Source organism: Mycobacterium sp. IDUB_19, assembly GCF_055419445.1.
The window spans coordinates 1-43,069 of sequence record NZ_JBVAXR010000040.1 but is presented as its reverse complement, the minus strand read 5'-3'; the positions used below and the strand labels follow the sequence as shown (position 1 = coordinate 43,069).

The window sequence follows — 43,069 nt, the reverse complement described above, 5'->3', positions numbered from 1 at the left end:
CTGGCCACCGCCGGCTTGTCGCGCAGCGTGGACAGGTACCAGGTTTCCGAGGCCAGCGCCTCGGACAGCCGCCGGTAGGACAACAACCCGGCGTCGGGATCCGGCGTGTACGACATCCAGTTCAGCAGCCTGGGCAGCAACACCGACTGCACCCGGCCGCGACGGCCGCTCTGGTTGACCAACGCCGACATGTGCTTGAGCGCGGTCTGCGGCCCTTCGTAGCCCAGCGCGGCGAGCTGCCGCTCCGCGGCTTCCGCCGTCATGCCGTGCGCAATCTCGAGCCCGGCGGGCCCGATCGACTCCAGCAGGGGCTGATAGAAGAGCTTGGCGTGCAGCTGGGACACCCGCACGTTCTGGTGCTTGAGCTCCTCGCGCAGCACCCCGGCCGCATCGTGCCGGCCGTCCGGACGGATGTGGGCCGCGCGCGCCAGCCAGCGCACCGCCTCCTCGTCGTCGGCCTCGGGCAGCAGATGGGTGCGTTTGAGCCGCTGCAGCTGCAGCCGGTGCTCGAGCAATCGCAGAAACTCGTAGGACGCAGTGAGGTTCGCGGTGTCCTCGCGTCCGACGTAGCCGCCCGCGCCCAGCGCGGCCAGCGCGTCAACCGTGGAGGCCACGTGCAGGGACTCGTCGCCGCGGCCGTGCACCAACTGCAGCAGCTGCACGGCGAATTCGACATCGCGTAATCCGCCACTGCCCAGCTTGAGCTCGCGGGAACGGACGTCGGACGGCACCAGCTGCTCGACGCGGCGCCGCATGGCCTGCACTTCGCCCACAAAGTCCTCACGCTCGCAGGCGATCCAGACCATGGGCATCAATTCGGCCAGATAGCGCTTGCCGAGTTCCGCATCCCCAGCGGTGGCGCGGGCTTTCAGCAAGGCCTGGAACTCCCAGGTTTTCGCCCAGCGCTTGTAGTAGGCGACGTGCGATTCGACCGTGCGGACCAGCTCACCGCTGCGCCCCTCCGGCCGAAGGCCGGCGTCGACTTCGAAGCATGCCGTCGAGGCCACCCGCATCATCTCGGTGGCTACCCGGGCGGACAGCGCGTCGGCCTGCTCGGCGACGAAGATGATGTCGACGTCGCTGACGTAGTTCAGTTCGCGGGCACCGCATTTGCCCATCGCGATGACCGCCAGCCGTGGCGGTGTGCGGTCGCCGCAAACGGTGGCCTCGGCCGCGCGCAGCGAGGCCGACAGCACGGCGTCGGCGGTGTCCGCCAGCTGGGCGCCGACCACGGTGAACGGCACCACCGGCTCGTCCTCGACCGTTGCGGCCAGGTCGAGCGCCGCGAGCACCAGCAGGTGGTCGCGGTACAGGGCGGACAATCGGGGCACCACCGAATTCGGCTCGGCCAACGCTTCCTCGACGCACTCGATGAACGCTTGGTGCAGCTCGTCGTGGGTGGGCAGTTTGATCTTGCCCCGCAGCAGTTTCCAGGACTGCGGATTGGCGACCAGATGGTCGCCGAGGGTCAGCGACGAACCCAGCACCGAGAACAGGCGTCCGCGCAGGGCGTGTTCGTTGAGCAGCGCGGTGTTGAGTTCATCCCATCCGGTGTCCGGGTTCTCCGCGAGCCGAACCAGTGCCCGCAGCGCGGCGTCCGGGTCGGGTGCCCGCGACAACGCCCACAGCAGGTCGACGTGCGCCTTGTCGTCGTGAGTCCAGCCAAGTTGAGCCAGGCGCGCACCAGCGGGCGGATCGACTAACCCGAGCCGGCCGACGCTGGGCAGCCTGGGGCGCTCGGTCGTGGGTCTGGTCACGCCCAAAACGGTAGCGCAACCTGACGATCTCTCAGACCAACCGGCGGCCCGTGTGCGCTACAGCGACAGGTAGGTGCTCAGCTCGAATGGCGTGACGTGGCTGCGGTATTTCGCCCATTCCGTGCGCTTGTTGCGTAAGAAGAAGTCAAACACGTGCTCCCCCAACGTTTCCGCGACAAGCTCGGAGGCTTCCATAGCGTGTAGTGCACTGTCGAGGCTGGTGGGCAGCTCGCGGTAGCCCATCGTGCGACGCTCTTCGGGGGTGAGGTCCCATACGTTGTCCTCGGCCTGCGGCCCCAGCACGTATCCCTTCTCCACGCCGCGCAGTCCGGCGGCCAGCAGCACGGCGAACGCCAGGTACGGGTTGCACGCCGAGTCGGGGCTGCGAACCTCGATGCGCCGTGACGACGTCTTGTGCGGCGTGTACATCGGCACCCGCACCAGGGCGGACCGGTTGGCCGCACCCCACGACGCCGCGGTCGGCGCTTCGCCGCCATGCACCAGGCGCTTGTAAGAGTTGACCCACTGATTGGTGACCGCGCTGATCTCGGAGGCATGCTCGAGGATCCCGGCGATGAACGACTTGCCGACATCCGAGAGCTGCAGTGGATCGTCGGGACTGTGGAAGGCATTGACGTCGCCCTCGAACAGGCTCATGTGGGTGTGCATGGCCGAGCCCGGGTGTTCCCCGAATGGCTTGGGCATGAAAGATGCTCGCGCACCATTTTCGATCGCGACTTCTTTAATCACGTACCGGAACGTCATCACGTTGTCGGCCATGGACAGCGCGTCGGCGAAGCGCAGGTCGATCTCCTGCTGGCCGGGCGCACCCTCGTGGTGGCTGAACTCCACCGAGATGCCCATGAACTCCAACGCTTCGATGGCATGGCGGCGGAAGTTGGACGCGGAGTCGTGGATCGCCTGGTCGAAGTAGCCGGCGTTGTCGACCGGGATGGGCGGCGTTCCGTCGTTGGGTCCGGGCTTCAGCAGGAAGAATTCGATTTCCGGGTGCACATAGCAGGAGAAACCCAGGTCGTTGGCCTTCTGCAGCTGGCGGCGAAGCACGTGCCGCGGGTCCGCCCAGGACGGCGAGCCGTCCGGCATGGTGATGTCGCAGAACATCCGCGCCGAGTGGTGGTGGCCGCTGGGCGACGCCCAAGGCAGCACTTGGAAGGTCGACGGGTCGGGGTTGGCCACGGTGTCGGATTCCGAGACCCGCGAAAAACCCTCGATCGAGGATCCGTCGAAACCGATGCCTTCCTCGAAGGCACCCTCGAGTTCGGCCGGGGCGATGGCGACCGACTTGAGGTAGCCGAGCACATCCGTGAACCAAAGCCGGACGAAGCGAATGTCCCGCTCCTCCAACGTGCGGAGGACGAATTCCTTCTGTCGATCCATACAGCGAACATTAGGCAAGTGCTGTTAATTCCGTGTTACACGGGTGCTTAGTACTCGGCATCCCTGTTACAGCCACCAGCGCAAACACTCCGCTCGCCACTTTGCCGGCCCTCTCATTTGGGACCGCCGTCTCGCCGTGTCGTTGCTTCGGCACGACGCCGACGCCACCGGGCGCACCGCCGCACTGTTCCCAGTCAGGACCAGCGGCGCCAGGAACGTCGCTGGGCTACTACAGCAAATACCGTCAAAAGCCCTAGAACTCGTGGCGAGGATCTCGCCGGTATGCACAAAATGCTGCTACAGGCCGAATTCCGATGATTTCTCAGCGCCGGTTCAGCGACGAATCCGTACCGTCGGGCGCTGTGAGCAACACCGGGTTCCGCGGTCGTCCAGCACGCCGCCCCCAGGCTGGAATGTGTAACCGGTTAATATGGTTACACAAGGCACGTCGCATCAGCAGGAGGTATTGAACGTGATCACCAAACTTCTAGCCGTTGGAGCTATCGGTATCGGTGTCGTGATGGGGCAAGCCGCAAGTCAGGCCGCGCCGGTGATCGCGGACCCCGCGTTCAACGACCTCACCTGCACTTGCCAGACGCCGCCCCCGGCCCCCGGCCAGACGAGCGAAGACCGGATCAATCAGGGCATGCACGACGCGTTCACCAGGTGAAACTCAGGGCTGGCAATGCAACGACGCCGGCGGCACCGCCCCGGTGACGAAGTAGCGAATCACCGCGTTATCGACGCACTCGTTGCCACCGAACACCGCGGTGTGCTGGGTTCCGTCGAAAGTGATCAGTGGGGCACCTAACTGATCGGCCAGGCTCACCCCTGCCTGATACGGCGTCGCCGGATCGTGCGTCGTGGAGACCACGACGACCTTGCCGAGCGCCGCCGGCGCGGCGGTATGTGGTGCGGACGTCGCCGGTACCGGCCACAGTGCGCACAGATCGCGGGGAGCGTCGCCGGTGAATTGCCCGTAGCTCAAGAACGGCGCGACCTGGCGGATCTGTTGATCGGCCGACACCCAGGTCGCCGGGTCCGTCGGCGCCGGCGCGTCGACACATCGGACAGCGTTGAACGCGTCCTGGTCGTTGTCGTAGTGCCCTTGCTTGTCGCGGCCTTGGTAATCGTCGGCGAGCAGCAGCAGGTCGCCCGCGTCGGTGCCGCGCTGCAACCCGAGCAGACCGCTCGTCAGGTACTTCCAATGCTGCGGGGTGTAAAGAGCGTTGATCGTGCCGGTGGTCGCATCGGCGTAGCTCAGGCCGCGCGGGTCCGAGGTACGGCCCGGCTTCGCGACGAGCGGGTCGATCAGGGCGTGGTAGCGGTTCACGAACTGGGCCGGGTCGGTACCCAACGGGCAGGCCGGCGAGCGGGCGCAGTCCGCGGCGTAATCGTTGAAAGCCGTTTGGAATCCCGCGGTCTGGCTGATGTTTTCCTGGACGGGGTCGACCGTCGGGTCGATGGCACCGTCGAGCACCATCGTGCGCACGTGATCGGCGAAATGTTCCAGGTATGCGGTGCCCAGTTCGGTGCCATAGCTGTAGCCGAGGTAGTTGATCTGATCCTCACCCAGCGCCTGACGCACCATGTCCATATCGCGCGCGACGGCCGCGGTGCCGGCGTTGGCCAAGAACCCCTTGCCCATCTTGTTCACGCATTCCTGAGCCAATTGCCGGTTGATCTGTTCGATGTGCGCCACACCCGCCGGGCTGTAGTCGACCATCGGTTCGGTTCGGTAGGCGTCGAACTCGGCATCGGTGCGGCAGCGCAGCGACGGGGTGGAGTGGCCCACGCCCCGCGGGTCGAAGCCGACCAGGTCGAAGTGCCGGGTGATGTCGGTGTTCTGCAGATCCGGGGCGATCCCGGCCACCATGTCGACGGCCGACCCGCCAGGTCCGCCCGGGTTGATCAACAGCGACCCGATCCGCTGGCCGGTGGCCGGCACCCGGATCACCGCCAACTTCGCCTGTGCCCCAGTGGGATTGTTGTAGTCGATCGGGACCGACACGGTGGTGCACTGTGCGGTGGGGACGTCGCTGCTGTCGGTGAGAACTTGGCTGCAACTGCCCCAGTTCAGCGTCGACGCCGCGGCCGGCGGCGCCGGGTTCGGGGTCTGACCGGCGCCGGGTTCCGGCGTTGCACCGGCCCTGGGCAGCGCCGGTTGCACTGCGAGCAACAGGCCTAACGACAGCAGCGCCGAGCTCAGCGATCTCAGGCGCGACATGGATGTCAATCGTGGCAGCTTCGAATACCCGTGACGGCGCGAATCGGTCACGCCTTGATCTCGGGCTCGGGGCGACAGCGCGCGGCGGCCGCTAGCACTTGGCGCCGCTCGGCGGCGTGGTGCCGCCGATCAGATACGCCGTCACGTAGTCGTCGACACAACTGTCGCCCTGGAAGACAACCGTGTGCTGGGTGCCGTCGAAGGTCAGCAGCGAGCCGCGCAGCTGGTTCGCCAGTTCAACGCCGGCCTTGTAGGGCGTCGCCGGGTCGTGCGTGGTCGACACCACGACGGTCGGGGCCAGGCCGGGCGCCGAGACGGCGTGCGGCTTGCTGGTGGGCGGCACCGGCCAGAACGCGCAGGTGCCCAGCGGCGCGTCACCGGTGAACTTCCCGTAGCTCATGAACGGGGCGATCTCGCGGGAGCGGCGGTCCTCGTCAATTACCTTGGCGCGGTCGGTAACTGGCGGCTGGTCAACGCAGTTGATCGCGACCCGCGCGTCGGTGGCGTTGGTGTAGTGACCCTTCGGGTCGCGGCGCATATACATATCGGCCAGGGCGAGCAGGGTGTCGCCATGGTGATTGGCCAGTTCACTGAGGCCGTCGGTGAGGTGATGCCACAGCGTCGGCGAGTACAGCGCCATGATCGTGCCGACGATGGCGTCGCTGTAGCTCAGCCCGCGCGGGTCCTTGGTGGGCGCCGGCCTGCCGACCATTTGATTGTTCGGGTCGACCAGCGGGTCGACCAGGCTGTGGTAGACGTCGACGGCCTTGGACGGATCGGTGCCCAGCGGGCAGTTCGACTGCTTCGCGCAGTCGGTGGCGTAGTCGTTGAACGCGTCCTGAAATCCCTTGGCCTGACGCAGATCGGCTTCGATCGGATCGGCGTTGGGGTCGACGGCGCCGTCGAGGATCATCGCCCGCACGTTGTGCGGAAACGCCTCGGCGTAGGCCGACCCGATCCGGGTGCCGTATGAGTAGCCCAGGTAGGTCAGCTTGTCGTCGCCCAGCGCCGCACGGATGGTGTCCAAATCCCTGGCGACATTCACCGTCCCGACGTTGGCCAGAAAATCCTTGCCCATCTTGTCGACGCAACGGCCGACGAACTGTTTGGTCTCGTCCTCCATGTGCGCGACACCGGCGGGGCTGTAGTCGACATTCGGTTCGGTGCGCAGCTTGTCGTTGTCGGCGTCGGAGTTACACCAGATCGCCGGCCGCGACGATGCCACACCGCGTGGGTCGAACCCGACCAGGTCGAACCGCTCGCGGACCCGCTTGGGCAGCGTCTGCACGACGCCCAGCGCGGCCTCGATACCGGACTCGCCGGGCCCGCCTGGGTTGATCACCAGCGAGCCGAGTTTGTCCCCGGTCGCCGGGAAACGAATCATCGCCAGCGTCGCGACGTCGCCGCCCGGGTGGTCGTAGTCGACGGGCACGGCGAGCCTGCCGCACATGGCGCCGCCCGGAAGCTTCACCGATCCGCTGGCCGCCCGGCATGGTGTCCACTCAACCGGCTGCCCCAATTTGGGCCCTGCCATCAGTGGGTGTCCGCCGACAACGCGCACGCAGCCCCCCAGAAGCAGCGCCACGGCAGCGATCGCTGTCGAGACAACCAGCATGCGCGCGATCTTGTCGCGGCGAGTCAGACCCATGCCAACACATGCTGCCAGAGACAACCTGAGACTTTCGTGAGCGGCCACCGCCGCCCGGTTGCCACGCGACTACCAGCGGTTCTTCCATCTCGGCCGCGAACTCGAATGGCACGTCTCACACTCCCGCGACGGTGCAACTGCGCAGAAGAGATGGCAGAATGACAGAAGTCAGACGAACCCGGGGACCTTCATGGCCACGAGGATCGACCCGACCACATTTAGGGACAATGATGTCTGAGCAGAACGTTTACGGTGCCAACGCGGGGTCATCAGCGCCCCGGACCAAGATCCGCACCCACCACCTGCAGAAAATGAAGGCCGAAGGCCACAAGTGGGCCATGCTCACGGCCTACGACTATTCGACCGCCCGCGTCTTCGACGACGCCGGCATCCCGGTGTTGCTGGTCGGTGACTCGGCGGCGAACGTCGTGTACGGCTACGACACCACGGTGCCGGTCTCCATCGACGAACTGATCCCGCTGGTTCGCGGCGTTGTCCGAGGGGCGCCGCACGCCCTGGTCGTCGCGGACCTGCCGTTCGGCAGCTATGAGGCCGGACCCGCCGCCGCGCTCGCCGCCGCCACCCGGTTCATGAAGGAAGGTGGCGCGCACGCCGTCAAGCTCGAGGGCGGTGAGCGGGTCGCCGAGCAGATCGCCTGCCTGAGCGCAGCCGGCATCCCGGTCATGGCACACATCGGCTTCACGCCGCAAAGCGTCAACAGCCTGGGCGGCTTCAAGGTGCAGGGCCGCGGTGACGCCGCGGAGCAGACCGTGCACGATGCGATCGCCGTCGCCGAAGCCGGCGCGTTCTCCGTCGTCATGGAAATGGTGCCCGCCGAATTGGCCACCCAGATCACCGGGAAGCTGACCATCCCGACTGTCGGGATCGGCGCGGGCCCGAACTGCGACGCGCAGGTCTTGGTCTGGCAGGACATGGCCGGGATGAGCAGTGGCAAGGCGGCGCGATTCGTCAAGCGATTCGCGAACGTCGGCGACGAATTACGCCGGGCCGCTACCCAATACGCGGAAGAAGTGGCTGGCGGAGTTTTCCCTGCCGACGAACACTGCTTCTGAGCTACTGCATTTGGCATCGATTCTTGAAATCGGTCAGCGGCTGGCGAATCCCTTCAAGGTCGGCGTGCGTCTGCGGGTTGGCATCCATGTACTGCTTGACCTGATCGCCAATCTCGTTGCGCGGCTGTCCTTTTAAGCTGGTGAAGTAGGCGTTGACGTCCGGATGGCTGAACAGATACACCGACGTCGCCGCTGCGACACCCGAGGACACCTGGGCGAGATCGGCTGCCGTGCAGTTCGGTGGCGGTGGGGGCGCCGGTTCGGGGTCCGCTGCGGCCGGGCCAACAGCGGCGAAAAGCATTGCGCCGCTGACCGCCCCGGCAGCAATTCCACCGACGACCGCGCGCGATGTGGCGATTGTGAAAAACACCATCGGTAACTCCTCCGTCCGGGATCCGAAACCAGCACGCAAACCATAAGCGGTTTTGGCGCGGCCCATGGACGAAATCCATTCATATGGCGAACGAGCAAAACCCCGCCGTGGCAGCGGGCGGGGTCGATATACTCCAATTCTCTAATCCGCCCAGCGCACAGGAGTCGCAAATGAATCGGCGCCGTTGGATCGGAGCACTGCTGGCAGCGTTGGCAATGGCCCCGATTCCCGCAATCGTGGCGATTCACTCTGCCGGGCAGGCCGAGGCCACCGTCTGTGTCGGCGCGGGCCGACGTGTGTCGGTCAGCGGTTGCGCCAACGTCGCCGACGCCATCCAGCGCTACGTGCCGCCGCCGGCGGATTACGCGCCGATGCCGGAAGACCCACCGCCGCCGCCACCCCCGCCCCCGTAGTCGATCGGGCAGCCTCGCGCCGACCAAATCCGTTCTCCCGGGCCAACGATGGCCGACACGCGGCAGCTCCGATCGCTGTCGGCAGTTCAACAGCGATGTGGCACGCTATGGGTAACCTGCTACGAGCGTCGATGACCGGGTAATACCGCGGCGACGCGCCCCCTACGGAGCCGAAAAATGCCAGAACCCTCGCGCCATCTCGAGGTGGAGCGCAAGTTCGACGTCCTCGAATCCACGGTCTCACCGTCGTTCGAAGGCATCGCGGCGGTGGCCCGGGTAGAGAAGTTGCCGACGCAATCGCTGGACGCGATGTACTTCGACACGCAGACGCAGGATCTCGCGCGAAACAAGATCACTCTGCGGCGCCGTACCGGTGGCCACGACGCCGGCTGGCACCTGAAGTTGCCGGCCGGACCCGACGCCCGCACCGAGATCCGCGCACCGCTGGGCTCCGCGGACGACGACCCCGTCCCCAGCGAGCTGCTGGACGTGGTGTTGGCGATTGTTCGCGACCGACCGCTCAAACCGGTCGCCCGGATCACGACTCAACGCGAGAGCCAGGTGCTCTACGGCATTGACGATGCTCCGTTCGCGGAGTTCAGCAACGACCACGTCCGCGCGTGGTCGGCCGGTGATACCGATGGCCCCGACTCGGGGCCCCTCGAACAAGAGTGGCGCGAGTGGGAACTAGAGCTCGACGAATCACGTCGGACAGCGGACACCGAGCTGCTGAATCGGCTGAGCAACCGGCTCCTGGATGCCGGCGGCGAACCCGCCGGTCATGCGTCCAAGCTCGCCCGGGTGCTCGGGACGACGTTGCAGTCCAACGGCACCCGGCCAGCCGAAGACCCGGTACAGCGCGCGGTGGCCGAGCAAGTCGATGAGCTCGTGGTGTGGGATCGCGCGGTGCGCGCCGACGTCTTCGACTCCGTGCACCAGATGCGGGTCACCGTGCGCAAGATCCGCAGCCTGCTGAAGGACGCCGAAGCGTCGCACGGATTGTCCGACGGCGCATACGCCTGGGTGCTCGACGAACTGCGCGAGCTCGGCGGTGTCTTGGGTGTGGCACGCGATGCCGAGGTGCTCGCGCAGCGCTATGAGCAAGAGCTGGATCGGCTGGCACCCGAGCTGGTGCGTGGACCGGTGCGCGACCGCCTGATCGAGGGCGCCAAACGCCGCTACCAGTCCGGGTTGCGGCGGTCATTGATCGCGATGCGCTCGGAGCGCTACTTCCGGCTGCTCGACGCGCTCGATTCGATCGTGGCCGAAAGCCCCGCCACCGCCGCCGGCGAGCAACCGGCGTCGGTCACCATCGACGCCGCCTACAAGAAGGTACGCAAGGCCGCAAAGGCCGCCGCCCAAGCGGACCAAGTCGCCCACGAGGATCACGTCGAGCCAGCCGCCGACGAGGACCAGCAGGACGACGAAGACCACGACCTCGAGCAAGATCGTGACGAGGCGCTGCACGCGATTCGCAAGCGCGCCAAGCGACTTCGCTACACCGCCGCGGCGACCGGCGCGGACAACGTGTCCAAGCAGGCCAAGGCCATCCAGACGCTGCTGGGCGATCATCAAGACAGCGTGGTCAGCCGTGACCACTTGGCTCAGCAAGCCGACGCCGCCTACGCCGCGGGCGAAGACACGTTCACCTACGGTCTGCTCTACCAGCAGGAGGCCGACCTGGCCGAGAGCTGCCGTCAGCAGCTCGACGAGGCATTACACAAACTCGACAAGTCGGTGAAAAAAGCGCGCTGACTTGGGGCGGACGAGTTGGCCTGTAAGCCGGATTCTGTTCCCCACCGCCGCGGCGTAAGCAACGGCGGCACGGCGGCGACCATCCATCTGGACACACCGTTGCCGGGTGCCTCAAGCGGTCTACCCGCAGGCTCGGGCGAGCAACCCTCGATCGCCTGCGCGGCCGCACCTTTCGGTGCGGCCTTCTTGACCTTGCTTCGGGTGGGGTTTGCCTAGCCACCCCGGTCACCCGGGATGCTGGTGCGCTCTTACCGCACCGTTTCACCCTTACCACCGCGAGGGTGGCGGTTTGTTTTCTGTGGCACTTTCCCGCGAGTCGCCTCGGATTGCTGTTAGCAATCACCCTGCTCTGTGAAGTCCGGACTTTCCTCGACTCGTTGCTGCATGAGCACGAGCCGCGGCCGCCCAGCCAACTCGTCCGCACGAACACCGTACTCGCTGGTCAATCTCCTGGCCAGCGGGTATGGGCACCCGGTCCTCGACCTCTGGCTATTGCCCAATTATGTTAATCATTGCCTAAATAAGAAGTTGGTGCGACGCTGACCGCATGACAGAAGCCGATGCTTACGTCGACCAGGCGGTAACGGGCGTGGCGGAGCCGCAACCCATGTACAAGGCGCTGCGCGAGACGACCCCGGTGTTCCGGTCGCCACAGGCGGTCGTGCTCAGCCGCCTGTCCGACATCGAGATGGCGCTCAAGCACACTGACCTGTTCTCGTCCAACATGGATGCGGTCGACCTGGGCAACATTCGACCGCTCATTCCGCTGCAAATCGATCCGCCCGAGCACGCGAAGTACCGCCGCGTACTCGATCCGTTGTTCACTCCGCGTGAGATGGCCCGACGTGAGCCGCAGGTGACCGAGCTGGTCAACGAGATGATCGACCGGTTCGCGGGCCGGGGCGAATGCGACTTCCACGAGGAGTTCGCGGTACCGCTGCCGTGCACCGTTTTCCTCCAGTTGCTCGGCCTGCCGCTGGAAGACCTCGACCAGTTTCTGCTGTGGAAGGACGGGGTGATCCGCCCAGAGGGCGACTCCGGCTACGACCGCCGCCACGAAGCCTCGGCGCCGGTGGCACAACAGATCTACGACTACTTCGACCGCGCCATCGACGACCACATCGCCAGTCCACGCGACGACGTGCTGTCCGCGATGATCGCGGCCGAGGTCGCCGGGCAACCGCTGTCGCGCGACGAGCTGCTCGACATCTGCTTCCTTTTCCTGATCGCGGGGCTGGACACGGTCACCGACTCACTGGACTGCTTCTTCGTGTACCTGGCGCGCCACCCCGACCACCGTCATCAGCTCGTCTCCGAGCCCGATGTTCTGCCGCATGCGATCGAGGAGTTATTGCGTTGGGAGACACCAGTACCCGGTGTCGTCCGGATCGCGATGCAAGACGTCGAGGTGGGCGGATGCCCGATCAGCAAGGGTGAACGGGTCAGCCCGCTACTCGGCGCGGCCAACACTGACCCCGCCGAGTTCCCCGACCCCGAGGTAGTGGACTTCAACCGCAGCCCGAACCGCCACCGCGCGTTCGGCGGCGGCCCACACCGTTGTTTGGGATCTCATCTCGCCCGGATGGAACTACGGGTGGCGCTGCGCGAATTCCACAGGCGCATACCGGATTACGAGATCAAACCCGGCACCGAACTGACCTACACGGCCGCGCTGAGATCGGTGGAGTCGCTGCCGCTGATCTTCCCGGCGTCATGACTCACGTAGCAGTCGACCCTGACCTGTGTACCGGCCACGGACGCTGCTACAGCCTGGCGCCCGAAGTCTTCGATGCCGACGAGGTCGGCCACTCCGTCGTCCTCGTCGAGGATGTCTCCGGCGAGCTCGAAGCACAGGCCGCTGTCGGGGAGCGAAACTGCCCGGAGCAGGCCATCACCCTCACGCGCTGAACTTGGCACTGCCGAACGTGCTCTGAGGCTGAGAAAATCGCCTAAATCTCGCCCTCAGAGCACGTTCGGCGGCGAGGCCGGTGTGGAATTTGGCCCCATCGAGTGGGCGCGCAGGCCTGCCCTATCTGCGGGCGATCGCGTGCCAGGCCATGTCGACAATGGCCGCGCAATACTCCTCGTCGATGAGAGCGTCCGAGTACAGCGCGCGAATGTTGATCGGCGCCATCACAATCTGCACGGCAGCCAGTGTGCTTACCCCGTCGCGCAATTCGCCGCGGTCCCTGGCCCGGTCTATCACCGTGCGGACCACGGCGAAACGTTTCCGCCAAAACATCATTCGGGTCTCTTCGTCGTGACGTCCACCGTGCCCCATCACCAACGCCCGCAGGAAGGTGCGGCCGACCTCGGTGTTGATGCGCGCGGTCATATTGCGGGCCAATGCCTCCAGGTCCCCGCGCAACGAGCCCGTGTCCGTTGCGGCATCCCAGGACTCGAGGTCAGCAAGCGCGGCATCCACGATCAGCCGTTGACGATCGCCCCAGTGGCGGTAAATCATCCCGGCATCGAGGCGGTGGCGCTCGGCCAAAGCCTCAACGCTGAAACGCTCGACGCCCCAGCGGGCCAACTCGTCGAGCACCGCCGGCATCACCTGCGCCCGGATATCGGCGGGAACGGGGTCCCGCGATTCATCGGATTGCTCAGGCGGCGGCATCTGTGGCTCCTTGACGGCTAGAGATAGCCCGTTTGATTCACGAGTCGCACCGAAGATACGCCGTCCGAATAAAACTCAGCGATACTCAAGGATGCCAGGTCGAGATGCAGTCGGTACAGGATTCCGGGTCCGGCATCCAACGCGAGTCGCAACAACATCTTGATCGGCGTGACATGCGATACGACAAGGACGGTCGCGCCTTGATAGGTGTCGACGATCCGTTCCCGCGCCCGGCACACCCGCTCGAGTGCGGCGTCGAAGCTCTCGCCGCCCGGCGGCTCCGTGCTGGTGTCGCGCAGCCAGCGCGTGTGTAGTTCGGGATCGCGTTCGGCCGCCTCGGCGAACGTCAGCCCCTCCCAGCCACCGAAATCGGTCTCGATCAAGTCGTCGTCCACGGTCACGTCCAGGCCGAGCGCTTTGGCGGCCGCCGCCGCGGTGTCGTAGGCGCGTTGCAATGGCGAGGAGACCACCGCGGCGATGCCACCACGCTCGGCCAGATACCGCGCCGCGGCTTGCGCCTGCTGACGTCCCAAGTCGGTCAGTTCCGGGTTGCCACGCCCGGAATAGCGGCGCTGCACCGACAGCGCGGTCTGCCCATGGCGCAGCAACAGCAGCCTGGTCGGAGTACCGCGCGCACCGGTCCAGCCGGGCGACGACGTAGTTTGCGCTGCAGCACTTTTCGTTGCCGGGGCTTTCGCGGGTTCGGCAACCGGCGACTCAGAATCCTCGGCAATGACCTCCGCCGCGGCGTCCATCGCCTCGTTGGCCAGCCGGTCGGCGTGCTTGTTACGGTCGCGCGGCATCCAGGTGTAGCGAATCCAGTCGAACCGCGCCGCCAGCTTTCGGGCCTCGGCGTGCAACTCAATCAGGTCGGGGTGCTTGACTTTCCACCGCCCCGACATCTGCTCCACCACCAGCTTGGAATCCAAGAAGACGTCGGCCTCCCTGGCGCCCAGCTTCAGGGCGTCTTCCAAGCCGGCTATAAGTCCTCGGTATTCGGCGACGTTGTTGGTCGCCCGGCCGATGGCTTGCATGCTTTCGGCCAGCACGGTCGCGCGGTCCTCGGTGTGCACCACCGCGCCGTATCCGGCCGGCCCCGGATTACCACGGGACCCGCCGTCGGCTTCGATGACGACCCTCACTGCACGGACCCCTTGACCCGCAACAGGATCGCGCCGCATTCCGGGCAACGCACCACGTCGTCGTCGGCGGCCGCCGAGATGCGGGCCAGTTCGCCCCGGTCGATCTCGATCCGGCAGGCGCCGCACCGGTGTCCCAGCAGCGGCCCGGCGCCCGGTCCTCCCCCGGCGCGTTGCCGTTCGTAGAGGGCGGACAATCCGGGGTCCAGGGCCGCGGCCAGCGTGTCACGCCGCGATGCATGATCCAGGCGGGACTCGTCGATCTCGGCCAGCGCGGCATCGAGGGCTTGCTGCGCGCTGGCCAGGTCGGCCTGCAGCGTCTCGATGACACTCAACTCGGTGGTCAGCTGGCCCTGCAACTCCTCACGGCGTTCCATGACTTCCAGCAGCGAATCTTCCAGACTGGTCTGACGGCGAACCAACGTTTCCAGTTCGTGCTGCAGATCCGCCAGCTGCTTGGCATCGGTTGCCCCCGACGTGAGCAACGACCGGTCGCGGTCTTCGCGCTGGCGCACCGCCGCGATCTCCGACTCGTAACGAGAAACCTGAGCGTCCAAGTCCTCCAACGCGATTCGCACTGCGCCCAGCCGGTCGTTGGCGGCGTCGTGTTCGCCGCGCATCCGCTCAATGGCCTCCAATTGCGGCAAACGGGTGGCCCGGTGTGCGATTCGGGACAGCTCGGCATCGAGCTCGGACAACTCTAACAGCGAACGCTGCTGTGCCACTTCGGCTTTCATGATCGATCTCCAGATGTCTCGTGGCATAGGTGCCCCATGTTCCAAGGGTCGGTGCGCGTGGCGGACACGCGCACCGGCAGCGCCTCGCCGAAGCTGGACCGCAGCACCTCGGCGGCTTGTGCGCACCAAGGGAATTCGCTGGCCCAGTGTGCGACGTCGATCAGCGCAACCTCCGAGCCCCGGCGATGCTCGTCGGCGGGGTGATGCCGCAGATCGGCCGTCAGGTAAGCCTGTACGTCGGCGCGGGCCGCGATGCTCAGCAGCGAGTCACCGGCGCCGCCGCAGACGGCGACACGCGACACCATCATGTCGGGGTCGCCGGAGGCGCGCACCCCCCAGGATGTCTGCGGCAACGCGGCACTGACACGGGAGACGAAGGCGCGCAACGATTCGGGTTGGGACAGCGTGCCGATGCGCCCCAATCCGGCGTCACCGGGCGCGGGTACCAGGGCCAAGATGTCGAACGCGGGCTCTTCATAGGGATGGGCGGCGCGCATCGCCGCCAGCACCGCAGCCCGGATCCGCGCCGGTGCGACGACCTCGACCCGGTCCTCGTCCACATGCTCAACGGTGCCGACGCTGCCGACCGCGGGTGTCGCTCCGTCGTGCGGCAGGAACTGCCCGATGCCACTGACGCTCCAGCTGCAGTGCGAGTAGTCGCCGATGTGGCCGGCGCCGGCCTCAAACAGGGCCGCCTGCACCGCTGCTGTGTTCTCGCGCGGCACATAGATGACCCATTTGTCGAGATCGGCCGTGTCCGGCAGCGGTTCGAGCACGGCTTCGACGGTCAGGCCAAGCGCATCCGCCAGCGCGTCGGAGACACCGGGCGATGCCGAGTCGGCGTTGGTGTGTGCGGTGAACAGCGAGCGCCCATTTCGGATCAACCGATGCACAAGCGCACCCTTGGGCGTGCTGGCCGCGACCGTATCGACCCCGCGCAGCAGCAACGGGTGGTGAGCCAACAGCAAGCCGGCTTCGGGGACTTCGTCGACAACCGCCGGCGTGGCATCGACGGCAATCGTGACCGAGTCCAGCATGTCGTCGGGGTCGCCGCACACCAGGCCGACCGAATCCCATGACTTGGCAAGGCGCGGCGGGTAAGCCTCGTCCAACACTTCGATGACCTCGGACAGCCGTACGCTCACCGGAGCCTCCCGCTGTTCGAGACGGGCATGGCCTCGGAGATCGCCTGGACCAGCAGCGGCCACTCCCGGCGTACCGCCGCCCGCAGATAGCGCTCGTCCAGTCCGACGAACGTGTCACAGCGGCGCACCGCAATCCCCTTGTCGTGCAGGTAATTTCGTATGCGAACTGCTTCAGGGTTGCGGAAAAGCACAAACGGAGCCTGGCCGTCGACCACGTCGGCGCCCACCGATGTCAGAGCGATCACCATCTCGCTGCGCAGTTGGGCCAGCCGCGCGGCCTCGGCTTGCGCGTCGGCGACCGCGTCGGCGGCACAGCAGGCGACGATGGCCGCCAATTGCAGCGTGCCCACCGGCCAGTGCGCGCGCTGAGCGGTTAAACGCGCCAAAACCTCTGGCGCGCCTAGGGCGTAGCCCACCCGCAACCCGGCCAGCGCCCAGGTCTTGGTCAGACTGCGCAGCACCAGCACGTCGGGCAGCGCGTCCGCGGCGAGCGACTCCGGCTCGCCGGGAATCGAATCCGCGAACGCCTCGTCGACCACCAGGATCCGCCCGGGCCGGCGCAGCGCGAGAAGCTGCTCGCGGCGGTGCAGCACCGAGGTCGGGTTGGTCGGGTTGCCCACCACCACCAGGTCGGCGGCCTCGGGCACAATCCCCGCCTTCAACACGCCGTCGAGCCCGAAGGGCGGCTCGAGGACGACGTGGTGCACCGGCACGCCGGCGGCGCTGAGCGCGACGGCCGGCTCGGTGAACGAGGGCGCGATGACCGCCGCCAGCGCCGGCCGCAAGTTGGGCAGCAAGGCGAACCCCTCCGCGGCCCCGGCCAGCGGCAGCACCTCATCGGGCGCCCGGCCGTGCCGGCGCGCGACCGCGTCTTGTGCCCGCTGCAGGTCCTCGACGCCGGGGTAGCGCGCCAGGTCCGGCAGCCGGGCGGCCAACCGCTCGATCAGCCACTGCGGCGGATGCGCATGGCGGACGTTGACCGCGAAGTCCAGCATCCCCGGCGCGGCGGCCTGGTCACCGTGATAGCGCGCCATAGATTCCGGACTCGCCATCCGTGAAACACTAGTGGGCCGCCCTGGGAGCCTGGCACGAACACCGTCACACCGGGTGGGACGCATCTAGGAGAATGGTGGCGTGACAGGAGCAGTTTCAGCCGACGGGCCGGCGGCACAGCTGGTGATCTTCGATCTCGACGGCACCCTGACCGATTCCGCGGAAGGGATCGTCACCAGCTTCCTGCATGCGCTCAGCCATATCGGCGCCCCGGTGCCCGAGGGCGACCTGGCCGCACAGATCGTCGGGCCGCCCATGGACGAAACCTTCCACACGATGGGCCTTGGCGAGGATGCCGAGGCGGCGTTCGCGGCGTTCCGCACCGAGTACGGCGCCCGGGGCTGGGCGATCAACAGCCTGTTCGATGGGATCGAGGCGCTGCTGGCAGATCTGCACGCCGCCGGTGTGCGGCTGGCCGTGGCGACCTCCAAGCTGGAACCGACGGCGCGCCGCATCCTTGCCCACTTCGACCTCGACCAGTATTTCGAGGTCATCGCCGGCGCGTGCCCGGACGGCTCGCGCAGGAGCAAGGAGGAGGTGCTGGCCCACGCGCTGGCCCAGCTGCAGCCGCTGCCCGCACGAGTGCTGATGGTCGGCGACCGCAGCCACGACGTCGACGGGGCAGCCGCCCACGGCATCGACACCGTGGTGGTCGGCTGGGGCTACGGCAAGGCCGATTTCGCCGACGGCTTCGCCGCGACCGGCGTGACACATGCGGCGACCATCTCCGAGCTGCGGAGGGCGCTGGGTGTCTGAGCTGCACGTGACCTTCGTCTGCACCGGCAACATCTGCCGCTCGCCGATGGCCGAGAAGATGTTCGCCGACCAGCTGCGGCAGCGCGGTCTTGCCGACGCGGTACGGGTAACCAGTGCGGGCACCGGCAACTGGCATGTCGGCGATTGCGCCGACGAGCGGGCGGCCAAGGTCCTGCGTGCCCACGGCTACCCCACCGACCATCGCGCCGCGCAGGTCGACGACGACCACCTGGGCGCCGATCTGGTGGTTGCCCTGGGCCGCAACCATCTTCGAATTCTGCAGCAGCTCGGTGTCGACAGTGACCGGGTCAGGATGCTGCGCTCCTTCGACCCGCGCTCGGGCGCCCACGCCCTCGACGTCGAGGATCCCTACTACGGTGACCACGCCGACTTCGAAGAGGTTTTGGCGGTCATCGAGGCCGCGTTGCCCGGCCTGCACGACTGGGTGGACGAGCAACTAGCGCAAAACGGGCACGGTTGATGCGTCGCTTCGCGTTCCTGCTACGCCCAGGTTGGATAGCGCTGATCCTGGTGGTCATCGCCTTCACCTACCTGTGTTTCATGGTGCTCGCGCCGTGGCAGCTGGGAAAGAACACCCGCACGTCACGGGAGAACCAGCAGATCGAGAACTCTCTGAATACCTCACCGGTGCCGTTGAAAACCTTGTTGCCGCAGCAGGATTCGTCCGCACCGGCTGAGCAGTGGCGGCGGGTGACCGCAACCGGGCACTACCTGCCCGACGTCGAGGTGCTGGCCCGCCTGCGAGTCGTCGAGGGAGATCAGGCCTTTGAGGTGCTGGTCCCGTTCGCCGTCGACGACGGGCCGACCGTGCTCGTCGATCGAGGTTACGTGCGTCCCGAGCCCGGCTCGCACGTCCCGCCGATCCCCCGCCCGCCGCAAGACACGGTTACCATCACGGCACGGCTGCGAGACTCCGAGCCGGTGGTTGCGGACAAGGAACCGTTCTCCAGAGACGGTGTGCAGCAGGTGTATTCGATCAGCACCCAACAGGTCTCGGTGCTGACCAAGGTCCCATTGGCCGGATCCTATCTGCAACTGGTCGAAAACCAGCCCGGCGGGCTCGGTGTGATCGGCGTGCCGCACCTGGACGCCGGGCCGTTCCTGTCCTACGGCATCCAGTGGATTTCGTTCGGCATCCTGGCTCCGATCGGGCTGGGCTATTTCGCCTACTCCGAGATCCGGGTCCGACGCCAAGAAAAGCAAGCGAAGGCGACCGAAACTCCGATGACCGTCGAGGAGAAACTCGCCGACCGCTACGGCCGCCGCCGTTGAGTGTGCGCTGAGGACGCCCTACCCGCACACTCAGCGCCGCCAATGCACACTCGATGGCACGGCCAGCAACAAAGCGGCGGCCAGCTGCACGATCCGCGACAGCCCCACCGCCCGGCGCAGATCGGCCGCGGTGGGCTGTCGCCCGTCGCCCAGGGTGGGACGAATCTGCAGCTCGTGGTGATACTGCGTGGGACCGCCAAGCCGCACGCCCAGCGCCCCGGCGAAGGCCGCCTCGACGACCCCGGCGTTGGGACTGGGATGACGGACCGCGTCGCGACGCCAGGCCCCGGCCGCACCCGCCGGCGATCCGCCGACGAACGGGGCGCACAACACCACCAGCACCGCGGTCACCCGGGCGGCGATGTAGTTGGCAAGATCATCTAATCGTGCTGCGGCCCAACCGAATCGGATATAGCGCGGCGAGCGGTGGCCGATCATCGCGTCCAGGGTGTTGACGGCGCGGTAGACGAGCACGGCGGGCACCCCGCCGGCGGTCGCCCACAGCAGCGGCGCCACCTGGGCGTCGGAGGTGTTCTCGGCGACGGATTCCAGCGCCGCCCGGGTCAGGCCCGCGGCGTCCAGCCGGGCCGGATCGCGTCCGCACAACGACGGCAGCAGTCGTCGTGCGCCCTCGATGTCGTTGCGATCGAGCAGCTGCGCCATTTCCAGGCCGGTGCGCGCCAGCGAAGTTCCGCCCAGCGCGACCCAGGTGGCCGTGGCGGTGGCGGCGATCGACCAGAGCGGGTTCCGTCGTTCGGCGACCTGCTGCACCGCCGTTCCGAGTAGCCCCACCGTGCCGACCGCCAGGCTCACGTGCAGCGCGCCGGCGATCTTGGCGTCGCGGTAGGTGAACTGTTCCAGCTTGGCCGCGGCTTGGCCGAAAACCGCGACCGGATGCCCCCGTTCGGGGTCGTTGAGTGCGAGGTCGGTGAGGCAACCGACCAGCACGCCGACGATCCGGGTCCGCGTCGCAAGCACTTCGGCAGCGTCTCACATGCGCGTTGCCATTACGTGGTCTACTCGGTGATATGAAGCCCGCAACCCGGGTCGCTGACCTGCTGAACGCCGCGGCGCCGCTGCTGCCCGCGGCGAACGTGATCATGCAGCTGTCCTTGCCGGGCGTCGGTTACGGCGTGCTGGAAAGCCCGGTGGACAGCGGCAACGTCTACAAGCATCCGTTCAAGCGGGCCCGCACCACCGGCACCTACCTCGCGGTGGCGACCATCGGGACCGAGTCCGACCGGGCGCTGATCCGCGATGCCGTGGACACCGTGCATCGCCAGGTGCGGTCGACGTCGGTCAGCCTGGTGTCCTACAACGCCTTCGATCCCAAGTTGCAGCTCTGGGTGGCCGCCTGCCTGTATCGCTACTTCGTCGACCAACACGAGTTCCTGCATGGCCCGCTCGATGACGCCAGCGCCGACGCGGTCTATCACGACGCCAAGCGACTGGGCACCACACTGCAGGTGCCCGAACGCCTGTGGCCACCGGACCGGGTGGCGTTCGACGAGTACTGGAAGCGTTCGCTCGACGAGCTGCGCATCGACCCGCCGGTGCGCGAGCACCTGCACGGGGTGGCCTCGTTGGTCTTCCTGCCGTGGCCGTTGCGCGCGCTGGCGGGACCGTTCAACCTGTTCGCGACGACGGGGTTCTTGGCCCCGGAATTCCGGTCGCTGATGCAGCTGGACTGGTCGCAGCGTCAGCAGCGCCGGTTCGAGTGGCTGGTGTCGGCCCTGCAGCTGGCCGATCTGTTCATTCCGCGCCGCGCCTGGATCTTCGGCTATCAGCTTTACCTGTGGGACATGCGATCTCGCGCGCGCCGCGGCCGGCGGATCGTCTAGTGGGACAGGGCCGTCTCGCCGGCAAGGTCGCGATCATCACCGGCGCCGGCTCGGGTATCGGGTGGGCGGCGGCTAGCCGATTCGCCGAGGAAGGCGCCCGCGTCGTCTGCGCCGACATCAGCGGGCAGCAGCGTGACATCGCCGATCGGCTCGGTGAGGTCGCGTTGCCGGTGCACGTCGACGTCACCGACGCCGGCGATGTCCAGCGCATGGTCGCCACCGCCGTCGACCGGTTCGGTCGGGTCGATGTGTTGCTGAACAATGCCGGATTCGGTGGGCCGCACGTCGCTTTGGCCGACACCGACGAAGCACTCTTCGACAAGATCCTGGCGATCAATCTCAAAGGCGTGTTCCTCGGCATGAAATACGCGATTCCCGCGATGCTCCATAACGGTGGCGGTGCCATCGTCAACACCGCCTCGGCGTCCGGACTCGTCGGCTGGAAAGGGCTGTCGTGCTACGCCGCGGCCAAAGCCGCCGTGGTGCAGATGACGAAATCCGCGGCGCTGGATTACGCCAAGACGAACGTGCGCATCAACGCGATCTGCCCCGGCATGACCTACACCGGCCTGGCCGGGGCGAAACCCGACGACGAAGTGCCGCCGGGCGGGTACCTGCCGACACCGATGGCCCGCTGGGGCGAACCCGCCGAACTCGCCGCCGCCGCACTGTTTCTCGCCAGCGACGAAGCCTCGTTCGTCACCGGCGCCGCGCTGGCCGTCGACGGTGGCTACTCGGCCAGCGGCCCGATGCTGGGCCGGCCCCGCAAAGCGGACTAGCCTGCAAGACATGGCCTTCCCCGCCCTCAACCACATCGCGGTCACGGTGCGTGACATCGGCGTCAGCGGCCCCTGGTACCGCGACCTGCTCGGCGGCGACCCGATATTCGACGAACACACCGACGCCGGCTTCCGGCATCAGGTCTGGCTGCTCGACGGTGGCACGCTGTTCGGCATCCATCAGCACGACCACGAGGCGCCCGACGAGAAATTCAGCGAGCACCGCGTCGGCCTGGACCACGTCGGCTTCGGCTGCGCCAACCGCGCCGAACTGGAGAGCTGGGTCGCCCGGCTGGGCGAGCTCGGCATCGCGCACGGCGGGATCGTCGACGAGTCGTACGGCTCGGGGCTGAGTTTCCGCGACCCCGACGGCATCGCACTGGAGTTCTTCGCCCCGCCCGGGTGAGCGCTCAGCGGACGGTGGCGAAAAACGCGCGCAGGTCGTCGACGAACAACTCCGGTTGTTCGAACGCCGCGAAGTGACCACCGCGCGGCATGTCGGTCCAGTGCGTGATGTTGTAGTTCGGCTCGCACCACTTGCGCGGTGACTTCAGCAGCTCACCGGGGAAAGCGGCTACGCCAGTGGGCAATTCGACGCGATCGCCGCCCCGCCAGACCCGGAAGCTCTCCCAGTACAGGCGAGCCGACGACGCGGCGGTGTCGGTCACCCAATAGACCATCACGTTGTCGAGGAGCTCGTCGCGGCTGACCGCGTTCTCGGGGTGGCCATCGCAATCGGCCCAGTCCCAGAACTTCTCGACGATCCAGGCCAGCTGTCCGACCGGAGAGTCGGCCAGGCCGTAGCCGAGCGTTTGGGGCCGGGTGGACTGCTGCTTGGAATAGCCGGTGCCCCATTTGCGGTGGTTGGCCAGCGCGGCCAGGGCGGCCTTCTCGTCGTCGGTCGTGTTCTCGAGGTTGCCCGGAGCCCCGATCGGCATGTTCAGATGAATGGCCGCGCAGTGGTTTCCAGAAGGACCGCCGTTTCGGCCGATCTGCGTGGTGACCGCCGCGCCCCAATCACCGCCCTGAGCGCCGTAGCGGTCGTAGCCGAGGCCAACCATCAGCTGCTCCCAGGCCTCGGCGATCTTTTCCACTCCCCACCCGGTGCGGGTGGGCTTGCCGGAGAAGCCGTATCCGGGAAGCGACGGACACACGACATGGAAGGCGTCTTCGGCACGGCCGGAGGCCGGATTGGTCAGCGGCTCAATCACCTTGTGGAACTCCACAATTGAGCCCGGCCAGCCATGGGTGATCACCAGCGGGAAAGCGTTCTCGTGCGGGGATCGCTGGTGAATGAAATGAATGTCCAGCCCGTCGATGTCGGTGATGAAATGGTCGAAACGATTGAGCGCGGCCTCGCGGGACCGCCAGTCGTATTCGTTGGCCCAGTAGTCGGCCAACTCGCGGGTGTAGGCCAGCGGAATGCCTTGACTCCAGTCGTCGACACATTCGGCGTCCGGCCATCGAGTGCGCGCCAGGCGCGACCGCAGATCATCGAGTACGTCGTCGGGAACTTCGATTCGAAACGGCTTCACGCATTCATAGTGCCGCCGCGCGCGAACCCGCCGACAGCCGCCCCGTCGGCAGTTGCATCCCAGCGCGCCGTGCGCCGATATTCAACGCTAGGGCTCAAAGGCCGGAAGAACAGAACCGGAATCGCGAATCTCCCAGATGCTGGCTTTGGTCACACCATCGAAGTTGATCTTGTCCAATGTTGCTCGCGAATACGTGAGGTCGATGGCAACCCGAGTCGAGGTATTTCCATACGGGTCGGTCATCGGGAAGGTGCCCTGAACGTTCACCGCGGAAGCGTCAGGATAGGTCGCTCTTGCGTACTTGAGAATGTCGATGGTGTCGCGCCGCGCACCGTCTTTGATCATCGTTTCGGTGTAGTTGTCACGAATCGCAAACCGGGCGTCGACGACGCCGCCGTTCGGGCCTGACGAAGTGGTGAACGCTACTCCGTCCGGCTTTTTGGGGCCGGTCGGTGTTGACGGCGCCGTCTCGGTCGGTGTCGACGGTTCGGCCGTGGCTGGACTACTCGACGAGGTCGATTGGCTGGCATTCTTTTCGTCGAAACCCCAGCTCTTGCCGACGATGATGAGAAGAACGAGCGCGCAGAGCGCCGCCAAGGCTAGGGCCGCCTTTCCCGATGAGCCTTTCTTCGGTGGCTCCGGCGGCTCCGTGGCGAAAGCCCACTCGCTGGTCCAGGTGCTGCCGTCGAAGTACCGTTGCAACCCGTGGCCTACCCCTGCGGGATCGGGGTACCACCCCGGCACCGATTTCGGCGGGGGCGGCGCATGTTCAGATGGCATCTTTGCACCTTCGTCGTGACGGCACCCTTCCGCTCCCGCCGCGATGGCCGCTCAAATCCATGCTAATCATGGAATGCCGGCAGCAGCTTCGCGCAGGATTTCAGCTCTCTGGCGGGGTGCACGTTGACTGCCGGCGGGCTGTGCCGCCGACCGTCGCCCCATTTGGAAGGCAAGCAGTGAGCCGGCGCGAGCGTAACGCCACTGCGAGATCCGGCTTGGTTTTTCGCAGTGGCTTTACGCTCGCGAGCGGTGGTGCCCCCAAGCCCGTCGAATTGGTGGGCGCGGACGGTATCGAACCGCCGACCGCTGGTGTGTAAAACCAGAGCTCTACCACTGAGCTACGCGCCCTCTATGCCGGAGGCAGGCTACACGCCCGTCGGCTTGGACCTCAAACTTTCAGACCCGTAAAGCGGCCAACGCGTCGGTCCACAATCGCTGATCGCGAGCCTCACCGGGCTCTTTCATCTCGGCGAATTGGATGATCCCGGAGCGGTCCACCACGAAGGTGCCGCGATTCGAATAGCCGGCCTGGTCGTTGAACACGCCGTAGGCCGCAGCGACTTCGCCGTGCGGCCAGAAATCCGACAGCACCGGAAACGTGAACCCGCTTTCGATGGCCCAGATCTTGTGCGTCGGTGGCGGACCCACCGAGATCGCGAGCACCACACTGTCGCCGTTTTCGAATTCGGGCAGATGATCGCGCAGCAGATCCAGCTCGCCCTGGCAGATCCCGGTGAACGCCAATGGAAAGAACACCAGCAGGACGTTCTTGTCGCCGCGATAGCCGCTCAGGGTGACGCGCTGTTGGTTCTGGTCGCGCAGAGTGAAATCGGGGGCTGTCGTCCCGACCGGCAGCATTAACGCTTCCCGGCGCGCGACTTCGGTTGCACCAACCGGCTGGCGCTCCAGTCCCCCAGGTTGACCGAGGACGTCGGCATCAGGCCGGCGGTCGGAGCCGCCTCGGCGATCTCGGCGGGCAGGACGTGGCCGGGCTTGCCGGTCTTGGGTGTCAACACCCAGATCACGCCATCCTCGGCCAGCGGGCTGATGGCGTCCATCAGGGTGTCCACCAGGTCGCCATCGCCATCTCGCCACCACAACAGGACGACGTCGACCACCTCGTCGGTGTCTTCATCGAGCAGCTCGGAGCCGCAGGCTTCCTCGACCGCCGCGCGGATGTCGTCGTCGGTGTCCTCGTCCCAACCGAACTCCTGGACAACCTGGTCTCGTTGGACGCCCAGTTTGCGAGCGAAGTTCGAGGCGTCATCCGCCGCGACCACCGTGGATCCTCCTTAACAGCACACCGTGCGCCATGCGATTGGGGAATATCGTCGCACAGCCAGAACCTGGTTCACACTCCACCTCAGAAGGACGCCAGGCAGAGTTTGAGCGCCTTGGTCTTGGTGTCGTTGAGTTGATCGACCCGCCGGTTGAATTCACCGGTTCCCGCGTGGGTGCCGATCGCGTTCGCCACCCCGTGCGCCGCGTCGATATAGGCGTTGAACGCGTCCTTCAGCTGCGACGACAATGCATCGTTGAAATTGTTGCTCACCGTCGAGGCGCTGTTGTTGAGCGCATCGATGGCCGGGCCCTCGAACGGGCCGGTACCGCGGCCGCCGTTGAACGCCCCGACATAGGCGTTCACCTTGTCGATCGCGTCCTTGCTAGTGGTAGCCAGCGAGTCGCACGAGCTGCGCACCGCCTTGGTCGTCAGCGATTGTTGCCGCTGGGACTCACGGACGCTCGACGTCGCTATCGAAGCAGACACCGACGACGACACCGACTGCCGGTAGGCGGGAGCCACCTTCGTATCCGGGGTCGCCGTGCCGTTGGTGACGGTGGTACACCCCACGATGCCCATCAGCGCGGTTGCGATGCAGCCAAGCGCCAGCACGCCACGCTTGGGGAACTCTCCCCCACGCGTGCCGGGGACGACTTTCCATCCGGTGAGCACGGTTTCTGACGTTACCGGGTGGCGATTGCTGTTGCCCCCGACGCACCGAGGTTTCGTGTCGGCAGGTGTCCCTTCGCCGGCGAAGGGATTGCGGTTACCCACCCGAAGCGCCGGTACGGCACGATAGAAGACGAACACGCATGCAGGTAACCGCCGAAAGCAGGAGTAGTGCGTTGACGACCGAGTTCGCACGCCACGATCTGGCCAAAACCCCAAGCAGCGGAAGCGAACCCGATCGCGTCCGGGTGATCCGCGAGGGCGTGGCGTCGTATCTGCCCGACATCGACCCCGAGGAGACCTCGGAGTGGCTGGAGTCCTTCGACGAGCTGTTGGAGCGCTCGGGTCCGGCGCGGGCGCGCTACCTGATGCTGCGGTTGCTGGAACGGGCGAGTGAACAGCGGGTGGCCATCCCGGCGCTGACGTCGACCGACTATGTCAACACCATCCCCACCGAGCTGGAACCGTGGTTCCCCGGCGATGAGGACGTCGAACGTCGCTTCCGGGCCTGGATCCGGTGGAACGCCGCCATCATGGTGCACCGCGCCCAGCGTCCGGGAATCGGCGTGGGCGGCCACATTTCGACGTATGCCTCGTCGGCCGCGCTGTACGAGGTCGGCTTCAACCACTTCTTCCGCGGCAAAACTCATCCCGGCGGCGGCGACCAGGTGTTCATCCAGGGCCACGCGTCGCCGGGGATTTACGCGCGCGCTTTCCTGGAAGGCCGGCTGACCGCCGACCGGCTCGACGGCTTCCGGCAGGAGCACAGCCACCCGGGCGGCGGGCTGCCGTCCTACCCGCACCCGCGGCTGATGCCCGATTTCTGGGAGTTCCCGACGGTGTCGATGGGCCTTGGCCCGATGAACGCCATCTACCAGGCCCGGTTCAACCACTACCTGCACGACCGCGGCATCAAGGACACCTCCGATCAGCATGTGTGGGCGTTCCTCGGCGACGGCGAGATGGACGAGCCGGAAAGCCGCGGCCTGATTCAGGTCGCCGCCAACGAGGGCCTGGACAACCTGACCTTCGTCGTCAACTGCAATCTGCAGCGCCTGGACGGCCCGGTGCGCGGCAACGGCAAGATCATCCAGGAGCTGGAGTCGTTCTTCCGCGGCGCCGGCTGGAATGTCATCAAGGTGGTCTGGGGCCGCGAGTGGGACGCCCTGCTGCACGCCGACCGCGACGGCGCGCTGGTGAACCTGATGAACACCACGCCCGACGGCGACTACCAGACCTACAAGGCCAACGACGGCGCCTACGTCCGTGACCACTTCTTCGGCCGCGACCCGCGCACCAAGGCGCTCGTCGAGCAGATGACCGATTCGGAGATCTGGAACCTCAAGCGCGGCGGCCACGACTATCGCAAGGTCTACGCCGCCTACCGGGCCGCCATCGACCACAAGGGACAGCCGACGGTGATCCTGGCAAAGACCATCAAGGGCTATTCGCTGGGCGCACACTTCCAGGGCCGCAACGCCACGCATCAGATGAAAAAGCTTGCGATAGAAGATCTTAAGTACTTCCGCGACGCCATCCGGATTCCGATCAGCGACGCTCAGCTGGAAGAAGACCCCTACCTGCCGCCCTACTACCACCCGGGACCCGACGCCCCCGAGATCCGCTACATGCTGGACCGGCGCCGCACCCTTGGCGGCTTCCTGCCCGAGCGGCCGACGAAAGCCAAGGTGCTCAAGCTTCCGAATCGCGACATCTACGCCCCGCTGAAAAAGGGCTCGGGCACCCAGGAGGTCGCCACCACCATGGCGACGGTCCGGACCTTCAAGGAAGTGTTGCGGGACAAGGAGATTGGCCCGCGGATCGTGCCGATCATTCCCGACGAGGCGCGCACGTTCGGGATGGACTCGTGGTTCCCGTCGCTGAAGATCTACAACCGCAACGGCCAGCTCTACACGGCTGTGGACGCCGATCTGATGTTGGCGTACAAGGAAAGTGAAATCGGGCAGATCCTGCACGAGGGCATCAACGAAGCCGGGTCGGTGGCCTCGTTCACCGCGGCCGGCACGTCGTATGCGACGCACAACGAGCCGATGATCCCGATCTACATCTTCTATTCGATGTTCGGCTTCCAGCGCACCGGCGACGGCTTGTGGGCCGCGGCCGACCAGATGGCGCGCGGCTTCCTGCTCGGCGCGACCGCCGGACGCACCACCCTGACCGGTGAGGGCCTGCAGCACGCCGACGGCCACTCGCTGCTGTTGGCCGCGACCAACCCGGCGGTGGTGTCGTACGACCCCGCGTTCGCCTACGAGATCGCCTACATCATCGAAAGCGGGCTGGCGCGGATGTTCGGCCAGGACCCGGAGAACATCTACTTCTACATCACGATCTACAACGAGCCGTATGTGCAGCCGCCCGAGCCACACAACTTCGATCCCGAGGGCGTGCTGCGTGGGATCTACCGCTACCAGGCGGCCACCGAGCGGCGCGCCAACACGGCGCAGATCCTGGCCTCCGGGGTCGCGATGCCGTCCGCGGTGAAGGCCGCCGAGCTGCTGGCCGCCGAATGGGATGTCGCCGCCGACGTGTGGTCGGTGACCAGTTGGGGTGAACTGAACCGCGACGGGCTGGCGATCCAGCGCGAGCAGCTGCGCCATCCCGGTACGACGGCCGCCGTCCCCTACATCACCAAAGCGCTTGAAGGGGCCGCCGGGCCGGTGATCGCGGTATCGGACTGGATGCGGGCGGTGCCCGAGCAGATCCGGCCGTGGGTGCCCGGCACCTACGTCACGCTGGGCACCGACGGGTTCGGCTTCTCCGACACCCGGCCGGCGGCCCGGCGGTTCTTCAACACCGACGCCGAGTCGCAGGTGGTGGCGGTGCTCGAGGCGCTGGCCCGCGACGGCGAGATCGACCCCTCGGTGCCGATCGCGGCGGCCCGTCAGTACCAGATCGACGACGTGCAGGCCGCCCCGAAGCAGACGTCCGATCCCGGCCCCGGCGCATAAGGCCTAATCGCCTGGCCAAGTTACCCGCGAGTGCCCGGCCAGCCGGGCGTTCGGCGCCGAGCGCCCGGCCAGCCGGGTGTTGGGGAGCCTGAGGTCTTGAGACACCACTAAGACCCGGGGCCTGCTTTATGGGAAAGTTCCAGAAATCAGGCGTAGGTTTTAGGGGTGAATGACAACCCGTTCGCTGGCCCGTTTGCCAAGCACCCGAGGTCGCCCCTCGAAACCTTGGATACGGTCCCGGATTCCGTGCTGCGGCGGCTGAAGCAGTACTCCGGCCGGCTGGCCACCGAGGCCGTCGCGGCCATGCAGGAGCGGTTGCCGTTCTTCTCCGACCTGGAAGCGTCCCAGCGGGCCAGCGTGGCGCTGGTCGTGCAGACCGCCGTCGTGAACTTCGTCGAGTGGATGCAGGACCCGCACAGCAACGTCAGCTACACCGCACAGGCCTTTGAACTGGTGCCCACCGAGCTCACCCGCCGGATCGCGTTGCGCCACAGCGTGGACATGGTGCGGGTGACCATGGAGTTCTTCGAAGAAGTCGTGCCGCTGCTGGCTCGCTCCGAGGAGCAGTTGACCGCGCTGACGGTAGGCATCTTGAAGTACAGCCGCGACCTGGCGTTCAGCTTCGCCTCGGCCTACGCGGACGCGGCCGAAGCACGGGGCAGCTGGGACAGCCGGATGGAGGCCAGCGTCGTCGACGCGGTGGTGCGCGGCGATACCGGCCCCGAGCTGCTGTCCCGTGCGGCCGCGCTGAACTGGGACACCACCGCACCGGCGACGGTTGTGGTCGGGACGCCGGCCCCCAACCGTGACAACACCAACGGCGAGGGCGCCAGCGAGCGGGCCAGCCAGATCGTCCGCGACACGGCCATTCACCACGGCCGCGCCGCCCTCACGGACGTGCACGGCACCTGGCTGGTGGCCATCGTGTCGGGCCAGTTGTCGCCGACCGACAAGTTTCTGGGCGATCTGTTGAAGGCGTTCGCCGACGGCCCAGTGGTCATCGGGCCCACCGCGCCGATGCTGACCGCGGCCTATCACAGCGCCAGCGAGGCCATCTCCGGGATGAACGCGGTTGCCGGGTGGGGCGGCGCGCCACGGCCTGTGCTGGCCCGTGAGCTGCTGCCAGAACGTGCCCTGATGGGCGATGCCTCGGCCATCGTCGCGCTCCACACCGACGTGATGGGACCACTGGCCGACGCCGGACCCACCCTGATCGAAACGCTTGATGCTTACTTAGATTGCGGCGGCGCGATTGAGGCCTGCGCCCGCAAGTTGTTCGTTCATCCAAACACCGTGCGATATCGACTCAAGCGGATCACCGACTTCACCGGGCGTGATCCCACGCAACCACGCGACGCTTACGTGTTGCGAGTGGCCGCGACGGTCGGCCAACTCAACTACCCCACGCCTCCCACTAGTGTTGGCAGCAGTGCGACGACGGCGGTTCCGCTGCCGGTCAGAGGGGGTTCTCCGGCCCCCTCACTGCGATAGTGATTCAGCCAACAGGTCGCGGCGCGGTATCAAATACGTAGCTTGTCGAGCCGTTTTGTGGGGTATCTACAAAAACCTAAGACGAGGTTCATAATCTGTTACACCCGCCAAAACCGTTTCCACAGTGTTCTCTTAGACACGTGATCGCGTTACTCGCGCCCGGACAGGGTTCGCAGACTGAGGGAATGCTCTCGCCGTGGCTGGAACTGCCCGGCGCGACCGAGCAGATGACTCTGTGGTCGAAGGCCAGCGGCCTGGACCTGGTGCGCCTGGGCACCACTGCATCGACCGAAGAGATCACCGACACCGCGGTGACTCAGCCACTGGTCGTCGCGGCCACCCTGCTCGCGCATCAGGAGCTGACCAAGCGCGACGTGTTCGTCGGCGAAGACTTCATCGTGGCCGGCCACTCGGTCGGCGAGATCGCCGCCTACGCAATCGCCGGTGTGATGGGCGCCGATGACGCCGTCGCGCTGGCCGCCACCCGTGGCGCCGAGATGGCCAAGGCGTGCGCCGCCGAGCCGACCGGCATGTCCGCGGTACTGGGCGGAGACGAGACCGAAGTCCTGGCCCGCCTCGAGCAGCTCGACCTGTTCCCCGCGAACCGCAATGCCGCCGGGCAGATTGTCGCCGCCGGGCCGCTGACCGCGCTGGAGAAGCTCGCCGAAGACCCGCCGGCCAAGGCGCGGGTGCGCGCTCTCGGCGTGGCCGGAGCGTTCCACACCAAGTACATGGCGTCTGCCCTGGACGGCTACGCCGCCGCGGCCGCCGCCATCGCGACCGCTGAGCCCACTGCCACACTGCTGTCCAACCGCGACGGAAAGCCGGTCACCACGGCGGCCGTGGCGATGGACACGCTGGTCGCTCAGCTGATCCAGCCGGTGCGCTGGGACCTGTGCACCGCGACGCTGGCCGAGCACGAAGTCAAGGCGATCGTGGAATTTCCCCCCGCGGGAACGCTCGCCGGCATCGCCAAGCGCGAGCTTCGGGGGGTGACGGTACGTGCCGTCAAAACGCCCGCAGACCTGGACGCCCTGGCCGACATCTAAACGCGGGCAGCGACCAGTACAACCGCATAAGAACACATCAATCCGATTTGTACACAACACATTACGAAGGGAAGCACGACTGTGTCTGTTAGTCAGGAAGAAATCATCGCCGGTATCGCCGAGATCATCGAAGAGGTCACCGGTATCGAGCCGTCCGAGGTCACCCCGGAGAAGTCGTTCGTCGACGACCTGGACATCGACTCGCTGTCGATGGTCGAGATCGCGGTGCAGACCGAGGACAAGTACGGCGTGAAGATCCCGGACGAGGACCTCGCCGGTCTGCGTACCGTCGGTGACGTCGTCTCCTACATCCAGAAGCTCGAGGAAGAGAACCCCGAGGCTGCCGAGGCGCTGCGCTCCAAGCTGGTCGCCGAGAACCCCGAGGCTGCTGCCAACGTTCAAGCGAGGCTGGAAGCGGACAGCAAGTGACCAAGCCTTCCACTGCTAACGGCGGTTACCCCAATGTTGTGGTAACCGCCCTCGCGGCGACGACGTCGATCGCGCCGGACATCGAGAGCACGTGGAAGGGCTTGTTGGCCGGCGAGAGCGGCATCCGCGTCCTCGAAGACGAGTTCGTTGATAAGTGGGACCTGCAGGTCAAGATCGGTGGGCACCTCAAGGAGTCGATCGATACCCACATGAGCAGGCTGGACATGCGGCGCATGTCGTATGTCCAGCGCTTAGCCAAATATCTCAGCGGCCAGCTGTGGGAGTCGGCCGGCAACCCGGAGCTCGATCCGGACCGGTTCAGCGTCGTTGTTGGCACCGGTCTGGGTGGCGCCGAGCGGATCGTCGAGAGCTATGACCTGATGAACGAGGGCGGCCCCCGCAAGGTGTCGCCGCTCGCCGTTCAGATGATCATGCCCAACGGCGCCGCCGCGGTGGTTGGTCTGGAGCTCGGAGCGCGGGCCGGGGTCATCACCCCGGTGTCGGCGTGTTCGTCGGGTTCCGAGGCGATCGCTCACGCGTGGCGCCAGATCGTCATGGGTGACGCGGAGGTCGCCGTCTGCGGCGGTGTCGAGGGACCGATCGAGGCGCTGCCCATCGCGGCGTTCTCGATGATGCGGGCCATGTCGACTCGTAACGACGAGCCCGAGCGTGCGTCGCGGCCGTTCGACAAGGACCGCGACGGCTTCGTGTTCGGCGAGGCCGGGGCCCTGATGCTCATCGAGACCGAAGAGCACGCCAAGGCCCGCGGCGCCAAGCCGCTGGCCCGGTTGATGGGTGCCGGTATCACGTCGGACGCCTTCCACATGGTGGCACCGGACCCCAACGGCGTGCGCGCCGGTCGCGCGATGACCCGGGCGCTGGAGCTGGCGGGCTTGTCCGCCAAGGACGTCGACCACGTGAACGCACACGGCACGGCGACGCCCATCGGCGACAGCGCAGAGGCCAATGCCATCCGGGTCGCCGGTTGCGAGCGGGCCGCCGTGTATGCGCCGAAGTCGGCGCTGGGGCACTCTATCGGCGCGGTCGGGGCGCTCGAGTCGGTGCTCACGGTGCTGTCACTGCGGGATGGCGTCATTCCGCCGACCCTCAACTACGAAACCCCCGATCCCGAGATCGCGCTTGATGTCGTCGCGGGCGAACCTCGCTCCGGCGATTTCCGTTACGCAATCAACAACTCATTCGGGTTCGGCGGCCACAACGTGGCCCTCGCCTTCGGGCGTTACTGAGCACGAGAGGAACGTTCGCAACACCCATGACAGAGCTGGTTACAGGGAAAGCCTTCCCCAATGTGGTCGTCACCGGCGTCGCCGCGACGACTGCTTTGGCACCTGACGTGGAAGACACCTGGAAGTTGCTGCTGGACAGCCAGAGTGGAATCCGTACCCTCACCGACCCGTTCGTCGAGCTGTACGACCTGCCGGTTCGCATTGGCGGGCATCTCGTGGAGGAGTTCGACAGTCAGCTCACTCGTATCGAGCTGCGTCGCACCGGCTACCTGCAGAGAATGTCCACCATCTTGGGCCGCCGGGTATGGGAGAACGCGGGTTCGCCTGAAGTCGACACCAACCGGTTGGCGGTGTCGATCGGCACCGGCCTCGGCTCGTCCGAGGAACTGGTCTTCAGCTACGACGACATGCGCGCCCGCGGCATGAAGGCGGTCTCCCCGCTGGGCGTGCAGAAGTACATGCCCAACGGCGCGGCCGCGGCGGTCGGCCTGGAACGGCACGCCAAGGCCGGTGTGATGACGCCTGTCTCGGCTTGCGCATCCGGTTGCGAGGGCATCGCTCGCGCCTGGCAGCAGATCGTGTTGGGTGAGGCAGACATAGCGATCTGCGGCGGCGTCGAGACCAAGATCGAGGCGGTGCCCATCGCGGCATTCGCCGCGATGCGCGTCGTGATGTCGACCACCAACGACAACCCCGCCGGCGCGTGCCGCCCTTTCGACAAGGATCGGAACGGCTTCGTGTTCGGCGAGGCCGGTGCGCTGATGGTCATCGAGACCGAGGAACACGCGAAAGCGCGGGGCGCCAACATCCTGGCCCGCATCATGGGAGCCAGCGTGACCTCGGACGGCTTCCACATGGTGGCACCGGACCCCAACGGTGAACGTGCCGGGCACGCGATGACGCGGGCGATCCAGCTCGCGGGCATCACGCCGGCCGAAATCGACCACATCAACGCCCATGCCACCGGCACCCAGGTTGGCGACCTCGCCGAGGGCAAGGCCATCAACAGGGCCTTGGGCGGCAACCACCCCGCGGTCTACGCGCCCAAAGCCGCGCTCGGCCACTCGGTGGGTGCGGTCGGTGCGTTGGAATCGATCTTGACGGTCCTCGCGTTGCGGGAGCAGGTCGTCCCGCCGACACTGAATCTGGAAAACCTCGATCCAGAAATCGATTTGGACGTGGTGGCGGGTAAGCCGCGGCCGGGCAACTACCGGTTCGCGATCAACAACTCGTTCGGATTCGGCGGTCACAACGTGGCGATCACCTTTGGACGGTATTAGATCCCAGCGTTATTGAGCTCACCGGAAACAGGAGAACTGCGATGACACTCATGGCCCCCGATGCGGTCGGCGAGTCGCTCGATCCCCGCGACCCCTTGCTGCGTCTGAGCAATTTCTTCGACGACGGCACCGTCGCGTTACTGCACGAGCGTGACCGTTCCGGTGTGCTTGCGGCGTCGGGCACCGTGAATGGCGTTCGCACCGTTGCCTTCTGCACCGACGGCACCGTGATGGGCGGCGCGATGGGCATCGAGGGCTGCACGCACATCGTCAACGCCTACGACACCGCCATCGAGGAGCAGAGCCCGATCGTGGGCATCTGGCACTCCGGCGGTGCCCGGTTGGCCGAGGGCGTCAAGGCACTGCACGCCGTGGGCCTGGTGTTCGAGGCCATGATTCGGGCTTCGGGCTACATCCCGCAGATCTCGGTGGTCGTCGGCTTCGCCGCCGGCGGCGCTGCGTACGGACCGGCGCTGACCGACGTCATCGTGATGGCGCCGGAAAGCCGGGTGTTCGTCACCGGGCCGGACGTGGTGCGCAGCGTCACCGGTGAGGACGTGGATATGTGCTCGCTCGGTGGGCCGGAAACTCACCACAAGAAGTCGGGGGTCTGCCACATCGTCGCCGACGACGAGCTCGACGCTTTCGAGCGTGGTCGCCGGTTGGTCGGATTGTTCTGCCAGCAAGGGCATTTCGACCGCACCAAGGCCGAGGCCGGTGACACCGACATCCACGCTTTGCTGCCGGAATCGGCGCGGCGGGCCTACGACGTGCACCCGATCGTGACTGCGATCCTCGACGACGACACACCATTCGACGAGCTCCAGGCCAACTGGGCGCCGTCGATGGTGGTCGGCCTGGGCCGGTTGTCCGGCCGTACCGTCGGCGTGCTGGCCAACAACCCGCTGCGGCTTGGCGGCTGCCTGAACTCCGAAAGCGCCGAGAAGGCAGCCCGTTTCGTGCGGCTGTGCGACGCGTTCGGGATTCCGCTGATCGTGGTCGTCGATGTGCCCGGTTACCTTCCCGGTGTCGACCAGGAGTGGGGCGGCGTGGTGCGCCGCGGCGCCAAACTGCTGCACGCGTTCGGTGAGGCCACCGTTCCGCGGGTCACGCTGGTCACCCGAAAGACCTACGGCGGGGCCTACATTGCGATGAACTCCCGCTCGCTGAACGCGACCAAGGTGTACGCCTGGCCGGACGCCGAGGTTGCGGTGATGGGCGCCAAGGCCGCGGTCGGCATTCTGCACAAGAAGAAGCTGGCCGCCGCGCCCGACCACGAGCGCGAAGCGCTGCACGACGAGTTGGCCGCGGAGCACGAGCGGATCGCCGGCGGCGTGGACAGCGCCATCGAGATCGGCGTGGTCGACGAGAAGATCGACCCGGCGCACACCCGCAGCAAGCTCACCGCGGCGCTGGCGGAGGCACCGGCACGTCGCGGGCGCCACAAGAACATCCCGCTGTAATTTTCCACCGCGAGCCTAACGCCACTGCGAAATATCACGCCGAAATTCGCGGTGGCGTTAGGCTCGCGCGAGGATCGTCGAAAGTGACTGGCGCAGGGCATCTTCCGGATCGGCGGGCAGCTCCTCGGCGCGCCAGCCGACAAAGTCGTCCGGGCGAATAAGCAACGCCCCTTCGGGCGAGAGTCCGGTCATCGCCGCCCATTCATTGCTGTAGACCCGATGCGCGGCGATCGACGCCGAAGCCGCAGCTGTACACCATCGCTCGTCCCCGGTCAGCACGGTGAACTCGCCGCCGATCAGGTCGAGTGTCGAGACTCCGTCCCGCACCCAGACGTGCGGCACCCGGGTTCCCGGCTGGCCGCGCAACTCCTCGACCAGCTCGCCGGCGTCGGGTTCACTGTCCACAATCGCGGCCGAACGGTAGCGGTAGCCCACCATCAGCGCGAACATCGAGCATTCTTCTTCCGGTGATAGTAGCGGCCGGTCGTCCTCGAGCTGGAGCAGGGGAATCGTTGGGCCAGAAAGCGATTGGCGAGCGGCGAACCTGCCGACCGGATGCCGCTCGGTGTGATAGGTGTCCAGCAGCGCCGGCCCCGCCGTGCCTTGCAGCACGGCGGCCAGCTTCCAGGCCAGGTTGTGCGCGCTCTGGATCGCGGTGTTGGCTCCCCCCGCTTTGAACGGAGGCATGGTGTGCGCCGCATCTCCGACGAGAAATACTCGCCCACAGTCGAATTGGTTAGCCACCTGCTCGTAGGGTTGCCACGCGGCGACCTCGATGATGTCGATGTCCATCTGCTCGCCGATCGCTTTGATCAGCATCTCGCGGCAACGCTGCGGCGTGAACTGGTCAGCCGTTTCACCCTTGTCGGGGAAATAGGTGGTGATGAACATGCCTAGGTCACCCTCGGCCGCAATGAAGATGCCTTGTACATCAGCGTTTTTGACTTGTACGCCGCCGCCGTCGCCGATGTGTGCGACGAACTTGCGCCAGGGTGCCCGAAAATAGACGAAGACGACGAAGATCGGGAGCGCGCCATAGCCGGAGGTGGCGATGCCCAGCGCGGCGCGGACCGGGCTGTGCACCCCGTCGGCGCCGACGAGGTAGTCGGCCCGGACCGTTTGCGACTCCCCCGAGTCCCGGTCACAGATGACGGCGGTGACGCCCGTCGCATCCGATTGGAACGACGACAGCTCCGTGCCATACCGAACCTCGTTGCCGCGGCGACGAGTTGCTGCCAGCAGGATTGGCTCGGACCTACTCTGCGGGCAGTACTGCACGGCCGGCTCGGGGCTCAGCGCGCCCAGGCCCGCGAAAATCGCGTCGAGGTCGATCGCCGGTTCTTCTGTCGCGCTGTTGAGTGTCGGCCTGGTCACCACGACCGGCTGCTGCTCGCCGATCGCGTGAACCTCGTCGCTCAGACCAAGGCCGCGAAGAATCTCTAGGCTGCGGAAGCTGAGGTTGCGCGCTTTCGGATAGATGAACACCTCGCGGCGCTTCTCGACCAGCAGTGAGCGAACGCCGTGCTTGGCGAGCAGCGCAGACGTCGCCAGCCCACCCGCGCCGGCGCCGACGATCAGGACCGGGACCCGCAATATGGAAGCCACTACAAAATGATAGCTAATGTCAGATTGGGAACGCTAGTTGCCCGCTCAGCGGGCGGTGCCCCCAGCTCGCGGGCCGCCGGCCAATTCCCGAGCCTCCTCCTCGGTCTCGACCGCGGGACCGGACCCGGGCAACGGCTTGCCGGCGACCTCCGGCATGAACAGCAGGGTGATCACGCCGACCAGGCCCGCAACCATCAGCATGTAGGCCGGCACCATCGCATTGCCGGTGCTCGATACCAGCGCTTCTGCTATCAACGGGGTGACACCACCGACGGTGGAGATCGACAGGTTGTAGGAAATGGCCAATGCTCCATAGCGCACCTTGGTGGGGAACAGGGCCGGCAAGGCCGAGGGTGTCGTGCTGTCGAAGCAGAGTTCCATCAGCCCGATCAGCAGCACACCGAGGAAGATCACCGGATACGCACCGCCGAGGCGCATCAGCAGAAACGCCGGGATTGACGCCACGATCAGCAGGATGCATCCCGTCCGCATGATCGGTTTGACCCCGATACGGTCGGACAATTTCGCGACGAACACGACCGTGGCCATCAGGATGGCCAGGGTGACCACGATCAGCACGACTGCCGGTGTTTCCGCAAGGTGCACAACTGTTTTCAGGTATGTCGGCAGGTAGCCGGTGACCATGAAATCGGCGACTTGTGAGGTCAACACCAGGGCGGCGCAGATCAGCATCGGCCGCCACTGCTCCACGACGGTGTGCCGAAATTGGTGGCGGCCGCCCTCCTCGGCGGCATCCGCGCTCTGACTCAGCTGCGTGAAAGCCGGTGACTCCTCGAGTCGCAGTCGCATGTACAGCGCGATCAGACCCATGGGCGCCGCCAGCAGCAGCGGGACTCGCCAGCCCCAAGCCAGCCAGTCGTGACTCGGCAGCCACGCCTGCAGCCCAGTCACCAAGAACCCAGCGACCACGAAGCCGATCAGGTTGCCCAACGGCAGGAACCCGACCAGCATGCCGCGCTTACGGTCCGGTGACTGCTCCACCAGATAGGTCATGGCACCGACGAATTCGCCGCCGGTCGACAACCCCTGGAACACCCGGGCGACGACGAGCAAGATGGGCGCCCAGACGCCGATTGCGCTGTAACCGGGCAGCAGGCCGCTCATCGTCGTGCCGGCCGTCATCATCAGGATCGTGATCACCAGCACCCGCTTGCGACCGATGCGGTCCCCGAGCGGGCCGAAGATCATGCCGCCCAGCGGGCGCACCACAAACGCCGCCGCCAGGGTGCCGAAAGTGGCAATCAGGTGGACAGAGCTCACGCTGTTCCCGGGATAAAACACCTGCGCGATGGTGGTGGCGATGTAGCCGTAGACGCCGAAGTCGTACCACTCCATGACATTGCCGATCGCGGTGCCCGTAATGGCTTGTGACAGCACGCTCGGATCCGTGACCGTGATCTCGTCGCGCGCCCACTTTTGCTGAGCGCCATCGGTGTCCATCAAACCCCTTGGTACCCGAACTTCGCCGCGTCGAACCCTGGGGAGACCGGGTTAGCCAACCCCCGCGAGGAACTCCGCCGCGACGGCCACCACCCGCTCCCGGTCGCGGGGCACCAGGCCGATCCGGGTCCGGCGATCGAGGATGTCGTCGACGTCGAGTGCGCACTCGTGGGTGACGGCGTATTCGAACTCCGCGCGGATTACGTCGATGCCCTCGACGACCGGCTCGGTCGGGCGCTCGCAGGTGGCGGCGGCGATGACGTGGGGCGCCTCGGCGCCATAGCGGGCCACCAGCGACGCCGGCAGCACTGCCGTCGTACCCGTGGCCGGTCCGGGGTTGGACGGTGCCCCGATCAGCGGCAGATTGCGCGTCCGGCAGCACGTGGCCTGCAGGTCTCGCAGGGTGACGGCGCGGTCCAGCACGTCCTGGGCCATGTAGCGGTATTCGGTCAGCTTGCCGCCGATCACGCTGATCACTCCCGACGGCGACTCGACGACGGCGTGCTCGCGGGACACGTCGGCGGTGCGGCCTTCGAAACCAGCACTGCCGGTGTCGATCAACGGCCGAAGGCCGGCGTAGGCGCCGATGACATCGGTGGTCCCCAGCGCGGTACCCAGCGCGGTGTTCACCGTGTCCAACAGGAACGCGACTTCGTCCGAGGACGGCTCCGGCACATCGGGAATCGGGCCCGGCGCGGCTTCATCGGTGAGCCCGAGGTAGACCCGGCCCAGTTGTTCGGGCATGGCAAACACGAAACGATTGAGCTCGCCGGGAATCGGAATCGTCAGTGCCGCAGTCGGATTCCCGAAGGAATTGGCATCGAATACCAGGTGGGTCCCGCGGCTGGGCCGCAACCGCAGCGAGCAGTCGATGTCACCCGCCCACACCCCGGCCGCGTTGATCACCGCGCGGGCGGACACGTCGAACGACTCCCCCGTGCGCTGATCGGTCAGTCGCACCGAGGTGCCGGTGGCCTGGGATGCCGCGACGTAGGTGAGGATCCGGGCGCCGTGCTGAGCCGCGGTGCGCGCGACGGCGGTGACCAGTCGGGCGTCGTCGATCAATTGCCCGTCGTAGGCCAGCAGTCCACCGTCGAGGCCGTCACGACGGACCGTGGGCGCCATCTCCACGACGCGTTGCGCCCCCACCCGCCGCGAGCGGGGCAGGGTCGACGACGGGGTTCCCGCAAGCACGCGCAGCGCGTCACCGGCGAGAAATCCCGCGCGCACCAACGCGCGCTTGGAGTGACTCATCGACGGCAGCAACGGAACCAGCTGCGGCATTGCGTGCACGAGGTGAGGAGCATTGCGCGTCATCAGGATTCCGCGCTCGACGGCGCTGCGCCGGGCGATGCCCACGTTTCCGGTGGCCAGGTAGCGCAGACCGCCGTGGACCAGTTTGGAACTCCAGCGGCTGGTCCCGAACGCCAAGTCGTGCTTCTCCACCAGCGCCACCCGCAGGCCGCGCGACGCGGCATCCAGTGCGATCCCGACGCCGGTGATGCCGCCGCCGATCACGACCACGTCCAGCGGCGCGCCGTCGGCCAGCGCGTTCAGGTCGGCGGCGCGGCGGGCGGCATTGAGTGCGGCATTCATCAGGACAGGTATCCGTTCAGCGAGTGGGCGAGTTCGGTGGCCAGCGCATCGGCATCGAGGATCGGGCGCACGATCTGCTCGGACTGAATCGTCGACTGGGCGATCAGCAACACCATGGTGGCCATCTGCAGCGGATCGCCGGCGCGCACGGAGCCGTGCCGCTGGGCCACCCGTAACCGGTCGGCAAGCGCGCGGATCAGCATCTGTTGGCTTTCCCCAAGGCGTTCGGTGATGTAGATCGGCGCGAGGTGCGAATGCATCACCGACATGATCAATTCGTCACGACGCAGCAAGTCCGCGACCGAAACAATTTGGCGCACAAGCGATTCGCGGTCGTCTCCCAGCAATGGCGCATCCTGCATCACAGCCCTGACGCGCTGGGTCAGCAGCGCCGCCACGATCGACGGTGTGTCCGGCCAGCGGCGGTACACGGTCGGCCGGCTGACGCCCGCACGCCGGGCTATCTCCGCGAGGGTCACCCGGTCTATCCCGAAATCGGCCACGCAGCTAGCGGCCGCCCCCAGGATCCGCTCGCCGACATCCAATCCAGCGTTACTGATTGACAGCATGTGTAATACTGTAACGCATGACGCATCCCGAGCAACTCCTTCCGCCGATGAAATGGAACGCGTGGGGAGATCCCGCTTGCGCCAAACCCCTCTCCGACGGCATCCGGGCACTGCTGAAACAAGCCGTCGGCCTGGAAGATTCGGGCCAAGCCGAACTCAGCCCCGACCAGGTGCGGCTGAGCCCGTCGGCACTGTCGACGGCAGATAGGGACGCGCTCGCCGCGATCGTCGGCGCCGAGTATTGCCGCACCGACGATCGCGATCGGTTGCTCCACGCGGGCGGCAAGTCCACCCTCGACCTGCTGCGACGCAAGGACACCGGCGTCCAGGATGCGCCCGACGCCATCCTGCTGCCCGGCGACGACGCTGCCGTCGCGACGATCCTGCGCTACTGCTCCGAGCACGGCATCGCCGTCATCCCGTTCGGCGGCGGCACCAACGTCGTCGGTGGCCTCAATCCCACCCGCGGCGACTTCGGCGCCGTCGTCTCCGTCGACCTGCGTCGCTTCGACCAACTCATCTCGCTCGACGAAGTGTCGGGCCAAGCGGTTTTCGGCGCCGGGGTCACCGGCCCGGAGGCCGAACGCCTGCTCGGCGAGCGCGGCTTCTCGCTCGGACATTTCCCGCAGAGTTTCGAATACGCCACCATCGGCGGCTACGCGGCGACCCGCTCCTCGGGTCAGGATTCGGCCGGTTATGGCCGGTTCAACGACATGGTGCGCGGGCTGCGGATGATCACCCCGGCGGGCACGCTGGACCTGGGCCGCGGGCCGGAATCCGCCGCCGGCCCCGATCTACGCCAGCTGGTGATCGGGTCGGAGGGCACCTTCGGCGTGATCACGCAGGTGCGGCTGCGGGTGCACCTGGCACCGGAAGCCGTCGGCTACGAAGCCTGGTCGTTCCCCGATTTCGCTACCGGGGCGGCGGCGCTGCGCGCGGTCACCCAGAATGCGACCGGCCCCACCGTTGTTCGGCTTTCCGATGAGGCCGAGACCGGAGTCAACCTGGCCACCACCGAGGCCATCGGCGAAAACCAGATCACCGGCGGTTGCCTGGGCATCACCGTGTTCGAGGGCAGCAAGGAACACGTCGAGAGCCGGCGGGCCGAGACCAGCGCACTGCTGGCGGCCCAGGGCGGTACGTCGCTGGGTGAAGGTCCCGCGCAGGCGTGGGAGCGCGGCCGGTTCGGCGCACCGTATCTGCGCGACTCCCTGCTGGCGGCGGGCGCGCTCTGCGAGACGCTGGAGACCGCGACCGACTGGTCCAACATTCCGGCGCTCAAGGCCGCCGTCACCGAGGCACTGACCACCGCGTTGGCCGAATCCGGGACACCGGCGCTGGTGATGTGCCACATTTCGCACGTGTACCCGACCGGCGCATCGTTGTACTTCACCGTCGTCGCCGGGCAGCGCGGCAATCCGATCGAGCAGTGGCAGACCGCCAAGAAGGCCGCGTCCGACGCGATCATCGCCACCGGCGGCACCATCACGCATCACCACGCAGTCGGCGCCGATCACCGGCCCTGGATGCGCAACGAGGTCGGCGATCTGGGCGTGCAGGTGTTGCGCGCGGTCAAGGCGACACTGGATCCGGCGGGAATCCTCAATCCCGGCAAGCTGATTCCGTGATGCAGCAGT

Annotated in this window: 40 protein-coding genes, 1 tRNA gene and 1 other RNA gene; 20 read left to right on the top strand and 22 right to left on the bottom strand. The window is 66.6% G+C overall.

The window, feature by feature from the left end:
• Together ACZY0B_RS23180 and glnA are read right to left on the bottom strand one after the other, a co-directional pair.
• Window positions 1-1,763: bifunctional [glutamine synthetase] adenylyltransferase/[glutamine synthetase]-adenylyl-L-tyrosine phosphorylase (locus tag ACZY0B_RS23180; RefSeq protein ID WP_463766572.1), on the bottom strand; the 1,763-nt coding region annotated here is incomplete at its 3' end.
• Between the two features lie 51 nt (window positions 1,764-1,814).
• Window positions 1,815-3,155 carry a type I glutamate--ammonia ligase gene (gene glnA / locus ACZY0B_RS23175; RefSeq protein ID WP_463766571.1) on the bottom strand — a complete coding sequence of 447 codons (1,341 nt, stop codon included), beginning with the start codon at window positions 3,153-3,155 and terminating at the stop codon, window positions 1,815-1,817.
• A 472-nt stretch (window positions 3,156-3,627) separates the two neighbouring features.
• On the opposite strand from glnA, the gene ACZY0B_RS23170 reads away from it, so the two are divergent.
• Window positions 3,628-3,825, top strand: a complete 198-nt coding sequence (locus ACZY0B_RS23170) for a hypothetical protein (RefSeq protein WP_463766570.1) — start codon at window positions 3,628-3,630, stop codon at window positions 3,823-3,825.
• Between the two features lie 3 nt (window positions 3,826-3,828).
• On the opposite strand, the gene ACZY0B_RS23165 is transcribed toward ACZY0B_RS23170, so the two are convergent.
• On the bottom strand, window positions 3,829-5,382 hold the full coding sequence (locus ACZY0B_RS23165; protein ID WP_463766569.1) for an alpha/beta hydrolase: 1,554 nt from the start codon (window positions 5,380-5,382) through the stop codon (window positions 3,829-3,831).
• A 91-nt stretch (window positions 5,383-5,473) separates the two neighbouring features.
• Window positions 5,474-7,030: an alpha/beta hydrolase gene (locus ACZY0B_RS23160; protein WP_463766568.1), complete on the bottom strand. Its 1,557-nt coding sequence runs from the start codon at window positions 7,028-7,030 to the stop codon at window positions 5,474-5,476.
• Window positions 7,031-7,260: 230 nt separating this feature from the next.
• Between ACZY0B_RS23160 and panB the strand changes: the two genes are divergently transcribed.
• Window positions 7,261-8,103: a 3-methyl-2-oxobutanoate hydroxymethyltransferase gene (gene panB, locus ACZY0B_RS23155; RefSeq protein ID WP_463766567.1), complete on the top strand. Its 843-nt coding sequence runs from the start codon at window positions 7,261-7,263 to the stop codon at window positions 8,101-8,103.
• A 1-nt stretch (window position 8,104) separates the two neighbouring features.
• Here panB and ACZY0B_RS23150 read toward each other — a convergent pair whose 3' ends face one another.
• Window positions 8,105-8,476, bottom strand: a complete 372-nt coding sequence (locus tag ACZY0B_RS23150; protein ID WP_463766575.1) for a heme-binding protein — start codon at window positions 8,474-8,476, stop codon at window positions 8,105-8,107.
• A 170-nt stretch (window positions 8,477-8,646) separates the two neighbouring features.
• Between ACZY0B_RS23150 and ACZY0B_RS23145 the strand changes: the two genes are divergently transcribed.
• Window positions 8,647-8,889 (top strand): hypothetical protein, encoded by a 243-nt coding sequence (locus ACZY0B_RS23145; protein WP_463766566.1) that lies wholly within the window; start codon window positions 8,647-8,649, stop codon window positions 8,887-8,889.
• Window positions 8,890-9,066: 177 nt separating this feature from the next.
• On the top strand, window positions 9,067-10,644 hold the full coding sequence (locus tag ACZY0B_RS23140) for a CYTH and CHAD domain-containing protein (protein WP_463766565.1): 1,578 nt from the start codon (window positions 9,067-9,069) through the stop codon (window positions 10,642-10,644).
• A gap of 7 nt (window positions 10,645-10,651) precedes the next feature.
• Here ACZY0B_RS23140 and rnpB read toward each other — a convergent pair.
• Window positions 10,652-11,061, bottom strand: an RNA gene (rnpB, locus tag ACZY0B_RS23135) — RNase P RNA component class A.
• A 130-nt stretch (window positions 11,062-11,191) separates the two neighbouring features.
• On the opposite strand from rnpB, the gene ACZY0B_RS23130 reads away from it, so the two are divergent.
• Both ACZY0B_RS23130 and ACZY0B_RS23125 read left to right on the top strand, forming a co-directional pair.
• Window positions 11,192-12,361 (top strand): cytochrome P450, encoded by a 1,170-nt coding sequence (locus ACZY0B_RS23130; RefSeq protein ID WP_463766564.1) that lies wholly within the window; start codon window positions 11,192-11,194, stop codon window positions 12,359-12,361.
• Window positions 12,358-12,552 carry a ferredoxin gene (locus tag ACZY0B_RS23125; protein WP_463766563.1) on the top strand — a complete coding sequence of 65 codons (195 nt, stop codon included), beginning with the start codon at window positions 12,358-12,360 and terminating at the stop codon, window positions 12,550-12,552. The genes ACZY0B_RS23130 and ACZY0B_RS23125 overlap by 4 nt, the downstream gene beginning before the upstream one ends.
• A 121-nt stretch (window positions 12,553-12,673) precedes the next feature.
• Here ACZY0B_RS23125 and ACZY0B_RS23120 read toward each other — a convergent pair whose 3' ends face one another.
• Genes ACZY0B_RS23120 through cobC form a run of 5 tightly spaced genes read right to left on the bottom strand, consistent with a single transcriptional unit; the run spans window position 12,674 to window position 17,337 of the window.
• Window positions 12,674-13,264 carry a TetR-like C-terminal domain-containing protein gene (locus ACZY0B_RS23120; protein ID WP_463766562.1) on the bottom strand — a complete coding sequence of 197 codons (591 nt, stop codon included), beginning with the start codon at window positions 13,262-13,264 and terminating at the stop codon, window positions 12,674-12,676.
• Between the two features lie 17 nt (window positions 13,265-13,281).
• A complete protein-coding gene (locus ACZY0B_RS23115) occupies window positions 13,282-14,406 on the bottom strand; it encodes a bifunctional RNase H/acid phosphatase (protein WP_463766561.1) in 1,125 nt (374 codons plus the stop codon).
• The gene (locus tag ACZY0B_RS23110; RefSeq protein ID WP_463766560.1) at window positions 14,403-15,140 is read right to left on the bottom strand and encodes a zinc ribbon domain-containing protein; all 738 of its coding nucleotides are present in this window, start codon (window positions 15,138-15,140) and stop codon (window positions 14,403-14,405) included. The genes ACZY0B_RS23115 and ACZY0B_RS23110 overlap by 4 nt, the downstream gene beginning before the upstream one ends.
• The gene (locus tag ACZY0B_RS23105; RefSeq protein ID WP_463766559.1) at window positions 15,137-16,285 is read right to left on the bottom strand and encodes a Nif3-like dinuclear metal center hexameric protein; all 1,149 of its coding nucleotides are present in this window, start codon (window positions 16,283-16,285) and stop codon (window positions 15,137-15,139) included. The genes ACZY0B_RS23110 and ACZY0B_RS23105 overlap by 4 nt, the downstream gene beginning before the upstream one ends.
• Window positions 16,282-17,337, bottom strand: coding sequence for an Rv2231c family pyridoxal phosphate-dependent protein CobC (gene cobC, locus ACZY0B_RS23100; RefSeq protein ID WP_463766558.1), 1,056 nt, complete (start codon window positions 17,335-17,337; stop codon window positions 16,282-16,284). The genes ACZY0B_RS23105 and cobC overlap by 4 nt, the downstream gene beginning before the upstream one ends.
• 82 nt (window positions 17,338-17,419) lie before the next feature.
• Between cobC and ACZY0B_RS23095 the strand changes: the two genes are divergently transcribed.
• Genes ACZY0B_RS23095 through ACZY0B_RS23085 form a run of 3 tightly spaced genes read left to right on the top strand, consistent with a single transcriptional unit; the run spans window position 17,420 to window position 19,387 of the window.
• On the top strand, window positions 17,420-18,094 hold the full coding sequence (locus ACZY0B_RS23095; protein ID WP_463766557.1) for an HAD-IA family hydrolase: 675 nt from the start codon (window positions 17,420-17,422) through the stop codon (window positions 18,092-18,094).
• Window positions 18,087-18,575, top strand: coding sequence for a low molecular weight protein-tyrosine-phosphatase (locus tag ACZY0B_RS23090; protein ID WP_463766556.1), 489 nt, complete (start codon window positions 18,087-18,089; stop codon window positions 18,573-18,575). Before ACZY0B_RS23095 ends, ACZY0B_RS23090 begins: the two co-directional genes overlap by 8 nt.
• A complete protein-coding gene (locus ACZY0B_RS23085) occupies window positions 18,575-19,387 on the top strand; it encodes an SURF1 family cytochrome oxidase biogenesis protein (RefSeq protein WP_463766555.1) in 813 nt (270 codons plus the stop codon). The genes ACZY0B_RS23090 and ACZY0B_RS23085 overlap by 1 nt, the downstream gene beginning before the upstream one ends.
• Before the next feature lie 30 nt (window positions 19,388-19,417).
• Here the strand turns inward: ACZY0B_RS23085 and ACZY0B_RS23080 are convergent, their stop codons facing one another.
• The gene (locus tag ACZY0B_RS23080) at window positions 19,418-20,365 is read right to left on the bottom strand and encodes a cobalamin biosynthesis protein (RefSeq protein WP_463766554.1); all 948 of its coding nucleotides are present in this window, start codon (window positions 20,363-20,365) and stop codon (window positions 19,418-19,420) included.
• Between the two features lie 50 nt (window positions 20,366-20,415).
• Between ACZY0B_RS23080 and ACZY0B_RS23075 the strand changes: the two genes are divergently transcribed.
• From ACZY0B_RS23075 to ACZY0B_RS23065, 3 genes are read left to right on the top strand one after another with little or no spacing between them, the layout of a single operon-like run.
• Window positions 20,416-21,228 carry an oxygenase MpaB family protein gene (locus ACZY0B_RS23075; RefSeq protein WP_463766553.1) on the top strand — a complete coding sequence of 271 codons (813 nt, stop codon included), beginning with the start codon at window positions 20,416-20,418 and terminating at the stop codon, window positions 21,226-21,228.
• Window positions 21,228-22,007, top strand: a complete 780-nt coding sequence (locus ACZY0B_RS23070; RefSeq protein WP_463766552.1) for an SDR family NAD(P)-dependent oxidoreductase — start codon at window positions 21,228-21,230, stop codon at window positions 22,005-22,007. The genes ACZY0B_RS23075 and ACZY0B_RS23070 overlap by 1 nt, the downstream gene beginning before the upstream one ends.
• Before the next feature lie 10 nt (window positions 22,008-22,017).
• Complete coding sequence (locus ACZY0B_RS23065; protein ID WP_463766551.1) at window positions 22,018-22,413, top strand: VOC family protein; 396 nt, start codon at window positions 22,018-22,020, stop codon at window positions 22,411-22,413.
• Window positions 22,414-22,417: 4 nt separating this feature from the next.
• Here the strand turns inward: ACZY0B_RS23065 and ACZY0B_RS23060 are convergent, their stop codons facing one another.
• The 6 genes from ACZY0B_RS23060 to ACZY0B_RS23035 all read right to left on the bottom strand — a co-directional run bounded on the left by ACZY0B_RS23060 (window position 22,418) and on the right by ACZY0B_RS23035 (window position 26,276).
• Complete coding sequence (locus ACZY0B_RS23060) at window positions 22,418-23,542, bottom strand: epoxide hydrolase family protein (protein WP_463766550.1); 1,125 nt, start codon at window positions 23,540-23,542, stop codon at window positions 22,418-22,420.
• 87 nt (window positions 23,543-23,629) lie between these two features.
• Window positions 23,630-24,322, bottom strand: coding sequence for a DUF2510 domain-containing protein (locus ACZY0B_RS23055; protein ID WP_463766549.1), 693 nt, complete (start codon window positions 24,320-24,322; stop codon window positions 23,630-23,632).
• Window positions 24,323-24,595: 273 nt separating this feature from the next.
• Window positions 24,596-24,670, bottom strand: a tRNA-Val gene (locus ACZY0B_RS23050).
• A gap of 48 nt (window positions 24,671-24,718) precedes the next feature.
• A complete protein-coding gene (locus ACZY0B_RS23045; RefSeq protein WP_463766548.1) occupies window positions 24,719-25,180 on the bottom strand; it encodes a peroxiredoxin in 462 nt (153 codons plus the stop codon).
• Window positions 25,180-25,602, bottom strand: a complete 423-nt coding sequence (locus ACZY0B_RS23040; RefSeq protein WP_330979748.1) for a DUF3052 domain-containing protein — start codon at window positions 25,600-25,602, stop codon at window positions 25,180-25,182. The genes ACZY0B_RS23045 and ACZY0B_RS23040 overlap by 1 nt, the downstream gene beginning before the upstream one ends.
• Before the next feature lie 83 nt (window positions 25,603-25,685).
• Window positions 25,686-26,276, bottom strand: a complete 591-nt coding sequence (locus tag ACZY0B_RS23035) for a hypothetical protein (RefSeq protein WP_463766547.1) — start codon at window positions 26,274-26,276, stop codon at window positions 25,686-25,688.
• Window positions 26,277-26,449: 173 nt separating this feature from the next.
• On the opposite strand from ACZY0B_RS23035, the gene aceE reads away from it, so the two are divergent.
• The 7 genes from aceE to ACZY0B_RS23000 all read left to right on the top strand — a co-directional run bounded on the left by aceE (window position 26,450) and on the right by ACZY0B_RS23000 (window position 36,201).
• Window positions 26,450-29,242 carry a pyruvate dehydrogenase (acetyl-transferring), homodimeric type gene (gene aceE / locus ACZY0B_RS23030; RefSeq protein ID WP_463766546.1) on the top strand — a complete coding sequence of 931 codons (2,793 nt, stop codon included), beginning with the start codon at window positions 26,450-26,452 and terminating at the stop codon, window positions 29,240-29,242.
• Between the two features lie 165 nt (window positions 29,243-29,407).
• Complete coding sequence (locus ACZY0B_RS23025; protein WP_463766545.1) at window positions 29,408-30,733, top strand: PucR family transcriptional regulator; 1,326 nt, start codon at window positions 29,408-29,410, stop codon at window positions 30,731-30,733.
• A gap of 140 nt (window positions 30,734-30,873) precedes the next feature.
• Complete coding sequence (locus ACZY0B_RS23020) at window positions 30,874-31,782, top strand: ACP S-malonyltransferase (RefSeq protein ID WP_463766544.1); 909 nt, start codon at window positions 30,874-30,876, stop codon at window positions 31,780-31,782.
• A gap of 81 nt (window positions 31,783-31,863) precedes the next feature.
• Window positions 31,864-32,211, top strand: coding sequence for a meromycolate extension acyl carrier protein AcpM (gene acpM, locus ACZY0B_RS23015; RefSeq protein WP_085224180.1), 348 nt, complete (start codon window positions 31,864-31,866; stop codon window positions 32,209-32,211).
• A complete protein-coding gene (gene kasA, locus ACZY0B_RS23010; protein WP_463766543.1) occupies window positions 32,208-33,458 on the top strand; it encodes a 3-oxoacyl-ACP synthase KasA in 1,251 nt (416 codons plus the stop codon). Before acpM ends, kasA begins: the two co-directional genes overlap by 4 nt.
• Window positions 33,459-33,484: 26 nt before the next feature.
• Window positions 33,485-34,738 carry a 3-oxoacyl-ACP synthase KasB gene (gene kasB / locus ACZY0B_RS23005; RefSeq protein WP_463766542.1) on the top strand — a complete coding sequence of 418 codons (1,254 nt, stop codon included), beginning with the start codon at window positions 33,485-33,487 and terminating at the stop codon, window positions 34,736-34,738.
• Between the two features lie 41 nt (window positions 34,739-34,779).
• The gene (locus ACZY0B_RS23000) at window positions 34,780-36,201 is read left to right on the top strand and encodes an acyl-CoA carboxylase subunit beta (RefSeq protein ID WP_463766541.1); all 1,422 of its coding nucleotides are present in this window, start codon (window positions 34,780-34,782) and stop codon (window positions 36,199-36,201) included.
• Between the two features lie 57 nt (window positions 36,202-36,258).
• Here the strand turns inward: ACZY0B_RS23000 and ACZY0B_RS22995 are convergent, their stop codons facing one another.
• From ACZY0B_RS22995 to ACZY0B_RS22980, 4 genes are all read right to left on the bottom strand, one after another.
• On the bottom strand, window positions 36,259-37,806 hold the full coding sequence (locus ACZY0B_RS22995; protein ID WP_463766540.1) for an FAD-dependent monooxygenase: 1,548 nt from the start codon (window positions 37,804-37,806) through the stop codon (window positions 36,259-36,261).
• Window positions 37,807-37,851: 45 nt separating this feature from the next.
• On the bottom strand, window positions 37,852-39,201 hold the full coding sequence (locus tag ACZY0B_RS22990; RefSeq protein WP_463766574.1) for an MFS transporter: 1,350 nt from the start codon (window positions 39,199-39,201) through the stop codon (window positions 37,852-37,854).
• Window positions 39,202-39,318: 117 nt separating this feature from the next.
• Window positions 39,319-40,863 (bottom strand): glycerol-3-phosphate dehydrogenase/oxidase, encoded by a 1,545-nt coding sequence (locus ACZY0B_RS22985; protein ID WP_463766539.1) that lies wholly within the window; start codon window positions 40,861-40,863, stop codon window positions 39,319-39,321.
• Complete coding sequence (locus tag ACZY0B_RS22980; protein WP_463766538.1) at window positions 40,863-41,432, bottom strand: TetR/AcrR family transcriptional regulator; 570 nt, start codon at window positions 41,430-41,432, stop codon at window positions 40,863-40,865. The genes ACZY0B_RS22985 and ACZY0B_RS22980 overlap by 1 nt, the downstream gene beginning before the upstream one ends.
• Before the next feature lie 47 nt (window positions 41,433-41,479).
• On the opposite strand from ACZY0B_RS22980, the gene ACZY0B_RS22975 reads away from it, so the two are divergent.
• Window positions 41,480-43,060: an FAD-binding oxidoreductase gene (locus ACZY0B_RS22975; protein ID WP_463766573.1), complete on the top strand. Its 1,581-nt coding sequence runs from the start codon at window positions 41,480-41,482 to the stop codon at window positions 43,058-43,060.
• Window positions 43,061-43,069: the final 9 nt, after the last annotated feature.

Excerpts from the sequence above, each read along its gene's own strand:
- glnA (WP_463766571.1), bottom strand. The coding sequence starts at position 3,155 with ATGGATCGACAGAAGGAATTCGTCCTCCGCACGTTGGAGGAGCGGGAC.
- ACZY0B_RS23165 (WP_463766569.1), bottom strand. The coding sequence starts at position 5,382 with ATGTCGCGCCTGAGATCGCTGAGCTCGGCGCTGCTGTCGTTAGGCCTG.
- ACZY0B_RS23160 (WP_463766568.1), bottom strand. The coding sequence starts at position 7,030 with ATGGGTCTGACTCGCCGCGACAAGATCGCGCGCATGCTGGTTGTCTCG.
- panB (WP_463766567.1), top strand. The coding sequence starts at position 7,261 with ATGTCTGAGCAGAACGTTTACGGTGCCAACGCGGGGTCATCAGCGCCC.
- ACZY0B_RS23150 (WP_463766575.1), bottom strand. The coding sequence starts at position 8,476 with ATGGTGTTTTTCACAATCGCCACATCGCGCGCGGTCGTCGGTGGAATT.
- ACZY0B_RS23145 (WP_463766566.1), top strand. The coding sequence starts at position 8,647 with ATGAATCGGCGCCGTTGGATCGGAGCACTGCTGGCAGCGTTGGCAATG.
- ACZY0B_RS23140 (WP_463766565.1), top strand. The coding sequence starts at position 9,067 with ATGCCAGAACCCTCGCGCCATCTCGAGGTGGAGCGCAAGTTCGACGTC.
- ACZY0B_RS23130 (WP_463766564.1), top strand. The coding sequence starts at position 11,192 with ATGACAGAAGCCGATGCTTACGTCGACCAGGCGGTAACGGGCGTGGCG.
- ACZY0B_RS23125 (WP_463766563.1), top strand. The coding sequence starts at position 12,358 with ATGACTCACGTAGCAGTCGACCCTGACCTGTGTACCGGCCACGGACGC.
- ACZY0B_RS23120 (WP_463766562.1), bottom strand. The coding sequence starts at position 13,264 with ATGCCGCCGCCTGAGCAATCCGATGAATCGCGGGACCCCGTTCCCGCC.
- ACZY0B_RS23110 (WP_463766560.1), bottom strand. The coding sequence starts at position 15,140 with ATGAAAGCCGAAGTGGCACAGCAGCGTTCGCTGTTAGAGTTGTCCGAG.
- cobC (WP_463766558.1), bottom strand. The coding sequence starts at position 17,337 with ATGGCGAGTCCGGAATCTATGGCGCGCTATCACGGTGACCAGGCCGCC.
- ACZY0B_RS23085 (WP_463766555.1), top strand. The coding sequence starts at position 18,575 with ATGCGTCGCTTCGCGTTCCTGCTACGCCCAGGTTGGATAGCGCTGATC.
- ACZY0B_RS23075 (WP_463766553.1), top strand. The coding sequence starts at position 20,416 with ATGAAGCCCGCAACCCGGGTCGCTGACCTGCTGAACGCCGCGGCGCCG.
- ACZY0B_RS23065 (WP_463766551.1), top strand. The coding sequence starts at position 22,018 with ATGGCCTTCCCCGCCCTCAACCACATCGCGGTCACGGTGCGTGACATC.
- ACZY0B_RS23055 (WP_463766549.1), bottom strand. The coding sequence starts at position 24,322 with ATGCCATCTGAACATGCGCCGCCCCCGCCGAAATCGGTGCCGGGGTGG.
- ACZY0B_RS23045 (WP_463766548.1), bottom strand. The coding sequence starts at position 25,180 with ATGCTGCCGGTCGGGACGACAGCCCCCGATTTCACTCTGCGCGACCAG.
- kasB (WP_463766542.1), top strand. The coding sequence starts at position 33,485 with ATGACAGAGCTGGTTACAGGGAAAGCCTTCCCCAATGTGGTCGTCACC.
- ACZY0B_RS23000 (WP_463766541.1), top strand. The coding sequence starts at position 34,780 with ATGACACTCATGGCCCCCGATGCGGTCGGCGAGTCGCTCGATCCCCGC.
- ACZY0B_RS22985 (WP_463766539.1), bottom strand. The coding sequence starts at position 40,863 with ATGAATGCCGCACTCAATGCCGCCCGCCGCGCCGCCGACCTGAACGCG.
- ACZY0B_RS22980 (WP_463766538.1), bottom strand. The coding sequence starts at position 41,432 with ATGCTGTCAATCAGTAACGCTGGATTGGATGTCGGCGAGCGGATCCTG.
- ACZY0B_RS22975 (WP_463766573.1), top strand. The coding sequence starts at position 41,480 with ATGAAATGGAACGCGTGGGGAGATCCCGCTTGCGCCAAACCCCTCTCC.